The organism is Salipiger sp. H15 (assembly GCF_040409955.1).
Taxonomy (GTDB): Bacteria; Pseudomonadota; Alphaproteobacteria; order Rhodobacterales; family Rhodobacteraceae; genus Salipiger.
Window position 1 is genome coordinate 1 of record NZ_CP123387.1, and the last position, 57,671, is coordinate 57,671.

At 67.2% G+C, this 57,671-nt stretch carries 46 protein-coding genes and 2 pseudogenes (1 of these 48 running past the window's edge); 39 read left to right on the forward strand and 9 right to left on the reverse strand.

Going from position 1 to position 57,671, the window contains the following annotated elements; genetic code table 11:
* From dctP to PVT71_RS24650, 15 genes are all read left to right on the forward strand, one after another.
* On the forward strand, positions 1-420 hold the full coding sequence (dctP, locus tag PVT71_RS24580; RefSeq protein WP_353476133.1) for a TRAP transporter substrate-binding protein DctP: 420 nt from the start codon (positions 1-3) through the stop codon (positions 418-420).
* Positions 421-947: 527 nt separating this feature from the next.
* A complete protein-coding gene (locus tag PVT71_RS24585; RefSeq protein ID WP_353476134.1) occupies positions 948-2,078 on the forward strand; it encodes a TAXI family TRAP transporter solute-binding subunit in 1,131 nt (376 codons plus the stop codon).
* Between the two features lie 79 nt (positions 2,079-2,157).
* Positions 2,158-4,155, forward strand: a complete 1,998-nt coding sequence (locus PVT71_RS24590) for a TRAP transporter fused permease subunit (RefSeq protein ID WP_353476135.1) — start codon at positions 2,158-2,160, stop codon at positions 4,153-4,155.
* A 13-nt stretch (positions 4,156-4,168) separates the two neighbouring features.
* On the forward strand, positions 4,169-6,226 hold the full coding sequence (locus PVT71_RS24595) for a 3-hydroxyacyl-CoA dehydrogenase NAD-binding domain-containing protein (RefSeq protein WP_353476136.1): 2,058 nt from the start codon (positions 4,169-4,171) through the stop codon (positions 6,224-6,226).
* A 3-nt stretch (positions 6,227-6,229) separates the two neighbouring features.
* Positions 6,230-7,426 (forward strand): 3-oxoadipyl-CoA thiolase, encoded by a 1,197-nt coding sequence (pcaF, locus tag PVT71_RS24600; RefSeq protein ID WP_353476137.1) that lies wholly within the window; start codon positions 6,230-6,232, stop codon positions 7,424-7,426.
* Between the two features lie 19 nt (positions 7,427-7,445).
* On the forward strand, positions 7,446-8,207 hold the full coding sequence (locus tag PVT71_RS24605) for an enoyl-CoA hydratase-related protein (RefSeq protein ID WP_353476138.1): 762 nt from the start codon (positions 7,446-7,448) through the stop codon (positions 8,205-8,207).
* A complete protein-coding gene (locus PVT71_RS24610) occupies positions 8,207-8,986 on the forward strand; it encodes an alpha/beta fold hydrolase (RefSeq protein ID WP_353476139.1) in 780 nt (259 codons plus the stop codon). The genes PVT71_RS24605 and PVT71_RS24610 overlap by 1 nt, the downstream gene beginning before the upstream one ends.
* On the forward strand, positions 8,983-9,627 hold the full coding sequence (locus PVT71_RS24615; protein WP_353476140.1) for a glutathione S-transferase: 645 nt from the start codon (positions 8,983-8,985) through the stop codon (positions 9,625-9,627). Before PVT71_RS24610 ends, PVT71_RS24615 begins: the two co-directional genes overlap by 4 nt.
* A complete protein-coding gene (locus PVT71_RS24620; RefSeq protein ID WP_353476141.1) occupies positions 9,624-10,817 on the forward strand; it encodes a CaiB/BaiF CoA-transferase family protein in 1,194 nt (397 codons plus the stop codon). The genes PVT71_RS24615 and PVT71_RS24620 overlap by 4 nt, the downstream gene beginning before the upstream one ends.
* A 5-nt stretch (positions 10,818-10,822) precedes the next feature.
* Positions 10,823-11,413 (forward strand): carboxymuconolactone decarboxylase family protein, encoded by a 591-nt coding sequence (locus PVT71_RS24625; RefSeq protein ID WP_353476142.1) that lies wholly within the window; start codon positions 10,823-10,825, stop codon positions 11,411-11,413.
* Between the two features lie 98 nt (positions 11,414-11,511).
* A complete protein-coding gene (locus PVT71_RS24630; protein WP_353476143.1) occupies positions 11,512-12,255 on the forward strand; it encodes a GntR family transcriptional regulator in 744 nt (247 codons plus the stop codon).
* A 102-nt stretch (positions 12,256-12,357) separates the two neighbouring features.
* Positions 12,358-13,917: a tannase/feruloyl esterase family alpha/beta hydrolase gene (locus PVT71_RS24635; RefSeq protein WP_353476144.1), complete on the forward strand. Its 1,560-nt coding sequence runs from the start codon at positions 12,358-12,360 to the stop codon at positions 13,915-13,917.
* Positions 13,918-13,968: 51 nt separating this feature from the next.
* Positions 13,969-14,571 carry a flavin reductase family protein gene (locus PVT71_RS24640; protein ID WP_353476145.1) on the forward strand — a complete coding sequence of 201 codons (603 nt, stop codon included), beginning with the start codon at positions 13,969-13,971 and terminating at the stop codon, positions 14,569-14,571.
* 73 nt (positions 14,572-14,644) lie between these two features.
* Complete coding sequence (locus tag PVT71_RS24645) at positions 14,645-15,487, forward strand: alpha/beta hydrolase (RefSeq protein WP_353476146.1); 843 nt, start codon at positions 14,645-14,647, stop codon at positions 15,485-15,487.
* 142 nt (positions 15,488-15,629) lie between these two features.
* Complete coding sequence (locus PVT71_RS24650) at positions 15,630-17,159, forward strand: tannase/feruloyl esterase family alpha/beta hydrolase (RefSeq protein ID WP_353476147.1); 1,530 nt, start codon at positions 15,630-15,632, stop codon at positions 17,157-17,159.
* Positions 17,160-17,413: 254 nt separating this feature from the next.
* Here PVT71_RS24650 and PVT71_RS24655 read toward each other — a convergent pair whose 3' ends face one another.
* Together PVT71_RS24655 and PVT71_RS24660 are read right to left on the reverse strand one after the other, a co-directional pair.
* Positions 17,414-19,270, reverse strand: coding sequence for an ABC transporter ATP-binding protein (locus PVT71_RS24655; RefSeq protein ID WP_353476148.1), 1,857 nt, complete (start codon positions 19,268-19,270; stop codon positions 17,414-17,416).
* Positions 19,242-20,195, reverse strand: a complete 954-nt coding sequence (locus PVT71_RS24660; RefSeq protein WP_353476149.1) for a LysR substrate-binding domain-containing protein — start codon at positions 20,193-20,195, stop codon at positions 19,242-19,244. The genes PVT71_RS24655 and PVT71_RS24660 overlap by 29 nt, the downstream gene beginning before the upstream one ends.
* 348 nt (positions 20,196-20,543) lie before the next feature.
* Between PVT71_RS24660 and PVT71_RS24665 the strand changes: the two genes are divergently transcribed.
* Genes PVT71_RS24665 through PVT71_RS24695 form a run of 7 tightly spaced genes read left to right on the forward strand, consistent with a single transcriptional unit; the run spans position 20,544 to position 28,179 of the window.
* Positions 20,544-22,064: an ABC transporter substrate-binding protein gene (locus tag PVT71_RS24665; RefSeq protein WP_353476150.1), complete on the forward strand. Its 1,521-nt coding sequence runs from the start codon at positions 20,544-20,546 to the stop codon at positions 22,062-22,064.
* An 18-nt stretch (positions 22,065-22,082) separates the two neighbouring features.
* Positions 22,083-23,063: an ABC transporter permease gene (locus PVT71_RS24670; RefSeq protein ID WP_353476151.1), complete on the forward strand. Its 981-nt coding sequence runs from the start codon at positions 22,083-22,085 to the stop codon at positions 23,061-23,063.
* Entirely contained in the window at positions 23,060-23,914 is an 855-nt protein-coding gene (locus tag PVT71_RS24675; RefSeq protein WP_353476152.1) for an ABC transporter permease, read from the forward strand. The genes PVT71_RS24670 and PVT71_RS24675 overlap by 4 nt, the downstream gene beginning before the upstream one ends.
* A gap of 3 nt (positions 23,915-23,917) precedes the next feature.
* Entirely contained in the window at positions 23,918-24,628 is a 711-nt protein-coding gene (locus PVT71_RS24680; RefSeq protein ID WP_353476153.1) for an MBL fold metallo-hydrolase, read from the forward strand.
* Positions 24,625-25,944: an amidohydrolase gene (locus PVT71_RS24685; protein WP_353476154.1), complete on the forward strand. Its 1,320-nt coding sequence runs from the start codon at positions 24,625-24,627 to the stop codon at positions 25,942-25,944. Before PVT71_RS24680 ends, PVT71_RS24685 begins: the two co-directional genes overlap by 4 nt.
* Positions 25,941-26,780 carry an MTAP family purine nucleoside phosphorylase gene (locus tag PVT71_RS24690; RefSeq protein WP_353476155.1) on the forward strand — a complete coding sequence of 280 codons (840 nt, stop codon included), beginning with the start codon at positions 25,941-25,943 and terminating at the stop codon, positions 26,778-26,780. Before PVT71_RS24685 ends, PVT71_RS24690 begins: the two co-directional genes overlap by 4 nt.
* Positions 26,781-26,820: 40 nt before the next feature.
* Entirely contained in the window at positions 26,821-28,179 is a 1,359-nt protein-coding gene (locus tag PVT71_RS24695) for an LLM class flavin-dependent oxidoreductase (protein WP_353476156.1), read from the forward strand.
* Positions 28,180-28,232: 53 nt separating this feature from the next.
* Here the strand turns inward: PVT71_RS24695 and PVT71_RS24700 are convergent, their stop codons facing one another.
* Entirely contained in the window at positions 28,233-28,607 is a 375-nt protein-coding gene (locus tag PVT71_RS24700; protein ID WP_353476157.1) for a hypothetical protein, read from the reverse strand.
* Positions 28,608-28,987: 380 nt separating this feature from the next.
* Between PVT71_RS24700 and PVT71_RS24705 the strand changes: the two genes are divergently transcribed.
* Genes PVT71_RS24705 through PVT71_RS24720 form a run of 4 tightly spaced genes read left to right on the forward strand, consistent with a single transcriptional unit; the run spans position 28,988 to position 32,449 of the window.
* Positions 28,988-29,959: an ABC transporter permease gene (locus PVT71_RS24705; RefSeq protein WP_353476281.1), complete on the forward strand. Its 972-nt coding sequence runs from the start codon at positions 28,988-28,990 to the stop codon at positions 29,957-29,959.
* Positions 29,956-30,858: an ABC transporter permease gene (locus PVT71_RS24710; protein WP_353476158.1), complete on the forward strand. Its 903-nt coding sequence runs from the start codon at positions 29,956-29,958 to the stop codon at positions 30,856-30,858. The genes PVT71_RS24705 and PVT71_RS24710 overlap by 4 nt, the downstream gene beginning before the upstream one ends.
* Positions 30,859-30,863: 5 nt before the next feature.
* A complete protein-coding gene (locus PVT71_RS24715) occupies positions 30,864-31,706 on the forward strand; it encodes an ABC transporter ATP-binding protein (RefSeq protein WP_353476159.1) in 843 nt (280 codons plus the stop codon).
* A complete protein-coding gene (locus tag PVT71_RS24720) occupies positions 31,703-32,449 on the forward strand; it encodes an ABC transporter ATP-binding protein (RefSeq protein ID WP_353476160.1) in 747 nt (248 codons plus the stop codon). Before PVT71_RS24715 ends, PVT71_RS24720 begins: the two co-directional genes overlap by 4 nt.
* Before the next feature lie 143 nt (positions 32,450-32,592).
* Here the strand turns inward: PVT71_RS24720 and PVT71_RS24725 are convergent, their stop codons facing one another.
* Entirely contained in the window at positions 32,593-34,182 is a 1,590-nt protein-coding gene (locus PVT71_RS24725) for an ABC transporter substrate-binding protein (protein ID WP_353476161.1), read from the reverse strand.
* A 37-nt stretch (positions 34,183-34,219) separates the two neighbouring features.
* A complete protein-coding gene (locus PVT71_RS24730; protein WP_353476162.1) occupies positions 34,220-35,368 on the reverse strand; it encodes a mandelate racemase family protein in 1,149 nt (382 codons plus the stop codon).
* 212 nt (positions 35,369-35,580) lie between these two features.
* Between PVT71_RS24730 and PVT71_RS24735 the strand changes: the two genes are divergently transcribed.
* Complete coding sequence (locus PVT71_RS24735; RefSeq protein ID WP_353476163.1) at positions 35,581-36,342, forward strand: FadR/GntR family transcriptional regulator; 762 nt, start codon at positions 35,581-35,583, stop codon at positions 36,340-36,342.
* A gap of 209 nt (positions 36,343-36,551) precedes the next feature.
* Here PVT71_RS24735 and PVT71_RS24740 read toward each other — a convergent pair whose 3' ends face one another.
* Together PVT71_RS24740 and PVT71_RS24745 are read right to left on the reverse strand one after the other, a co-directional pair.
* Entirely contained in the window at positions 36,552-37,676 is a 1,125-nt protein-coding gene (locus PVT71_RS24740; RefSeq protein WP_353476164.1) for an iron-containing alcohol dehydrogenase, read from the reverse strand.
* A gap of 31 nt (positions 37,677-37,707) precedes the next feature.
* Positions 37,708-38,877 (reverse strand): exo-alpha-sialidase, encoded by a 1,170-nt coding sequence (locus PVT71_RS24745; protein ID WP_353476165.1) that lies wholly within the window; start codon positions 38,875-38,877, stop codon positions 37,708-37,710.
* 389 nt (positions 38,878-39,266) lie between these two features.
* Here PVT71_RS24745 and PVT71_RS24750 point away from each other — a divergent pair, with 389 nt between their 5' ends.
* From PVT71_RS24750 to PVT71_RS24805, 12 genes and pseudogenes are all read left to right on the forward strand, one after another.
* A complete protein-coding gene (locus PVT71_RS24750; protein WP_353476166.1) occupies positions 39,267-40,769 on the forward strand; it encodes an ABC transporter substrate-binding protein in 1,503 nt (500 codons plus the stop codon).
* A gap of 79 nt (positions 40,770-40,848) precedes the next feature.
* The gene (locus PVT71_RS24755; protein WP_353476167.1) at positions 40,849-41,763 is read left to right on the forward strand and encodes an ABC transporter permease; all 915 of its coding nucleotides are present in this window, start codon (positions 40,849-40,851) and stop codon (positions 41,761-41,763) included.
* A 36-nt stretch (positions 41,764-41,799) separates the two neighbouring features.
* Positions 41,800-42,714: an ABC transporter permease gene (locus PVT71_RS24760; RefSeq protein WP_353476282.1), complete on the forward strand. Its 915-nt coding sequence runs from the start codon at positions 41,800-41,802 to the stop codon at positions 42,712-42,714.
* A pseudogene (locus PVT71_RS24765) lies at positions 42,707-44,079 on the forward strand (ABC transporter ATP-binding protein); the annotation flags it as partial. The gene PVT71_RS24760 and the pseudogene PVT71_RS24765, both read left to right, overlap by 8 nt.
* Before the next feature lie 277 nt (positions 44,080-44,356).
* Positions 44,357-44,806, forward strand: a pseudogene (locus PVT71_RS24770) (DUF475 domain-containing protein); the annotation flags it as partial.
* A 902-nt stretch (positions 44,807-45,708) separates the two neighbouring features.
* Positions 45,709-48,315 carry a hypothetical protein gene (locus tag PVT71_RS24775; protein ID WP_353476168.1) on the forward strand — a complete coding sequence of 869 codons (2,607 nt, stop codon included), beginning with the start codon at positions 45,709-45,711 and terminating at the stop codon, positions 48,313-48,315.
* Positions 48,316-48,331: 16 nt separating this feature from the next.
* Positions 48,332-49,039 carry an ATP-binding cassette domain-containing protein gene (locus PVT71_RS24780; RefSeq protein WP_353476169.1) on the forward strand — a complete coding sequence of 236 codons (708 nt, stop codon included), beginning with the start codon at positions 48,332-48,334 and terminating at the stop codon, positions 49,037-49,039.
* The gene (locus PVT71_RS24785) at positions 49,036-50,256 is read left to right on the forward strand and encodes an FtsX-like permease family protein (protein WP_353476170.1); all 1,221 of its coding nucleotides are present in this window, start codon (positions 49,036-49,038) and stop codon (positions 50,254-50,256) included. Before PVT71_RS24780 ends, PVT71_RS24785 begins: the two co-directional genes overlap by 4 nt.
* The gene (locus tag PVT71_RS24790; protein WP_353476171.1) at positions 50,249-52,186 is read left to right on the forward strand and encodes an SUMF1/EgtB/PvdO family nonheme iron enzyme; all 1,938 of its coding nucleotides are present in this window, start codon (positions 50,249-50,251) and stop codon (positions 52,184-52,186) included. Before PVT71_RS24785 ends, PVT71_RS24790 begins: the two co-directional genes overlap by 8 nt.
* 25 nt (positions 52,187-52,211) lie before the next feature.
* Entirely contained in the window at positions 52,212-53,015 is an 804-nt protein-coding gene (locus PVT71_RS24795; protein WP_353476172.1) for a YMGG-like glycine zipper-containing protein, read from the forward strand.
* Positions 53,012-54,481, forward strand: a complete 1,470-nt coding sequence (locus tag PVT71_RS24800) for a serine protease (RefSeq protein ID WP_353476173.1) — start codon at positions 53,012-53,014, stop codon at positions 54,479-54,481. Before PVT71_RS24795 ends, PVT71_RS24800 begins: the two co-directional genes overlap by 4 nt.
* A gap of 21 nt (positions 54,482-54,502) precedes the next feature.
* Positions 54,503-56,194, forward strand: coding sequence for a hypothetical protein (locus PVT71_RS24805; protein WP_353476174.1), 1,692 nt, complete (start codon positions 54,503-54,505; stop codon positions 56,192-56,194).
* Between the two features lie 265 nt (positions 56,195-56,459).
* Here PVT71_RS24805 and PVT71_RS24810 read toward each other — a convergent pair whose 3' ends face one another.
* Both PVT71_RS24810 and PVT71_RS24815 read right to left on the reverse strand, forming a co-directional pair.
* On the reverse strand, positions 56,460-57,104 hold the full coding sequence (locus PVT71_RS24810; protein WP_353476175.1) for a response regulator transcription factor: 645 nt from the start codon (positions 57,102-57,104) through the stop codon (positions 56,460-56,462).
* Positions 57,101-57,671, reverse strand: partial view of a sensor histidine kinase gene (locus PVT71_RS24815; protein ID WP_353476176.1) — the end only. 869 nt of this gene lie beyond the right edge of the window; only the last 571 of its 1,440 coding nucleotides appear in the window; its start codon lies off the right edge, out of view; its stop codon occupies positions 57,101-57,103. Before PVT71_RS24815 ends, PVT71_RS24810 begins: the two co-directional genes overlap by 4 nt.

The window sequence follows — 57,671 nt, forward strand, 5'->3', positions numbered from 1 at the left end:
ATGGCCTATTCAGAGCCCTACGTCACGCTCCAGAACAATGTCGTGGATGGCGCGGAAGGCTCCCCCGATACGATGATCTCGGACCGTTTCGTCGAGGTGAGCGAGTTCTACAACTTGACCAAGCTGCAATACATGGCCGCTCCTGTCGTCATGTCGGGGAGCCAGTTTGATCGTTTGTCACCCGAAAATCAGACGCTGGTCATGGAGGTCGCTGACGAGGCCCGTGCTCATGCAATCCAGGTCTATCTCGATGGTTACGTCAAAGCGCTGGACGAGATCCGTGCGGCCGGGCTTGAGGTCGTCGAAACACCGAACGCGGAGCTCGTCGAAGCGACGCGCGATGTGGCCACGCAGTTGATCGCGGCGGCACCGGATGGCGAGGCGAACTTCAAACTCTTCGAGCAGGTGGCCGGCAAGTAATTCCTTGAACCGCATCTTACCTCACCTGACCTCTACCAAGCGAACTTGGTGAGCACCGCGCCAATTTGACTTTTCGCCTCCGAAGTCTTCTTCGGGGGCGTACGCAGTCGGGAGAGTACAACCCTACCAAGGGTGCAGCTTCAACAGCGCCCATAGCGCGACCAATGCACCCTTCTGACGGGGGACGCTTGGGCAAGGTCTGGGGGCGGCCGCGTTGACGAGGCGACGCGCCGCGGCGTGGCGGACCGTGGTCCATGCACTGACGTCCTCGGTTGAGCGCCACATCGTTTCGATTCGTGCTCCGCAGTCTTGTTCGCAGGCAAAGGACAGCTGAAACGCTGGATCCGCAAAGCCAGGCGCACATGAAGTCTTGGGTAACTTGTTTTCAAATAGGCAGAAAGTTCCGTCAAGTTTCCGCGCACAATAAAAAGCTAGTAATATAGCTTTTAATGTTTTAGCTCTCTCGCAGGAGGGATCGGCCGCCGCTTCGGGACCGGCTGATCGACAACTGGGAGAGGAGCCCCCTCATGCTTAGACTGCTCGTGAAAGCCCTGCCGACGCTCGCCGTCCTCGGCTTCGGCGCCACCGCCACGCTGGCGCAGGACGACGTGGAACTGCCGCGCTCGATGATCTGGAGCGCCTACGACGTCGGCTCCGGCGGCTACACCGAGGCGTCGGCCATAGCGAATGCCGTGCAGGGCAACTTCGACACGCGCATCCGCGTTCTGCCATCGGGCACGTCGATCGGCCGCCTGCTGCCGCTGCGAGAACAGCGCGCGCAGTTCGGCTTCCTGTCGAACGAGCTCTTCTTTGCCAGCGAAGGCACCGAGGAGTTCGCGACGCCCGACTGGGGTCCGCAGGACGTGCGCGTGATGCTCGGGCGGCCGGCCTCGGTGGGGATCATCGCCGCCGCCGACGTTAACGCGAAAAGCGTCGCCGACCTGCGCGGCAAGCGCGTCGGCTTCGTCAAGGGGAACCCGTCGCTCAACATCAAGACCGACGCCTATCTCGCCTTCGGAGGCCTGACCCGCGACGACGTCGAGCAGGTCTGGTTCGGCAGCTACGGCGCGCTCAAGGACGCGATCATCTCGAACCAGCTCGATGCAATGGGCATGGTGCCAACCTCGTCCTTCGCGCGCGAGATCGAGGCGAGTTCGCGGGGCCTGACCTGGCTCAACTTCCCGCCCGAGGACACCGAGGGCTGGAAGAAGGCCACCGACGTCATCAGCTTTGCCGAACCGCACAAGCAGACCACCGGGGCAGGGATCGACGAAGACCACCCGGTGTGGCTCTTGGGCTACCGATATCCGATGCTGGCGACCTACGCGGCGACCAGCGAGGAGGAAGTCTACAACCTCGTCAAGGCGATCGACCAGAGCTTCGACGGCTTCCGCGAAGCCACCGCCGAGGCGGCGAACTGGGCCACGGAAGGCGCCATCGTGCCGCCGGCCGACGCGCCGTTCCATGACGGGGCGATCCGCTACGCCAAGGAGATGGGCTACTGGACCGACGAGGCGCAGGCCTGGCAGGACGCCCGCCTGGCGCGGATCGAAGCGGTCAAATCGGCCTGGACCGAGGCGCGCGGCGCCTATGATGGCGATGATGCGGGCTGGCCCGAGTTCTGGGGCACCTGGCGCTCCGAACACCTGACGAACTGATCCCAGAGATCGCGTCCTGCGGGTCCGGCCTGATCGGACCCGCCCCATTCCCTACTTCAGAGCGTGAGCGAGGTCCGTGATGAGCGATCCGCAGTCCCTTCCCGTGTCCGACCAGCCGGACACCTCCCAGAGTTCAGGCGTCAAGATCGGCATGCTGCACGGGCCGACACGGGCGGTGGTGCTGGTGCTCGGCCTGATCGCGCTCCTGCTGAACGTAGACCGGCTCTTCAACACGCAGATGCTGATCGGCTACGTGCTGCTCGACACCGCGTATTTCTACCTGCTGACCGGCATCTTCCTTGCCATCGTCTTCCAGGTCTACCCGCTGCCGTACGACCGGTTCGGCAGTGCCGGGCGCATCGCGGACGTGGTTTTCTCGCTGCTCGCGCTCGGCGCGGCCTGCTATTTCGCCTGGAACGGCGAGCGCATCCTGATGGAGGGATGGGATCTCGTCGCGCCGACCAGTGCGCAGGTCATCTCCGGGGTGTTCTGCCTGCTGGTACTCGAGGCGCTGCGCCGGACCGGCGGACTGGTCCTGCTGTGCATCTGCGGCTTCTTCTTCCTCTTCCCGCTCTTTGCAGAGAGCATGCCGGGCTTCCTCTGGGGGCCGTCCACCGACATCCCCGGCCTGGTGATGATGCACGCGCTCGGCTCGGAGAGCATCATCGGCGTGCCGATGCGCGTGGTGGCGGGCCTGCTGATCGGCTTCCTGCTCTTCGGCTCGGCGCTGGTCGTGACCGGCGGCGGGGCCTTCTTCATGGCCTTCGCCGAGGCGCTGCTCGGCCGCACCCGTGGCGGCCCTTCCAAAGTGGCGATCCTCTCCTCGGGCTTCTTCGGCTCGCTCTCCGGGTCGGTGATCTCGAACATCGTCACCACCGGACAGATGACCATCCCGACCATGAAGAAGGTCGGTTACCCGGCGCGCTACGCCGCCGCGATCGAGGCCTGCGCCTCGACCGGCGGGGCGCTGATGCCGCCGGTCATGGGCGCCGTCGCCTTCATCATGGCCGAGAACCTCAACGTTCCCTATTCCACCGTGATGATCGCCGCCATCGTGCCGGCCGCGCTCTTCTACCTCGCGCTGATGCTGCAGACCGATTGCTACGCCGCGCGGCGCGGGCTTTCCGGGCAGCGCCCCGAGGACCTGCCGAAGCTCTGGCCGACGCTGAAGGAAGGCTGGCACTTCCTGCTGTCGCTGGTCGTGCTGATCTACCTGATCGTGGCGCGCGGGATCGAGGCGCAGGCACCCTTCTACGCCACGCTCGTCCTGCTGGCGACCAGCGCGCTCAACGGCTGGATCCGCGGCGAGAACCAGCTGACCCTCGGCCGGCTCGTCGATCTGCTGGATGACGCGATCCGCAACATCGCCAATATCGTCGGCATCCTTGCCGGGGTCGGGCTCATCGTCGGTGCGCTCAGCTACACCGGCGTCGGCGGCGCCTTCTCGCGCGAGCTGCTTCAATTCGCCGGCGACAACGTCTTCCTGCTGCTGCTCTTCGGGGCGCTCACCTCCTTCGTGCTCGGCATGGGGATGACCGTCAGCGCCTGCTACATCTTCCTGGCCATCGTGCTGGGGCCGGCCATGGCCGGCGCGGGGCTGAACCCGATCGCGGGGCATCTCTTCATCCTGTACTGGGGCATGCTGAGCTACATCACGCCTCCGGTCGCGCTGGCCGCCTTCGCCGCCGCGGTGATCGCCAAATCCGACGGAATGCGCACCGGCGTGCTGGCGATGCGGCTCGGGGCGGTGAACTTCGTGCTGCCGTTCATCTTCGCGCTGAACCCGACGCTTGTGCTGCAGGGGGAACCGCTCGACATCCTGCATGACGTCGGCAGCGCGGTGCTGGCGGTGTGGCTGATGGCCGCCGCAAGCGAGGGCTGGCTGCATTTCGTCGGCCGGCTGGGCATCCCGGCGCGGGTGCTGCTCGGGGCTGCCGCGATCACGCTGATCGTTCCCGGCTACCTGTCGGATGGCATCGGACTGGCGCTGCTCGCGGTCGCGGTGCTGGTGAACCGCCTGAGCGCGCCGGACACCCGCCGTGAGCCGGTCCGGTCCGTGGCCCCGTCCGCCGAGTGAAGAGGAAAGCCCGATGAACACCCACACAGCCCCCTCGCATGGCACCGTTCACCTCGAGGTCACCGACGGCATCGCCGTGCTGACCATCGACAATCCCCCGGTGAATGCCGGCTCCCACGCGATCCGCAAGGGCCTCATCGAGGCGCTGCGGAGCTGCGGCGAGGTGCGGGGCGCGGTGCTCGTCGGGGCCGGAAAGAGCTTTGTCGCCGGCTCCGACCTGCGCGAGTTCGGCGCGCCCCTCGCCTGGCCCGAGCTGCCGGACGTCATCGCCGCCTGCGAGGCGGCACCGTTCCCGGTCGTCGCCGCCATTCACGGCGTGGCGCTTGGCGGCGGGCTCGAGCTGGCGCTCGGCTGCGACTATCGCATCGCCACGCCGGACGCGAAGCTCGGCCTGCCCGAAGTGTCGCTGGGGATGGTGCCCGGCGCGGGCGGCACGCAGCGGCTGCCGCGCCTGACCGGGCGCATCGCCGCGCTCGAGATGATCTGCGGCGCCACCCGCATCACCGGGGTCAAGGCAGAGGCGCTCGGGCTGGTCGATGTGGTCGCCGAGGGCGATCTGCTGGCGGCGGCGAAACGGTTCCTCGCCGAGGATCGCCCCAAGCGCGTGGTGGCCGACCTTGCGGTGCCCGAAGAGGACGAGACCGCGCTGGAGACCGCTGCCGCGAAGGCGCTGCACAAGGGCAGGGGCCGGCCGAACGTGGCCGAGGCGATCCGCCTGGTGCGGGCTTCGGCCGATGCGGACGTCGTCGCCGTCCTGGCGGATGAGCGGGCCGTTTTCCAGAAGCTCCGCCTGTCGGAGGACGCCTTTGCCCTGCGCCACCTTTTCTTCGCCGAGCGAAGGGCGGGCAGCGTCGACGGGCTCGACGCCAAGCCTCGGCAAGTCTCGGCCGTCGGTGTCATCGGCGGCGGCACCATGGGGCAGGGCATCGCCCGCGCCTGCCTTGCTGCAGGGCTGCCGGTGACGCTCGTCGAGCGCGACGCCGAGGCGCTGGAAAGCAGCCTCGGTGCGCTGCGGGAGGCGTTGCAGGCCAGGCACGCGCGCGGACGGCTTTCGGAGGCCGCGCTGGCGGCGCAACTGAAGGCCCTTTCGGGAACGACGCGGATCTCCGATCTGACCAGCTGCGATCTGGTCATCGAGGCGGTGTTCGAGGAGCTCTCGGTCAAGGTGCCGCTGCTGGCCGAGCTCGACGCCACGCTGCCGCCCGAGACGGTGATCGGCACCAACACCTCCTATCTCGACATCAACGCCATGGTCGCGGACCTGCCGGGGCGGTCGCGCGTGCTGGGCCTGCACTTCTTCAGCCCCGCCGACGTGATGCGCCTGCTCGAGGTGGTGCGGGCCGAAACAACGGCGGATGACGTGCTGGCCACCGGCCTCGCGCTGGCGAAACGCCTTGGCAAGCAGCCCGTGGTGGCGCGCGTCGCCGAAGGGTTCATCGGCAACCGCATCTACGCCGCCTACCGCCGCCGCGCCGAGCTGCTGGTGCTCGATGGCGCCGCGCCGCAGGACGTGGACGCCGCCGTCGAAGCCTTCGGGTTCGCAATGGGGCCCTTCGCGGTGTCGGACATGAGCGGGCTCGACATCGCCTGGGCGATGCGCATGCGGCAGGCCGCGACGCGCGACCCGGCCGCGCGCTACGTCACCATCCCCGACCGGCTCTGCGAGGCGGGACGGCTGGGCCGCAAGACCGGCGGCGGCTGGTATGACTATCCCGAGAAACGCCCGGAGCCCTCGGCCGAGGTGACCGCACTCATCGACGCGGCGCGCAGCGAGGCCGGCATCACCCCGGGCGCCTTCGGTGCCGAAACCATCCAGCGCCAGCTGCTGATCGCCATGGTCAACGAGGCGGCCCTCCTGCTTGCCGAAGGCGTCGCGCAGCGCGCCTCCGACATCGATGTGACGCTTGTCAACGGCTACGGCTTCCCGCGCTGGAAGGGCGGGCCGCTGTGGTGGGCGGCGCAGCAGCCCGCGGACCGCATCGAGGCCGATCTCGACGCGCTTGAGACCGCGATCGGCCACGGCTTCGCCCGCGGCGCGGTGTCCGACACTCTCGAAGAGCTGAAGGGCTGAGCCATGCAGACCGTCTACATTTGCGACTACATCCGCACCCCCATTGGCCGCTACGGCGGCAGCCTCTCGGGCATCCGCGCCGACGATCTGGGCGCACTGCCGCTGCTGGCGTTGCAGGATCGCCATGACGGCCTCGACTGGGCCGACACCATCGACGTGATCTACGGCTGCGCCAATCAGGCCGGCGAGGACAACCGGTCGGTGGCGCGCATGTCGCTGCTGCTCGCCGGGCTGCCGGAGACCGTCTCGGGCACGACGATCAACCGGCTCTGCGGCTCGGGCATGGATGCAGTGCTGGCGGCCTATCGTCGGCTTGCCGTGGGCGAGGGGGACCTCGCCATCGCCGGCGGGGTCGAGTCGATGTCGCGCGCGCCTTTCGTCATGCCCAAGGCCACGAGCGCCTTCTCGCGCCAGTCCGGCGTCGAGGACACCACCATCGGCTGGCGGTTCATCAACCCGCAGATGCATGCCCGCTACGGCACCGACTCGATGCCCGAGACCGCCGAGAACGTCGCCGCCGACTTCGGCATCTCGCGCGCCGATCAGGACGCCTTTGCCCTGCGCAGCCAGCAGAAGGCGGCCGCCTCGCGCGACATCATGGCCGAGGAGATCATCCCGGTGGCCGTGCCGCAGCGCAAGGGGCCGCCGGTCATCTTCGATCAGGACGAGCACCCGCGCAGCACCACCGCCGAAAAGCTGGCGGCGCTGCCGGCCCCGTTCCGCGCGGGCGGCAGCGTCACCGCGGGCAATGCCTCGGGGGTCAACGACGGCGCGGCGGCGCTGATCCTTGCCACCGAGGCGGGAATGAAACGTCACGGGCTGACGCCTCTGGCGCGGATCACCGGCGGTGCCACCGCGGGCGTGGCGCCGCGCATCATGGGCATGGGACCGGCCCCGGCGACGGAGAAGCTCTGCGCCCAACTCGGTGTGACGGCGGACAGCTTCGACCGCATCGAGCTCAACGAGGCCTTCGCCGCGCAGGCGCTGGCCGTGCTGCGGCGGCTCGGGATCGCCGATGATGATCCGCGGGTGAACCCCTATGGCGGCGCGATCGCGCTTGGCCATCCGCTCGGCATGTCCGGCGCGCGGATCACCGGCACCGCCGCCCGGATGATCGCGCGCGGCGAGGGCAGCACCGCGCTCGCGACCATGTGCATCGGCGTGGGGCAGGGCATCGCCCTGTCGCTCGCCGCCGCCTGACTTCAGAAAGGACCGACCAATGGGTATCGACATCAGCTTCAACGGGAAAGTGGCCGAGATCACCATCGACGTGCCCCCCGTCAACGCCATCACCCTCGCCAATTACGCCGAGATCGGCGAAGCCTTCGACGCCGCCGACAGCTGGCAGGGGATCAACTGCGTGCTCTTCACCGGAGCGGGCGCGCGCGCCTTCTGCGCCGGGCTCGACCTGAAGGAGTTCCTTGCCGCGACCGTCGAGGAAGACCCGGCCCGCGGCCGCATCGTGCGGCGCTGCTTCAAGTCGATCCGGGACTGCGCGCTGCCGACCATCGCCGCGGTCAACGGCCCGGCCCTCGGGGCCGGCACGGTGCTGGCTTCGGTCTGCGACATCCGGCTTGCGTCGGAGACGGCGAAATTCGGCATGCCCGAGATCAACGTCGGCCGCTGTGGTGGCGCGTCGCACATGGGGCGGCACCTGCCGCAGGGCATGCTGCGCAAGATGTTCTTCACCGGCGAGCCGATAGACGCGGCCGAGGCCCATCGCTTCGGCTTCGTGCAGGAGGTTGTTGCCCCCGAGGCGCTGATGGAGGCCGCCCGTGCGCTCGCGGCGAAGATCGCCGAGAAGTCACCGCTCGGCCTGCGGCTCGGCAAGCAGGCGCTGAACCAGATAGAATTCCTGCCGGTCGACGAGGGCTACCAGATCGAACAGCAGTTCAGCACCATCCTGATGAAGACCGAGGATGCCCGCGAGGCGACCGCCGCCGTGGTCGAAAAGCGCAAGCCGGTCTGGAAGGGGCGCTGATGAGCCTGCACCCGATCAACGGCACGCGGCTCAACATCCGCATCGACCGCGCCGGGGACGGCGCGCCCTGGGTGGTGTTCTCGAACTCCCTGGTCACCGACCTGTCGGTGTGGGACGGTGTGGTGGCGCGGCTCTCGGGCTGGAACGTGCTGCGCTACGACCAGCGCGGTCACGGTGGCTCGGACGTGCCTTCGGAGCCGGTGGATTTCGAGCTGCTCTCGGAGGACCTCCTGGCGGTGATGGACCACGCGGGCGTCTCCCGCGCGGTCTGCGTCGGCCTGTCGATGGGCGTGCCGACAACGCTGGCCGCCTATGCCAAGGCGCCCGAGCGTTTCGCCGGCCTCGTCTTCATGGACGGCATGGCGAAATCCGCGCCAGCTGCGGTCGAGACCTGGGGCGCGCGGATCGATGAGGGCCGCAGGCTCGGCATGGACGGCTACGCCAAGGTCACCGCCGAGCGCTGGCTGACCACGCCCGCCCGCGCCGAGGCGCTGGCGGCGATGATCGCGGCGACGCCCTTCGACGGGTTCAAGGCCTGCGCCACGGCGCTTCAGGGTTACGACTATTCCGCAGTCCTACCGAGCATCGCGGTCCCCGCGCTGCTGGTGGCGGGGCTGTCGGACGGCGGGATCCCCGAGACCATGCGCGGCATCGCGCAAACCATCGGCGCGCGGTTCGAAGGGGTCGAGGACGCGGGGCACGTGCCCTGCTTCGAGCGGCCCGAGGCCACCGCGGTGCTGCTCAACGCATTCCTGGCCGAGGTGGAGGCCGCGGCGTGAAACTGCACTGGTCCCCCCGCTCGCCCTTCGTGCGCAAGGTGATGATTACCCTGCACGAGACCGGCCGGCTGGATGAGGTCGAGCTGATGCGCAACGTCGTCGCCAGCCACCTGCCGCCGAACCCGGCCGTACTGGCGGACAACCCGCTCGGCAAGATCCCGGCGCTGGTCACCGACCGGGGCGTGCTCTTCGACAGCCGGGTGATTTGTGCCTGGCTCGACGGCGATGGCGTGCTCGACGCCGGGGTCGACGCGCAGCGCTGGCAGGCGCTGGCCGACGGCGCGACCGACATCCTGCTGGCCTGGCGCACCGAGCTGCTGCGCCCGCAGGGCGCCTGGGACGCGATCACCGCGAGCTTCCGCGCCAAGATCGGTGCGGTCATGGCCACGCTCGAGGCCGAGGCAGAGGCGCTGGCCGCGCAACCTTTCGGCGTGGGTCAGGTGGCGGTGATCTGCTTCCTTGGCCAGCTCGACTTCCGCTGGGGCGACAGCGCCTGGCGGACCCATTTCCCGCGCCTTGCGGACCTTGCCGCGACCTGGGCCGAGCGCCCCTCGGTCGCCGCCACTGCCATCGTCTATGACGGCGCAGCGGGCGACGAGGTCACCGCCGGCATCCTGACTTTCGAAAAGGAAACAACATGAGCGGACCGCTTTCCCATGTTCGGGTGCTCGACCTGAGCCGCATCATGGCTGGCCCCTGGTCGGGCCAGATCCTCGCCGACCTCGGTGCAGAGGTCATCAAGGTGGAACGCGCCGGAGTCGGGGATGACACCCGCCGTTGGGGTCCGCCGTTCATGAAAGACAGCGAAGGCAAGCCGACTAGAGAGTCCGGCTACTACCTGTCGGTCAACCGCGGCAAGAAATCGGTCGAGGTCGACATCGCGTCGGCAGAGGGGCAGGAGCTGGTCCGCGACCTCGCCCGGACAAGCGACATCGTGCTCGAGAACTTCAAGGTCGGCACCCTGGCGCGCTACGGGCTCGACGAGGCGTCGCTGCGGGCGATCAACCCGCGGCTGATCTACTGCTCGATCACCGGCTTTGGCCAGGACGGGCCGATGGCCGAGGACGTCGCCTACGACTTCATGATCCAGGCGATGGGCGGGCTGCTGTCTGTCACCGGGGTGCCGGACGGCGCGCCGGGAGCCGGGCCGCAGAAGGTCGGGGTGCCGGTCATCGACATCATGACCGGCATGTACGCCACCGTCGCCGTGCTGGCCGCACTGGCGCGCCGCGCCGAGACCGGCAAGGGCGACTACATCGATCTTGCGATGTTGGACGTGGCCACCGCGATGCTGGCCAACCAGGCGATGAACCATCTGGTGTCGGGCGCGACGCCGACCCGCAAGGGCAACAAGCACCCGAACATCCAGCCGCAGGACATCTTCCCGGTCCGCGACGGGCACATCGTGATCGCCGTCGGCAATGACGAGCAGTTCGTGCGCTTCGCCGGGGCCCTCGGCCACCCGGAGTGGGCGCAGGATGCACGCTTTGCCACCAATGCCGCGCGGGTCGAGAACCTCGACGTGCTGCACCCGCTGATCTGCGACACGTTGCGCGACCGCGACCTCGCCGACTGGCGGGCGGATCTCGTCGCGGTGAAGGTGCCCTGCGCGCCGATCAACACCGTGCCGGGCGTGCTGGCCGAGCCGCAGGTGCAGCACCGCCGGATGCTGCGGCACCTGCCGCACCCGCTTGCCGGGACTGTCCCGCAGGTGGTCTCGCCGATGCGCTTTGCCGACGCGCCGCTGTCCTTCGATGCCGCACCGCCGCTGCTGGGCCAGCACACCGACGAAATCCGGGACCGCGTCGCCGCGGCCAAGGTGAAAGGATGACCAGCATGGGACGTATCAGCTTCCCCGCCCCGGAAACCATGTCGCCCGCGCAGAAGGCCGTTTTCGACGAGATCGTCTCGGGGCCGCGCGGCGTGCTTGTCGGGCCGCTGCGCGCGGCGCTGCACAATCCGGTTCTGGCGGACCGCTGGCAGCAGCTCGGCCGCGTGCTGCGGTTCGAGACGACGCTGCCGGCCCATCTCAACGAGTTGGCGATCCTGATCACCGCGCGTCGCTGGAACAGCCTGCTGGAATGGGCGATCCACGAGCGTGACGGGCTGAAGGCAGATCTGGACCCGGCCTGGATCGACGCCCTGCGCGTGGGCCGGGTGCCGGCCTTCGGCGACGATGCCGCGGCGGCCGAGATCTACGACTATGTCTGCCAGCTGCTGACGCAAGGCACTCCGACGCAACCCGTCTACGATCTGGTCTGCGCGCGCTGGGGCGAGGTCGGGGTGGTCGAGCTGACCGCCGTGGTCGGCTACTATTCGATGGTGGCGATGACCCTGAACGCACATGAGATTCCGGTCCCCGAGGGGGTCAGCGCCGATCTTCCCGTCACTCCCGGCGTCCTCTTCGACCTGCCGTTGCGCAACTGAGGGCGGCGGCCCGGGTTCCCCTCTTCCGGCAGCAAGTGTTATAAAGCTATAATATCGTCAGATATGCCCGGAAGGCGCAGGAAAACGAGGAACGTTCCATGCAGAAGCCCAGCTCGACCGACCTGCTCGAGAAGAGCAACGTCGCCCGCTACATCCAGCTTGCCTCGCTCTTTCGCGGGCGGATCGAGCGCGGAGACTGGGCGATCGGCGCGCGGATCCCGACGGTCGAACAACTGTCCAAGGAATTCGGCGTCGCCGGCATGACGATCCGGCAGGCGCTCGATCAGATCGAACAGGAGGGTCTGATCGAGCGGTTCCGGGCCAAGGGCACCTTCGTGCGTGCCCGGCCCGAGCGTGACCTCTGGTGCGAGGTGCAGACCGACTGGAACGGCCTGCTCATGTCGCGTGCCGACGCGCAGATCGAAGTGCTTTCGGACACGCCCGGCGCGACGCTCGCGCAGGCGGATTTCGACCATGGCACCGTCGCGCCGAGCTATCGGCACCTCCGCCGCCTGCACCGGCGGCAGAACGTGCCCTTTCTCGTCGCAGACGTCTTCGTCGACGAGAAGCTGCAGCCGCTGATCCCCGAAGAGAATTACTCCACCACCACCGCTATGCGGCTGGTGTCCGACTTGCCGGGCGTGCGCGTCGCCGATGCCCGGCAGATCCTGTCGGTGGCCTCCGCCGATGTCGAGACCGCGCAGCTGCTGCAGCTGTCGCTCAACGATCCGATCGTGCTGGTCCAGCGCCTGGCGATCGATGAAGGGGGTCGGCTGATCCTTGTCGCCAACGGGATCTACCGCGGCGACAAGGTGCGGATCGACATGAAGCTGCTCACCTGACTCTGTAGTGCGCGCATAACTGAGACCGCGGCGACTCTTTAAGTGACAAAGCTAGCTTAATGACATAATCTACCTCTCAAGGGAGACTTTGGGAGGAGAATCATGAGATTACTGGCTCATGGCGCGGTGCTTTGCTGCGCCTTCGCCACCGGTGCATTCGCCGACGAGGCGGCCTGCACCGAACTGGCGAAAACCGGTGGTGACAGATTGAAAATCACCGGGACCGCCTGGGTCCCGGCCGGACCCGATGCCGATGCCGGGCAGGATCTGCCAGCGCATTGCAAGGTCACCGGGGTGGTCGATGAGCGGCGCGGCGCAGGCGACGTTCTCTTCGGCGACCGCTTCGAGTTGCGTCTTCCTGAGGGCTGGAACGGGCGCTTTTACTTCCAGGGCGGCGGCGGGCTCGATGGCCGCGTGCGCCCGGCCTTTGGCGGCTCGCAGCCGACCGGCGAGCCGGCGGCCGTGGCCGAAGGCTACGCGGTGATCTCGACCGATGCCGGGCACGAGGACAAGGACAGCTCCTTCGGCCTCGATCCCGAGGCCCGCGAGGCCTGGGGCTATCAGGCGATCAAGGATGTGGCCGAGACCGGCAAGGCCCTCACCACCGGCTACTACGGCGATGCGCCGCACCACAGTTACCTCATCGGCTGCTCGAACGGCGGTCGTCAGGGCATGATGGCCAGCCAGCGGTTTCCCGAGCTCTTCGATGGCATCGTCGCGGGCGCGCCGGTGTTCCACCTGTCGCGCAGCCATGTCGATACCGCCTGGGGCCTGCAGAAGCTGACGGCCATCGCCCCGCAGGATGACGCGGGGAACCCGATCCTCTCCCGCGCCTTCTCGGATGCCGATCTCGAGCTTCTTGCGCAGGATATCGTCCGGCAGTGCGACGCGCTCGACGGGCTCGCGGATGGGCTGATACTTGACCCGACCGGCTGTGACTACGACCCCTCGGGGCTGGTCTGCGGCGAGGGGCAGGATGCCTGCCTGGGTGCAGAGAAGGTCGAGACGCTGAAGCTGCTGCACGAGGGCTCGCGCGACAGCACCGGCAAGCGCTTCTACGTCGCATGGAGCTACGACCCGGCGATCGCCGACGCGGGCTGGCGCAGCTGGCGCCTCGGCACCTCGGAAACCCCGGAGCCCAACGCGATCAAGGCAGGCCTGTCCAACAATGGCATCAAGTACGTCTTCCTGACGCCGCCGGACCCGGACTTCGACATCATCAATTTCGACTTCGACAGCGACCCGCAGCGCATGGAGGCGTCCGCCTCCTTTGCGGATGCGACCTCGACCGATCTTGCCGCCTTCCGCGATGCGGGCGGCAAGATCCTGCTCTATCACGGCACGGGGGATGCGGCGATTTCGGCCAATGACACCGCCCGCTACATGGCGGCGCTGCAGGCGGACATGGGCGAGGTCGGGGATTTCGCCCGCTACTTCCCGGTTCCGGGCATGGGCCATTGTCGCGGCGGGCCGGGACTGGAGTCCTTCGACGTGCTGCAGACCATCGTCGGCTGGGTCGAGGAGGGCAGGGCCCCCGACCGGTTGATCGCCACCGGCGCGACGATCGAGGGCGTGACCCGTCCGCTCTGCCCCTGGCCGACCGTGGCGACCTATGATGGCAGCGGTCCCACCGATGCGGCGGCCAGCTTCGTCTGCCGCTGAGTGCAGTGTCATCGCGCCGCGTCGCGCCGCAATGCCGCAAGGAGCAAGACGATGTATTACGATCCGCGCAAGGGCGACCACGGGCTGCCGCACAACCCCTGGACGGCGCTGGTGACACCGCGGCCGATCGGCTGGGTGTCGAGCCGCAGCGCCGCCGGAGTGCCAAACCTCGCGCCCTACAGTTTCTTCAACGCGGCGGCGACGCATCCGCCCTTCGTCATGCTCTCTTCGACCCCGCGCAAGGACAGCCTGTCGAACATCGAGAGCACAGGCGTCTTCGCGATCAACATCGTCGGCGCCGAGCTGGCAGAGGCGATGAACCGCAGCTCTGCGCCGGTGCCGTCCGATGTCGATGAGTTCGGGCTCGCCGGCCTGAAGGCGCGCGCCTGCCGCAGCATCGACGCGCCCTGCGTGGCGCAGAGCGCCGTCGTCATCGAGTGCATCCTGAACCGGGTGATCTCGCTCTCGCCGAAGAGCGGGCTGCCATGCGACACGCACATCGTCTTCGGCGAGGTCACCGGGATCGAGATCGCCGATCGCGTGATCCGCGACGGGCGGGTGCGCAGCGAGCTGATCCGCCCGGTCTCGCGGCTCGGCTATCTCGATTACGCGGTGACGGAGCAGATGTTCGAAATACCGCGTCCCGGGTCCTGAACGGACCCGCCCCCGGCTCACCCCACGCCGGGAATGGTCGCGGACAGTGTGGGGCCCTCGGAGGAGTACACACATGAAGACGAGATTTGCGGTGATGGGCCTTGCCCTCGCCCTGGCGATGCCGTGCCTTGCGCAGGCGCAGGTCGAGGAGAAGACGGCGATGAACGGCGACGCGCAGGTGGGCTACTCGGTCCGCGGCGAGGGGCCGCTGGTGGTGGTGATCGCCTCGACCGGCCGCAGCTCCGGCGAGCTTGCGCCGCTGGCCGACAGGCTGTCCGAACGCGGCTACCGCGTCGCCCTGCCGGAACCGCGCGGCATCGGCGCCAGCACCGGCAAGATGACCGAGGTGTCCTTCCACGACTTCGGCGACGACTTCGCCGCGGTGATCGAACAGGAGGGCGGCAAGGCCATCGTCGCGGGCCATGCCTACGGACAGTGGATCGCCAAGACGATCGCCTCGGACCACCCCGAGATGGTCTCGGGCCTGGCGCTGATCGCGGGCGGTGCGAAGTCCTGGCCCTCGGAGCTTTCCGAGGCGATCACCATGATCAACGATCCGGACTCGAGCCGGGACCAGAAGATGGAAGGGCTGCTGCTGGCCTTCTTCACCGACGAGCAGAGTGCCGAACCCTGGCTCGAGGGCTGGCACCAGGACGTGACGGTCAGCCAGCGCGCGGCGCGCAAGCTGACCAACCGCGAGGATTACTGGGCCGGCGGCACCGCGCCGATCCTTGACCTGCAGGCGGGCGCCGATCCGTTCCGGCCGGAAAGCTCGCGCATGGAGGTGCGTGACGAACTGGGCGATCGCGTGACGGTCACGGTGATCGACGGCGCCAGCCACGCGCTTCCGGCGGCGAAGCCCGTCGAGACCGCCGATGCCATCGCCGATTGGGCGGACGCACTCCTGCAGAAGTGACTTGGCGCCTAGGCGCCGCACAGCGGCGGCGGCGGCACCAGGGCCCGTCCCCGTTTCGGGACGGGCATCACAAGAAATCGCATGCAGCATGAGCTTCCCAGGAGGAGACGGGATGAGACATTCCAGGATGAGAATACTGCCAGTGGCATTGATCACGGCGGCCACGGCGCTGGCCTCGGCGGCGTCGGCCGAAATGAGCGAGGACACCTGCAGCGCGCTTGCAGAATTCGCCTACCCCGATCTGCGCATCGAGGTCGCGGAGTTCCTCAGCGGCGCGACGATCGACGAGACGGCCTTGCCGGACCACTGCCGCGTGGAGGGCTATCTAGAGGAGCGCGTCGGCAGTGACGGCAAGCGCTACGCCACCGGCTTCGAGCTGCGCATGCCGGTTGCGTGGAACGAGCGGTTCTACTTCCAGGGCGGAGGCGGCACCGACGGCTCGATCAGGCCCGCGGTCGGGGTGAACACGATCGGCCATCCTCAGGCACTCACACTCGGCTTCGCGGTGGTGTCCACCGATGCGGGGCACAACCTTGGCGATCGTGCGGACACCAGCTTCGGGCTCGAGCCGAAGGCGCGGGTCGATTGGGGATACAACGCCATCGACCTGACTGCCACCGTGTCCAAGGCCCTGCTGCAGGCGGCCTACGGGATCTGGCCCCGATATTCCTATTTCATGGGCAACTCCAACGGCGGACGGCAGGGACTCATCTTCGCGCTAAGGCATCCCAACCAGTTTGATGGCATCCTGGCGCAGAATCCGATCAGACAGCAGACCCGCGGACATGTGGCGGGGGCCTGGAGCGTGCGTGTGCTCGCAGAGCGGGCGCCGAAGGACGCCGCCGGGAAGCCGATCTTCACCCAGTTCCTCGACGATGCCGATTTCGCCTTGCTGACGCGCGAGATCACCGCCCAATGCGATGAGCTTGATGGCCTGAAGGACGGTGTGGTCGACAGCGCAAGGCTCTGCAGTCCCGACTTTTCCGCGCTGGAGTGCCGCGATGGCGCAACGGAAGAGTGCCTGTCACGGGACCAGATCGACGCCTTCACCCTGATCCACGAGGGCCCGGTCAACTCCGCGGGCGAAGAACTCTACGTACCCTTCGCCTATGATGCGGGCTCGGACTTCATGGGCTGGCACATCGGCGATGCGGACGCGTTCCCGAACAATGGCCGCAAGGCGCGGAACACCTCGATGCACAATGTCTTCCGCGACCCGCCGGATCCGGATTTCGACGTCTACGGCTTCGACTTCGACACGGATCCCGTCTCCATGAACGCCGCCGCGCAGTTCACCGACGCCGCTTCCGCCGATCTTGACGCGTTCAAGGGCGCGGGCGGAAGGCTGATCGTGGTGCATGGCATGGGCGACAGCGGGATCTCGGCCGTAGACACGACCCGCTGGTTCGAGACCGTCCAGAACCGCTATGGCGCAGAAACCGGGAGCTTTGCGCGCCTCTTCCTGCTGACCGGCGTCCGGCACGACCGGACGGGCTCCGGCCCGCACGTCTTCCCGGGCCTCGATATGCTCATGGCGTGGGTCGAAGACGGGAGTGCGCCGGACCATCGCTCGGTGAGTGGCGGCACGCCGTCGCGGGAGCGTCCTTTGTGCGCCTTTCCGGGTTACGTCACCTGGGAGCCAGCCACCGAAAGTTGGGGCTGCCAAGAGTAGCACGTTGTGCCGGACCACAGGTCCGGCACGCCCAACCTGTCGGCGAGTACCATGAACACGCCTGGAGATCAGATACGATGATCACAATCCGACCCTACAAGAGATGGTCTCGATATTGAGGGGCGCTTGGGCCGCACCTCACTTGGCATTTGATCGGACACGTGGTCGCGCGAAATTTGGCTCCGCCGCGGCGACCTGTTTGAGCCGGGACATCTTGAGATGCGCGCGGTTGCACGGAGCACGAGCCGCGCTTTTCAGTTTTCCCGGCGCATCACGAAATGACCCGCGCTCACCTCGTCATAAGTGCGAACGGGTGGAACGAAGTCGAGGGGCCTGACCGGCGTCTTGATCTCGCCTGACAGCCCGGAGCGCCGCGCATGGCGTCGTGAAGGATCTGCCACGGGAATAGCTTGGATCAGCTTCTGCGTGTACGGGTGGCGGGGGTCTGCAAGCACTTTGGCACGGGGACCGATTTCGACGATTTCGCCCAGGTACATCACCGCGATGCGGTGGCTGATGCGTTCGACCACGGCCATGTCGTGCGAGATGAAGAGGTAGGAGAGCCCCAGTTTCTGCTGCAGGGCCATCATCAGGTTCACCACCTGCGCCTGGACCGACACATCCAAAGCCGAGACGCTTTCGTCCGCGACGATCAGCTGTGGCTCGAGCACCAGTGCCCTTGCGATGGAAATCCGCTGCCGCTGGCCGCCCGAGAATTCGTGCGGAAAACGTACCGAGAGGGCAGGGTCGAGCCCCACGGCATCAAGAAGTTCGGTGACCTTGTCGCGGGCTTCGGCGCGGGAGCCGAGCCCATGCGCCAGGAATGGCTCGGCGATGGCGTCGCCGATGCGCATGCGCGGGTTCAGGCTGCCGAACGGATCCTGGAAGATCATCTGTGCCTTGCGCCGGAGTTGCTTGAGGCTCGCAGGGTCCTTGCGATCGATCTTGCGACCCTCGAACAAGATCTCACCCGAGGTCGGCACGGCGAGTTGCAGAATGGACTTGCCGATCGAGGACTTGCCGCAACCGCTCTCGCCCACAAGCGACAGTGTCTCGCCGGGCAGGATGCTGAACGAGACGTTCTCGACCGCGTGCACCCGTTCGCGGAGCCGGGCAAAGGCGCCTCGGCGCACGTCGAAACGGGTCGTGAGGTTGCGAAGTTCGAGCACCGGCGTGGTGTCGTGGCGCACTGTGTCGGGGATCGGGTCCGAAATCCGGATCGCCCCGCTTTTCATGTCGACGCGCGGGAACGGGCGCGGGGAGGGCTCATCCGTCATCGAGCCCAGAACCGGCACCGATGCCAGCAGCGCACGGGTGTAGGGCGTACTCGGGCGGGAAAAGATCTCGGGCGTCGGAGCCTGTTCAAGTAGGTCTCCGCGGTACATGACCAGCGTGCGGTCGGCCATTTCGGCGACCACCCCCATGTCGTGGGTGATGAAGAGCACGCCCATGTCGTTCTCGGCCTGCAGATCCTTCACGAGATCGAGAATTTGGCCTTGGATCGTGACGTCGAGCGCCGTCGTCGGTTCGTCGGCGATGAGCAGGCTCGGCCGGCTCGCGAGCGCCATGGCGATCACGACTCTCTGGCGCATCCCGCCCGAGAACTGGTGCGGGTATTCGTCGAGCCGTCTTTGCGCCGAGGGAATGCGCACCTGGTCCAAAAGGGCCAGCACCTCACGCCGAAGGGTGTTGCCCTGGATCGCGCCGTTATGCGCGCGCACCGCCTCTGCCACCTGGTCGCCGACGGTGAACATCGGGTTGAGGCTGGTCATCGGCTCTTGGTAGATCATCGCCATGCCACTTCCGCGCACCTGCCGCATCTCGCGGTTGGAGAGGGTGTCGATCCGCTGCCCGTCCAGACATATGGTCCCGGTGACCCGCGCGATGCGCGGCGGTAGCAGACGCATCAAGGCAAGCGAGGTCACGCTCTTGCCCGATCCGCTCTCGCCCACGATGGCCAGGGTCTCGCGCGGCGCGATGTCGAAGGAGACCCCGCGCACGACTTCATTCCAGGATCCATCCGTGCGGAAGGCGACCGAGAGATCGTCGACCCGAAGAACCGGGGTCGCGGCCGCGTGGGACTCAGTGGAAACGGCGGTCGAGGTCATCATGCGTTTCATCCGTGCTTCGAAGTTTCGCCTTGGTGAGGTCAATGAGAAAATCCGCAAGGGCGCGAACCTTCGCGGGGGTCGTCTTTTGCGCCGGAAAGACGATCGAGATCGGCTCGGCCTCGGTCTCGAAATCCGGCAGCACCGGCACGAGCGCGCCGGAGCGGATATCGTCGTCGAAGAGCCACCAGGTAGCCTGGCTGATTCCGATCCCTTCCAGCGCGGCGGTTCTAAGAATGTCCCCGCTGTCGGTGGTCAGATTGCCGCTGACCCGCACAACGCTCTCGTCCCCGCGCACGTCGCGGAAGGACCAGTGCGGTCCGAAAGCACCGATGATGCAGTTGTGCGCGCCAAGATCATCGGGGCTGCGCGGCGTTCCATGCTCGCGGAGATACGCCGGCGAGGCCACCGTCTTCTGCGGGCCTCGGACGAGAATGCGGTTCATCAGCCGTGAATCCGGCAGGCGCCCCGAATGGACGACGAGATCGTATCCGTTCTCGATGGGGTTCGAGGTCTTGCCCTTGAGCGCGAGATCGACCGAGACGTTGGGATAGCGGCGTTGGAACTCGGGCAGGGCAGGCAGGAAAGTGCGCCGCGCAAAGGCCGGGGGCATGGCGACATGAATCGTTCCACTGGCGCCTGCGGCGTTCTCCATGATCAGGTCCTCGGCAGCCTCGACCTCGGCGAGGATGAGTTTGCAGCGCTCGAAATAGGCTTCGCCGGCCTCGCTGAGATGCATCTGCCGCGTCGATCGGACCAGCAGCTGGACGCCGAGGTGATCCTCGAGGCGCTGCACGTATTTCGTCACCGCCGCGGAGGACACCAGCAGACGCCGGCTGGCAGCGGTGAAGCTGCCAAGTTCCGCGACCGTCACGAAACAGAGCATGTCCTGGAACTTGTTCACGATGGGTTTTCGCTCGCCGCTCATTTGTGGATCACCTTTACGAGCCCGTCGCCCGAAAAGTAGTCGACATGTGAATGGCAGCGCATTAGGGTGCCGCTGACGACCGCTCTCGAGGTTGGTTCAAACTTGCAGATACGGACACCTCGTATCTGTCAAAACTGTTCTCACAAAAATTGCTATTTAGGTTTTCAGGAACCTGCAACAGTCTCGGGCTGTCCCTGACCGTGGCATGTGTCGCGACGGGACACGAGGCGAAGAGCGTCATGCTGTCCAACGCAGGACCGGCCATCATTTGGCCGACGTTCTGCAGGAAGGGCTGATGGGCGCTGCGGCCTCCCAGTATAAAGAACCGCGACCAACAAGGACGGACCCATGATCAAGATTTTTCGCCGTGGCCTGCTGGCCGCGGCCCTGGCAACGACTGCCCTGAGCGCACTCCCCGCTTTTGCGCAGGACCACGGCACCAGCATCGTGATCGCCCAGCAGATCGATGCGTATTCGATGGATCCCGCAAAGCACTCCGCATTTCCTACGGCCAACATCCTCTTCCAGGTCTATGACACGCTCGTGACCATGGGGCCGGATGGCGAGCTGGTCGGATCGCTTGCGACCTCCTGGAGCAATCCCGACCCGCGAACTTGGCGCTTCACGCTGCGCGAGGGGGTCAGCTTCCAGAACGGCGAGCCCTTCAACGCCGAGGCCGTCAAGTTCACCTTCGACCGAGCGCTCGACCCCGAGTTCAAGGCACCCTATGCCTCCCGCATCTCGGCCATCACGAGCGTCGAGGTCGTCGATCCCTATACCGTCGACATCAAGACCGCCGAGCCCTATCCGACAATGCTGTTCTCGCTCTACGAGGCGTCCTTTCCCACGATGATCGTGCCGCCGAAATACGCGGCGGAAGAAGGCGGAGCGCTGATCGCCGCGCATCCGATCGGCACCGGACCCTACCGCTTTGTCGAATGGAAGAAGGACGAGCAGGTCGTGCTCGAGGCGAACCCCGACTACTGGGGCGAGGCACCCGAGATCCAGACCGCCGTGTTCCGCCCGATCAAGGAGACGCGCACCCGCATCGCCGAGCTGCGAAGCGGCGGCATCGACCTTGCAGCGGACATCCCGCCCGAGGATGTCGAGGCGCTCGACGCCGGGGACACCAAGATCGAAGTCGTGCCCTCTGACTTCCTTTATTTCTTCGTGCTCGACACCACGCGCGAGACGCCGCTGCAGAACAAGCTCGTGCGTCAGGCGATCAACCACGCCATCGACGTCGAAGCCATCCAGGAGGCTCTGCTTGGCGGTCTTGGCCAGCGCATCGCGCTGACCCTGCCCACCAACGCCTTCGGCTACGACGACAGCTGGGAGCCCTATGCCTACGATCCCGACAAGGCCCGCGCGCTTCTGGCAGAGGCCGGCTACCCGGACGGGTTCACCATCAAGATGATGTCTCGGCAGGGGCGCTTCCTCAAGGACGCCGAGATCGTGCAGGCCGCCGCGGGCTTCCTCGCCGAAGTTGGCATCACCGCCGAGATCGAGTTCGTCGAGCCGGGTGTCTGGGGCCAGATCTCCGAGAAGAAAGGCCGCGAGGGCATCATCTTCCCGGGCTGGAGCGGCCGCGATCCGAACCTCGTGTGGTATCCGCTGCTGAAATCGGGCCTCTACCAGAGCTACTACAGCAACCCCGAACTCGATGAACTGCTGGATGCGGGCGCCGCGACGCTCGACTCCGACGAGCGGCTCGAGATTTACGGGAAGGCCGCCGCGATCATCAAGGAAGAGGCGCCCCACGTGCCGATGATCCAGCCGCCGCTGATCTATGCCATGGACCGCGCGCTTGTCTGGACCCCGCGTGGGGACGGCATGATCGACCTGCGGGGCGCCAGCTTCGCGAACTGATCGCCTCCGTCCGGCCGCGTGGACCAGCGCCGCGCGGCCGGCCCCCCCTCACTGAAACTGCCCGCCGGATTTCCCACCGACATGCTCACCCACATTGCCATCCGGATCCTCTACGCCTGCGCCGTCGTTCTCGGCGTCTCGGTAGCGGTGTTCTTCCTGGTCAGGATCGGCGGAGATCCGACCACCCTCTTCCTTCCGCCCGAGGCGAGCCTCGAAGAGATCGCCCGCTTTCGCACCCTGATGGGCTTCGACCAACCGCTGCACGTGCAATATGCAGACTTCCTCATGCGCGCGGTGCAGGGTGATTTCGGCAACTCCATGCGCTATGACCAGCCCGCCATGCAGCTCGTCCTGGAGCGCGTGCCCGCGACGCTGGCGCTTTCGGGGGCCGCGCTTCTGCTGTCGATCGTCATCTCGATCCCGCTCGCCATCCTTGCCGCCACCAACCGCGGCTCGGTGATCGACCGCGCCAGCCTTCTGGTCTCGTTGATCGGGCAGAGCTTTCCGGCGTTCTGGCTGGCAATCATGCTGATCCTGCTGTTCTCGGAAAACCTGCGGTGGCTGCCGCCATCAGGACGGGGCGGGATCGAACATCTGGTGATGCCTGCCATCGTGCTGGCAACCTACTCGACGGCGATCATCACGCGGCTTCTTCGCTCGTCGATGATCGAGGCCCTGCAGTCGGATTACGTGCGCACCGCCAGAGGCAAGGGCGTCAGCGAGGCGCGGATCGTGTTCCGGCATGCGCTTCGCAACGCCGCGATCCCGACGCTGACTGTCATCGGCCTGCAGGTCGGCGCGCTGCTTGGCGGGGCGGTGATTACCGAGGAAGTCTTTGCCTATCCCGGCATCGGACGTCTTGCAATCCAGGCCATCGCGACCCGCGATTTCGCCGTGGTGCAGGCCTTCGTGCTGCTCATCGCGGTGACGATTGTCGTCATCAACCTGCTCGTGGACCTCTCCTACGGTCTGCTCGACCCGAGGCTGCGGACCAAATGATCCTCGCACTCCGACGTTTCCTCGAAAGCCGCCTCGCCGGGCTCGGCCTGCTGCTGCTGGTGGCGATCATCCTCTGCGCCCTCTTCGCGGCGGTTCTGGCCCCCTACGACCCCCAGGCGCAGAATATCCTCATGCGCCTCAAGCCCCCCATGTGGGAGGGTCGCGACGGGCTGCACCTTCTGGGCACCGACGCGCTTGGCCGCGACATCCTGAGCCGCCTTCTCTACGGCGCCCGGATCTCTCTGCTCGTCGGGGCCGCTTCGGTGGTCATCGCGGGGCTTCTGGGCGTGGCGATGGGACTGCTTGCGGGGTACGAGCCGCGCATTGCCGGGCGCGTCCTCATGGCCGTGACCGATGTGCAACTCGCCATCCCGTTCCTCGTGCTGGCGCTGGCGGTGGCCGCTGTCGTGGGCTCGAGCCTCTTCAACATCATCGTCATTCTCGGGCTGACCAACTGGGTCCAGTACACCCGCGTCGTCCGGGCCGAGGCGCTGGCACTGCGCGAGCGCGAATTCGTGCAGGCTGCGCAGACGCTGGGCCTTGGCGCGACGCGGATCCTGCTGCGCCACCTGCTGCCCAACGTCATGTCCACTGTCATCGTGATCTCCAGCCTGCTGGTTGCCAAGATGATCCTCTTTGAATCCTCGCTGAGCTTCCTCGGCCTCGGCGTGCCGAATTCGACCCCGACCTGGGGCACGATGATTGCCGATGGGCGCGACTACATCTCCCATGCCTGGTGGGTCGCCACCTTCCCCGGGATTGCCATCTTCGTGACCGTTATCGCCATCAACCTCGTGGGCGACCGGCTGCGCGACATGCTCGATCCGCGCCTGCGGCAGATGGAGGGCTGACCGATGGCCGGATACGAGATTCTGCTGAGCGGCTTTCCCGGGTCCATCTCGCGCGGTTACCTTGGCTGGAGCACGGTAAGCCTGCTGCATACGCCCGAGGGGCCGGTGCTGTTCGACACCGGCGCCCACAACGATCGCCCTGGGCTCATGGCCGCGCTCCGGGAGCGCGGGCTCGATCCCGAGGAAATCGCGGCGATCCTGCCGTCGCACCTGCATTTCGATCACATCGCGAATGCCGAGTGCTTCCCTAACGCGCGGCTCCTGTTGCACGAAGATCTTCTCGATGCATTCGAGCGCTACGGGCCGCAGGACCCTGCCATGCCGATCTTCCTTGTCCGGCAGATGCTGGGCGCGATGCCCGTTGCCATGCTGAGAGACGAGCCCGAGCTCTGGCCCGGCGTCCGAATTCTTCGCACGCCGGGCCATTGCGAGGGGCACATCTCGCTGCTGCTCGACCGCGGCGAGGCGCGCACCGTGCTGGCGCAGGATGCGGTCAAGCATCGGGGCGAGCTGGCAAGCGGCGTGTCCGACATGGCGCGCGATCCCGTTGCCGCGCGCGCGAGCATCCGACGCATCCGTGACCTTGCTGAGGTCGTTGTCCCCGGCCACGACGTCCCGCTGCGTGTTGCGAAAGACGAGCTCGAGCCGCTGGCGCCGCTGCGGTCCAGCGTCACCTGCACGATCAACGGCAGCAGCATGGAGCTCACCTTATGAAGCGCGTCCTGCTGGAGAACGCGGCAATCCTGACCGGTGCCGCAGGGCCCTTCTTCACCGACGGGGCATTGCTGATCGAAGGGTCGAAAATCGCCTGGGTCGGTGATGCGGCGAAGCTGCCCGAGAGCCTGCCCCGCCCGACCGAGCGGCAGGATCTCGGGGGCCGGGTGGTGATCCCCGGGCTGGTCAACACGCATGCGCATGGTGGCCTGTCTGCGCAACGCGGATGCTGCGACGACGGCGATCTCTTCGAATGGGCGGGCGCGCTTGCCCCGCACACGTCGCACCTCACGGTTTCCGACAACCGACAGTCTTGCCGGCTCGCGATCCTCGAAATGGTCCGCAACGGCATTACGACCGCCTGTGACTGCACGCGCTACGGGGCAGGGGTGTTTGCCGACGAGGCCGCGGCCATCGGGATGCGCTCGCTCAGCGGGGCACTCGCGAACTCGCCGGAATACCGGCGCACGGGCCGGCCCAACTGGCCGCTCGCCCGGATCGAGACCGAAGAGGCGATGACACGGCACGCGGGAGATGCGCGGGTGCGGTTCTACCTCGGAGCGCACTCGCCCTATTCCTGCACGCCGGAGCTCGTGACCGAGGTCAAGCGTGCCGCAGATGCGCTCGGGCTGCCTTTCGTCATCCATCTCGCGGAAAACCGGCGCGAGACCGAGATCACCATGGAACGCTACGGCGTGTCGCCCACGCAATGGCTGCACGATCTCGGCGCGCTCGACGCGGGCGCGATCCTTGCCCATTGCGTGTGGATTTCCGAGCGCGACCTTGATGTGCTCGCCGGATCCGGCGCCGGCGTCGCGCACAACCCGACCAGCAATGCCAAGCTCGCCTCCGGCGTGGCCCCGGTGCCAGCCTTTCTCGAGCGCGGTATCCCGGTCGGGCTGGGGACCGACAGCAGCCTCTCCAACAACGCCCTGGACCTCTTCCAGGAAATGAAGCTCTCGGTCCTGCTGCAGCGAGCGACGCGGCTCGACGGTTTCGCCATGAACGCCGAGCAGGCCTTTGCCATGGCCACCTCGGGCGGCGCGCGCGTCCTGGGGTGGGGTGCCGACATAGGCACCCTCGCGCCGGGCATGGAGGCTGACCTCGTGGTGCTCGACCTGCACCACCCGCTCGGACTCACGCAGGATCGTGTGGTCTCGGATCTCGTCTACCACGCGCGGCCTTCGCAGGTGCGCGCGGTCATCGTGGCAGGCGATCCGATTTACGAAAACGGCCGCTTTGCCAGGGTCGACAGCGAAGCGCTTCTTGCCGAGGCGCGTGCTCATTTCTCACTCTCCGAAAGGAACCAGCCATGACTGACGCCCCCATCGGCCTGATCACGAGCGCCGCGTCCGAAAACCTTCTGCATGATCGGCGATCCCACATCGTGCCAACCCCCTTCGGGGCCGCGGAGGTGCTGACCGGAACGATCGGTGGCCGCGAGGCCGCGGTGCTCTTGCGCTATGGGCCCAATCTCAAGATCCCCAGCCACAAGATCAACTTCCGCGCAAACATCTGGGCGCTGCGCGAGCTCGGGGTAGAAAGCATCATCTCGCAGAACGCGATCGGGTCGGTGAACGCGGCGATCCGGCCGGGGGATATCGTGGTCCCCGATGATTTCCTCGACAAGACCAAGGCCCGCCCCCAGTCGCTTTTCGACGAAGCGGATTGCTGGGTCCGGGTGGACTTCACCGAGCCCTTCTGCCCGCATCTTCGGGCCGAGCTCATCGCGGCCGCGACGGCGCTGTCGGATCGGGTGATCCAGCGCGGCGTCTTCGTTTGCACCGAGGGCCCGCGCTTCGAGACCCCCGCCGAGATCCGCCAGTACCAGCGCGAAGGAGGAGATATCGTCGGCACGCCGCTTGTGCCGGAGGTGATCTTTGCGCGGGAGGCCGAGCTCTGCTTCGCCTCGATCGCGCCGGTGATCAACTTCGGTGCCGGCATGGCTCCTGCCGTGGTGCATTTCGGACCCGGCAGCATGAACGAGCAGTACTACACCGGCGGCCTGCACGATCTGGTCGAGGAAACCATCCTTGCCGCCGTGCGCAGCCACGACCCCCGGCGCAATTGCTCCTGCGCAAGCGCGTTGAACGGCGGATTTCATGGCGATGCGCCCGAGTGGCTCAAGCGCAGGGCGCCGACGGATGCGTGATCACCGCAACAACCGAACTGTCAGCGAGGAGGAGACGGGTATGGAGGAAATCAGAGGGATGCACCTCGGCCTTTCGATGAGGCGACTGGGATATCACATTGCAGCCTGGAGACACCCCGACGTGCAGGCCGATGGGCAGGAAGACCTTGCTTTCTTCGTCGAAAGCGCACGGCTGGCGGAGGCTGCGAAGTTCGACTTCGTTTTCCTCGCCGACGGCCTAGCCGTCCGTGCCGACGACACGCCGCCGGGCTCGCTTGCGACCTCGCACGAGAACGTCGAGTTCGAGCCGACGACACTGCTTGCCGCGCTTGCGCCGCAGACCTCGCATATCGGCCTGATCGCGACCGCCTCCACGACCTACAACGAGCCATTCCATATCGCGCGCCGCTTTGCCTCGCTCGATCACATCAGCGGCGGTCGTGCGGGCTGGAACATCGTGACATCGTGGTCCGAGCAGGAGGCTTGGAACTTCAATCGAGCCGAGCACCTCGACCGCGAGACCCGCTACGAGCGAGCCGCCGAATTCGTGGACGTGGTCGCAGGTCTCTGGGAAAGCTGGGAAGCGGGCGCCTTCCTGCGCGACAAGGACAGCGGGCGGTTCTACGACGAGGACAAGCTTCACGTTCTCAACCACAGGGGGCAGCACTTCAGCGTCCGTGGCCCGCTCACCTGCTCCCGTACGCCACAGGGGCGTCCGGTTGTGGTCCATGCCGGCGCCTCTCCTGCGGGGATCGAGATCGCCGCGCGCCACGCGGATCTGGTCTACACCAACGACTACGACATCGAAGTCGCCCGCGATTTCCGGGCGCGCCTGCGGAAGCGCACCGCCGAGATGGGCCGGGACCCTGACAGCATCAAGGTGATGGTCGGTGTGCAGCCCGTGATCGGCGCCACCCGCGCCGCGGCCGAGGCGCAGCTCGCCGAGCTTCAGGCGCTTGTGCATCCGCTTGCGGCGATGGCGGGGCTCATCAACCTGATAGGCGATCTCGATGAGCTCGATCTCGACGCGCCGTTCCCGGAGAGCTTCGCGCTCTCCCCCCGGTCCACGTCCAACGCCCAGAAAGCACTGCAACTCGGCCGCTCGGAAGGTCTCACGCCGCGCGAGCTGTCCATGCGGCTCGCAGGCAGGGCCGGTCTGCGCCAGATTGTCGGGACCGCCGAGGATGTGGCCGACGATCTCGAGAGGTGGTTCCAAGGCGGTGCCTGCGACGGTTTCAACCTGTGTCCAACCCACTCCCATACAGCGATCCGCCAGTTCACCGAGCGGGTTGTGCCGATCCTTCAGGACCGAGGGCTGTTCCGGAAGGACTACACGGGCAAGACGCTGCGCGAGCATCTGGGCGCCGCGGCGCCAAGTGTCATCGAAAGACCGAGCGCCTACGCCACCGCGGTCAATTGAGAAAACGACAGGAGCCGTGCCGGTCACGGCTCCTGCCCCCGAGAAGGGCCGCATCAGCCCGGCGGCAAGTACACTGTGATGTCGCCGGATATCAGCGAAACGCGCTTGCCTTGCGGGAAATCCGCGAAGGAGCTCGGGGGCTTTCGCGCCAGGGCCCGGTGCGAGCTGGCCCATGGAATGCGCCGACCCGCCGGCGCGACCATCGCGCATTTGCGGTCGCGGTGGCAGGCGATCTGACCTGCCCAGGGTCCCAAACATGTCGACGGACCTCGCTTCATCATGATCTTGTCAAGGATGCTCGGCGAAGGCTTGGCGCCGATGGAACCGCTGACCTGGCCCACCGTCATGCAGCGCCGGAATGGACGCTCTTCGAACATCCGGGCGACCACGCCCATCTCGCTCCACCGCTTGCGGCGGTTGTAGAGCATCTTGTCAGGCCGGGCATTTTCGGAAGGAAGGGCCCCGCCGCCGCGTCTTCTGCGCTTCGGCCAGGCGGAAAAGGTTGTTCATACAAAACGTCTCGATGAGGAGGGGCATCACGGCAACTGCCTGAACTCAAAGGAGGCTTAGCCTCGGTCGCTGACATGCCCCGGAATGGCTGCGATGGATACCGGGTGGCGACGCTCTGTCCTGCATTGAAGACAAATTGCACGGACTCCCATCGTGTCCTTGACAAGCACCATCCTGTATAACAGGTTTGTCTCACATCATGGGCGCTTGTCGCCCTGTGCCGGATCAGGAGGAGGAGCTGGCATGACCTACGACACCCGCCGCCGATGGGCGGCGCTGGCCGGGCAGGGGGGGCTCGATCCTCGTCACGCTTTTCGGCCTGCTGATCCTGACCTTCGTGATCGGGCGCATCATGCCCACCGACCCGGTCCGCGCCATCGTCGGCGAGGACGCGACCCGCGAGGTCTACGAGACTGTCTACCGCCAGCTCGGGCTCGACCGGCCGATGTGGGAGCAGTTCTTCGTCTACCTGCGCGACGTGGCCAGCTTCAATTTCGGCACCTCGATCCGCACCGGCCAGCCGGTGCTTCAGGACATCGTTCACGTGTTGCCCGCGACCATCGAGCTGGCGACCTTTGCCATTCTCTTCGGCGCCGGGGTCGGCATCCCGCTCGGCGTGCTCGCGGCGGTCAAGAAGGACCGCTGGCAGGACCAGCTGATCCGGATTTTCAGCCTGATGGGCCACTCGATGCCGATCTTCTGGACCGGGATGATCGGGCTGCTGATCTTCTACGCCGCGCTCGGCTGGGTCGGCGGTTCGGGGCGGATGAGCCAGTTCTACATCGGCCTCGTGCCCGAGCGCAGCAACTTCCTGCTGATCGACAGCGCCATGGCCGGCGAGTGGGACGTGTTCCGGTCGGCGCTCAACCACATCGTGCTGCCCGCCTCGCTGCTCGGCTATTCCTCCTCGGCCTACATCACCCGGATGACCCGCAGCTTCATGCTCGACCAGCTCGGGCAGGAATACGTGACCACCGCGCGGGTCAAGGGGCTGAGCCGCCGCCAGACCATCTGGCGCCATGCCTTCGGCAACATCCGCGTGCAGCTCGTCACCATCGTGGCGCTGGCCTATGGCGCGCTGCTCGAGGGGGCGGTGCTGATCGAGACGGTCTTCGCCTGGCCCGGCTTCGGCCAGTACCTGACCTCCAACCTGCTGATCGGCGACATGAACGCGGTGATGACCTGCGTGCTGATCGTCGGCGTGATCTTCATCGCGCTGAACATCCTGTCCGACCTGCTCTACCGCATCTTCGACCCGAGGACCCGATGACCATGTCCGAGACCACTCCCGCGGCCGAGACGCGCCGCCGGATGCCGCAATCGCTGATCGCCGCCGGGAACATCCTGCGCTTCCTCGCGAAGACGCCGACCTCGGCCTTCGGCCTCATTGTGCTGGCGGTGCTGATCCTGACCGCGCTCTTTGCGCCGCTCATCGCCACGCATGATCCCTACCTGCAGGACCTCACGAACACGCTGGCGCCGCCCGACGCGGCGCATCTCTTCGGCACCGACGAGCTGGGGCGGGACATCTTCTCGCGCCTGGTTCACGGCTCGCGCATCACCCTGACGATCATCTTCCTCGTGACGATCGTCGTCGGCCCGCTGGGGCTGCTGGTGGGCACGGTGGCGGGCTATTTCGGCGGCAAGACCGACGTGGTGCTGATGCGGGTGACCGACATCTTCCTGTCCTTCCCGTCGCTGATCCTGTCGCTGGCCTTCGTCGCGGCGCTGGGGCCGAGCCTCAACAACGCGATCATCGCCATCTCCCTCACCGCCTGGCCGCCGATCGCGCGGCTGGCGCGGGCCGAGACGATGACCTTCCGCAACGCCGACTACATCTCGGCGGCGCGGCTGCAGGGGGCGAGCCCGGCGCGGATCATCTGGAAGAGCATCGTGCCCATGTGCCTGCCCTCGGTGCTGATCCGCCTGACGCTGAACATGGCCACGGTGATCCTGACGGCGGCGGGACTCGGCTTTCTCGGGCTCGGGGCGCAGCCGCCGATGCCGGAATGGGGCGCGATGATCGCCACGGGGCGGCGCTACATGATCGACAGCTGGTGGCTGGTGACCTTCCCGGGCCTCGCGATCCTGTCGGTGAGCCTCGCCTTCAACCTGCTGGGCGACGGGCTGCGCGACGCGCTCGACCCCAAACAGATGATGAAGCGGTGACGTCCATGACCAGCGATCCCATCCTCGACATTCGCAACCTCTCGCTGCGCTATCCCGGCGCGGTGGAGCCGGCGGTGCGCGGCGTCAGCTTCGCCCTCGGGCGCGAGCGGCTCGGCATCGTCGGCGAGAGCGGCTCGGGCAAGTCCACCGTCGGCCGCGCGATCCTGCAACTGCTGCCCGACGCCGAGATGTCCGCCGACACGATGCGCTTCCGCGAGGTCGACCTGCTGCGCGCCTCCGAGGCGCAGATGCTGAAGCTGCGCGGCGCGCGCATGTCGATGATCCTGCAGGACCCCAAGTACTCGCTCAATCCGATCCGCCGCTGCGGCGACCAGGTGGCCGAGGCCTACCGCACCCACGTGCGCTGCTCGAAACGCGCGGCGCGCGACAAGGCGGTGGAGATGCTGGCGGCGGTGCAGATCCGCGACCCCGAGCGGGTCTATGACCTCTATCCGCACGAGGTGTCGGGCGGCATGGGCCAGCGCATCATGATCGCGATGATGCTGCTCACCGGGCCCGAGCTGGTGATCGCCGACGAGCCGACCTCGGCGCTCGACGTCACGGTGCGGCTGCTGGTGCTGAAGATCCTCGACGACCTGGTGAAGGAACGCGGCATCGGGCTGATCATGATCAGCCACGATCTCAACCTCGTGCGCAATTTCTGCGACCGGGTGCTGATCATGTACGCGGGCCGGGTGGTCGAGACGCTGGACGCGCGCGACCTCGACCGTGCCAGCCATCCCTACACGCGCGGGCTGCTGGCCGCGCAGCCGCGCATCGGCGGCGCGCGCGCGCCGCTGCCGGTGCTGCAGCGCGACCCGTCCTGGACCATGGAGGCCCCCGCATGAAACCGCTCCGCATCGAGAAGATGTCGATCCGCTTCGGTACCGTGACGATCCTGCCCGAGGTGAGTTTCGAGGTGGCGCCCGGCGAGTGCTTCGGCCTCGTCGGCGAAAGCGGCTCGGGCAAGTCGACGGTGCTGCGCTGCGCGTCGATGCTGCTCGGCTCGTGGAGCGGCGAAGTCCTTGTCGGGGACCGCCCGGTCCGCGAGATGGGGCTGATGGAGCGCTGCCGCACGCTGCAGATGGTGTTCCAGGACCCCTACGGCTCGCTGCACCCGCGCCATTCGGTGCGCACCACGCTGGCGGAGCCGCTGAGAATCCACAAGCTGGACGAGCCCGAGCGGCGCATGGCGCAGGCGATGCGCGACGTCGGGCTGCCGGTCGAGTTCCTCGACCGCTACCCGCACCAGCTGTCGGGCGGGCAGCGCCAGCGCGTCGCGATCGCCCGCGCGCTGATCCTCGAGCCCGAGGTGCTGCTGCTCGACGAGCCGACCTCGGCGCTGGACGTGTCGGTGCAGGCCGAGATCCTGAACCTGCTGGCGCGGCTGCGCGAGGAGAAGGGCTTCACCTGCGTGATGGTCAGCCACGATCTGGCGGTGATCGACCACATGTGCGAGCGCTTCGCGGTGATGAAGGCGGGCGACATCGTCGAGGTGCTGCCGCGCGCGGCCATCTTGGACGGCACGGCCCGGCACCCCTACGCGCAGGAGCTGATCGCCGCGAGCCTCGCCTACGAGGGCGCGGCGTAAGTTCACTCGGTGTCAGGGTGATGACCCCTTCCCGCCGTGTGGCGGGGAGGGGTTTTTCCTTGGGCGGGAGAGGGATCGCGGCAAGGCAAAGCGAAAGGCGCACCCCGAGGGATGCGCCCTGTGCCTTTCCGGTGTCGCCGCGTTCAGCGGGTCTTCACCACGTCCTCGAAGCGCGACACCCAGGGGTCGATGATCACCCCCGAGACATCGTTCTGGAAGGCCGCGGTCACCACCCGCTCCGAGAACGGCTGGATCGAGGTCACCTTCTGGTCGATCAGCTCCTGGATCTTCTGGTACTCGGCGATCTGCGCGTCGGCGTCGCGCTCGACCAGCGCGGTCTCGATCAGCCCGTTCAGCTCGGCGTCCTGGTAGGAGGTGCGCCAGCTCTGGTAGTTGGTCAGCCCCGCCTCCTGGCTGTTGTCGGGGTTGTAGACCAGCGCGCGCAGGTTGCTGTCGGGGTGCGGCTGCTGGCCGCCGCCGCCGCGCCCGACCAGCAGCTCGAACTGCCGGTCGCGCATCGCGCCGTAGATCTGCCCGCCGTCGCCGGTGATGATCTCGGCCTTGATGCCCGCCTGCGCCAGCGTGCCCTGGATCGCCGTGGCGCTGTCGAGGAATTCCTGCGTCGAGATCACCCGCAGCGTGGTGTCGAACCCGTCGGGGAAGCCCGCCTCGGCGAGCAGCGCCTTGGCCTTCTCGACGTCCAGCGCGTAGCCCGGATCGGGCAGGGCGCCGAAGGCGGTGGAGTTGATCACCCGCTGCCGCTCGACCCCGAAATAGGGCATGATCGCGCCGTTGATCCCCTTGTAGTCGATGAGGTAGCGCAGCGCCTCGCGCACCTTGGGATTGGCGAATTTCTCGTCGGCGACCGAGGCGGCGAAGTAGTAGAACCCGGCGCTCGGCTCGGTCTCGACGGTGATCTTGCCATCCGCCTCGAGCGCGCGCAGGTCGGGTGCGGCAAGGCTGAAGCCGACGTCGATGTCACCCTGCTGCAGCCCCAGCCGCTGGCTCTGGCTCTCCGGCAGGTGGCGCATCAGCACCCGCTTCATCGCCGGGGCCTCGCCCCAGAATGCGTCGTTGCGGGTCAGGATCACGTATTCATTGGCGCGCCACTGGCCCAGCGTGAACGCCCCCGAGCCCGCCGAGTTGTTGGTCAGCCAGGCCTGCCCCTGATCGTCGCCCGCATGTTCCTCGACCAACTTGCTGTCGAGGATCGAGCCGATGCCCGCCTGCGAGATGTACATCAGGATCATCTTGGGATCGCCCGCCTCGGGCATCACCATGCGGAAGGTGTGATCGTCCACCACCTGGAACTGCTCGTCCACCCGTTCGGCGGTGAAGCCGCGCGAATTGAGCCCCGAGGATTGCGCCTGGCCCAGCGTCATCACCCGGTCGAAGCTGTATTTCACGTCCGCCGCCGTCACCGGGTTGCCCGAGGCGAAGGTGGCATCCGGGCGCAGGTGGAAGGTGATGCTGAGGTTGTCCTCGCCGACCTCCCAGCTTTCCGCGAGGCGCGGCATCAGCGCCTTGCTCTCGGGGTCGAGCTCGACCAGCGCGTCGTAGACGTTGTTGAGCACCTGCACCGCCTCGCCGCCGGTGATCGCGGCGGGGTCCATGGTCAGCACGTTGGTCATGGTGAAGGCGACGATCAGCTGGTCGTCCGGCGTCTCGGCGAGCAGAGGGCTCGCCCCCGCCAGCAGTGCCGAAAGCGCCACGCCCGTCAGGAAATGTCTCATAGGTTCTCCTCCCAAAGCTCTAGAGACCCGCGCCGGTTCAGCAGACGCGGTTGTTTTCGATGAGATTGAAATTGATGTCCTCGCCCAGACCGGGGCGGTCCGGGACATGGACGTAGCCGTCGCGGTCCATCGGGTCGGACAGCGTGTTGAGGTAGTCGAGCCCGTCGTCATACTCGAGGAACGGGTGCAGAAGGCCGCGCTCGTACCACTTGCAGTTCTTCGAGGCGGCGACGACATGCAGGTTCATCGCGGTATTGCCATGCACCTCGCATTCCATGCCGAAGGCCTCGGCGAGGTGCATGGTTTTCATCGCCGGGGTGATGCCGCCGACGTCGTTGACCCCGGTGCGCAGGATGTCGCAGGCGCCCGAGGCGATCCACTCGGCGCGGTGCCAGTGCTTGCCGGCGGCGCTTTCAGGGCCGACCACGGGGATGTCGAGATTCTCGGTGAGCCAGCGGTAGGAGGACATGGACTGCTCGTCCATCGGCTCCTCGATCCAGGCGAACCCGAGCTTCTCCAGCCCGCGGCCGAGCTCCAGCGCCTCGGTGCGCTTGTACCAGTGGAAGGCGTCGATCATCAGCGCGATGTCGGGGCCGACCGCCTCGCGCACGGCGGCGCAGGCCTTCAGATCCATCTTCACGTCCGGCGCCCAGCTTACGGGCGGCATCCAGGTGTGCAGCTTGATGCCCTTGTAGCCGCGCGCCACCAGCGTCTCGGCGAAGCGGCCGTAATCCTCGGGCGTGGCGAGCCCGCCCTCGATCTCGTCGCCGCACATGATCGAGCCATAGGCCAGCACCTTGTCGCGGTAGCCGCCGATCAGCTTGTAGACCGGCTGGTTCAGCGTGCGCCCCGCCAGGTCCCAGAGCGCGCAGTCGATCACCGCCAGCGTCCGGTCGGTCAGCTGCGCCGCCGAGCCACGCTGCCAGTGTGCCAGCTCCTGCCAGAGCCGCTCGCGGTCGCGGTGGTCCTGCCTGATCAGCACCTTCTTCACGAACTTGTCGATCACATGCGGGCGGGCCACCTCGGGCGGGCAGAAGGAATGGCCCTCGACCCCGTCCTCGCTGCGGATCGTCACGATGGCCTGCTGCACCTCGTGCTCGGGGCCGGGGTGGGCGTGGCCCGCGCTGTCGGAATGGCGGCGGGTCTTGTGCCGGAACACGCGCACGGACACGTCGGTGATGATCACGGGGGTCTCCTCCTCTCCGCGCGGTCCGGGAACCTTGCGGCTAACCTGTATAACAGGAAGGTATGACATATCCGCGCAACCGGTCAACGGGTTTTGCGCGACGCTGCGTCCGTCATCGCGCATGTCCCTGCGAAGTTGTCTGATTTTTCTGGCGCCTCGGCCCGAAATCCGGGTATCCTTCCTGTTGTACAGAAATGCGCAGGCGCGATGACATGACCGACGTGAACGCTCTTCTTTCATCGACAGGGCAGGCGCCCGACGCGAATCCGGCCCGCACCCGGGCCGACCTCATCGCCGCCGGGCTCCGCCGCGAAATCGAAACCGGGCGGTTCCGCCCCGGCGACCGGCTGCCCAGCGAATCCGAGCTCACGCGCACCCATTCCGTCAGCCGCACCGTGGTGCGCGAGGCGCTTGGCCTGCTGCGCTCGGAAGGGCTGGTCGAGGCGCGCAAGGGATCGGGGGTCTTCGCCCTCGACCCGGCGCAGGCGCGGCGCGCGCAGCCCTTCGCCGATCTCGACATGGAGCGGCTCTCGGGGGTGATCGAGCTTTTCGAGCTGCGCTCGGCCTTCGAGATCCGCGCCGCCGGGCTCGCCGCGACGCGCCGCTCGGCGCAGCAGATCGACGCCATCCTCAAGGCCAACGCGGCGGTGTCGACCGCCTTCGAAGAGGGCGGCAACACCCGCGAAGCCGATTTCGGCTTCCACTACGCGATCGCGCAGGCGACGCAGAACAAGCGCTTCCCGGAGTTCCTCGCGCTGATCCGGCCCGGTATCGTGTCGCGGGTCGAGCTCGAGGCCGGGAGCACCGGCACGCCGCGCGCCTACACGCCGAACCCCGACCTCGTGCAGGAGCACGCGCGCATCGTCGACGCGATCATCGACGGCGACGCCCCGCGCGCCGAGGCGGCGATGCAAGCGCATCTCGAGGGCAGCCTCGGGCGCTACAGGAGCTTGCTGCGCAGCGGCCCGGCCTGAAGCAGGGCAGGTCGAGGCGGTCTCCTTTGCATGCATGCGCCACATGGCATGGAAAGAAAGCCACGGCCGGGTCAGGGTGAAGCGCGCCAGAAGCTCGTCGGGCAGGGCGCTAAGGGCGCCGCCCCTTGCGATCTACGAGGCGATCCGTGACCGCGAGCGCCTGTTCGGCGGGCGAGTTCTCCCCGCCACTCTGACCGCCATGCACGGCCTCAGTAGGCCGCGCGGTAGATCTCGTGCACGTCGGCGACGCTCATCTCGCGCGGGTTGTTGTCCATCAGCCGCCGGATCGCATGGGCCTCGCCCGCCCAGCCCTCGAGCGCGGCCTCGGCGGCACCATGGGCCGCAAGGCGCATCTCCACCCCCAGATCGGCGCAGAACCGCTGCGCTGCGTCGCGTAGCCGGTCCTCGTTCGAGGCGCCGTTGAGCCCGAGCGCGCTGACGATCTCCGAGGTCTTCTCGGGGCGCATCGGCTGGTTGTAGGCCAGCACGTGCGGGAAGATGATCGCGTTCGCCAGCCCGTGCGGCAGCGACAGCCGCGTGCCGAGCGGGTAGGCCAGCGCGTGCCCGGCGGCGGTGTTGACGGGGCCGAGGCAGAGCCCGCCGTAGTAGCTCGCCAGCATCATCCCAGCCCGCGCCTCGGCGTCGGCGCCGTTCTCGACTGCGCGGCGCAGGTACTTCCCGACCAGCGAGAAGCCGAGCCGCGCGTAGCCGTCGATCAGGTCATGGGCGCGGATGTTGGTGAAGGCCTCGACGCAATGTGCCATCGCGTCGATCCCGGTGGCGGCGGTGACCGCCGGGGGCACGGAATAGGTGAGCTCGGGATCGAGGATGGCGATGTCGGCCAGCAGGTGCGGGCTTTCGACCGCGATCTTCGACTTGGTCGCGGGGTCGGTGATGAGCGCGCGGATCCCCGCCTCGGAGCCGGTGCCGGCGGTGGTCGCCACCTGCGCCAGCCGGCTGCGCCGCCCGGCCACCCTGTTGGGCCCGGCGACCTCGGCAAGCGTCTGCGTGCCGTCCCACAGCGCCGCCACCAGCTTGGCCACGTCGAGCACCGAGCCGCCGCCGAGCCCGACGACGAGGTCGGGCCGGTGCGCGCGGGCCGCGTCGAGCACCGCCTCGAAGGCGGGCACGTCCGGCTCGGGCGGCACGTCGGCGATGACCTTGACGTCGCCGGTCAGGCCGAGCCGGTCGACGTATTGCAGGGTCGGGCCGCTGGCGATGACCAGCGGGCGCGCCGCGCCGTCGGCCCAGGCGCCGAGCGTGCGGGCCGCGCCAGTGCCGATCTCGAGCCGCGCGGGCTGGTGCAGGGTGATGGGGCGATCCATGCCGGTCATGGCGGGTCTCCTTCGTGCAGGAACGGGGGGCTCAGGCGCCGAGCCCGGCAAGCGTGGCGGCGTCGAGCCGCACGTGGCGGATGGCCCGCCGGTAGAGCGTGTAGGCGATGTCGAGCCCGCCGTCGGGGCGCGGCAGCAGCACCGGGTAGGAGAGCTCCTTGTTGCGCCCGTCGAGCGAGTCGTTCGACAGGCAGGTGCCGGGGCTGTCCTCGACCACGTGGCGGACCGGGAAGCTGCGCCCGCCGTCGCGCGACAGGCAGAGCGCCAGCGGAGCGCGCTCGACGCCCCAGACGGGGCGGCAGCCCTCCTGCGCCTCGGGCCGGTCGTCGCCCTCGTCGAGCTCGTCGTAGAGCGAGGCGCGGCGGGCATCGGACTGCGCCGCCGAGACCGGGTTGCAGACCAGCGCGAGGCGCCCGTCCGCGAGCAGGGCGGCGCCGACCGAGCTGTTGTTGTTCGGCACGTCGGTGGGCGCGGGGGCGCTCCAGCTGCGCCCGCCGTCGCGGCTCTCCGAGCGGTGCACCCAGTCGGCCTGGCGGCGGCGGTAGAAGGCGGCGAGCGAGCCGTCCGGCAGCGCGACCGGGCTCATGTGCACGGCACCGGGGGAGTCCGGCACCTCGGTCACCTCCCAGCTGGCGCCGCCATCGCGGCTGACCGCCATGGCGGCGGTGTCGAAAGCGCCGGTCCAGCGGATGCCGGGGCGGGGGTTGCAGCGGAAGAGCGGCAGCATCCAGGCGCCGTCGTCGCGCAGCAGCGGCGCGGCGCGGATGAACGTGCCGGGCGGCAGGCCGGTGTCGCGGGAGGGGCCGGAGACCAGCCGGTCACCCTCGCGCCGGACCGGGCGCATGAAGACCCGCGACTCGTCCTGGTTGCCCGCGGGCTGCGCGGTGTTGAAGAGCCAGATCGCGCCGTCCGGCGCGACGAAGAGCACGGGGTTCTGCTCGGATCGGTCCGGATCGCCCGTCAGCCGCGCCGCGGGACCCCACTGCGCCGCACCCTCGTCGAGGATGCAGGCGTGAATCGATATGTCGGACTTGCCTTCGAGCGTGCCGCCGAACCAGGCGCAGGCCAGCGCCCCGTCCGGCAGGCGCGCAAGGAACGCGGCGTGGTTCTGTACCGTCGGGGCGGGGAGGATCGCCTCCTGCCCGCCGGGCCTCGACACGAGCGTCCCGGTCATCCGGTCCGCGATTTCCTCCGGCGTCATCTGCGCCCCTCCCTAAGCGTGATTCCACCCCGAGAGAACAATTTGGCAGACAAGTTGTCAAGTTGGACGCTGACCTATCAAATCCATGAACCCCACGGAAATGCGGGATTACTTCAGATAATCCAATAGAATAGCGCTCGATATGAAGGGATGGATTGGTAAGAACCAGAATCTCGTTTGACATGTGTTTGCAAGTTTACCAATATCGATCCACCGCAACTGGCCGAGGGAGGAGACCCATGCCAGGCTTCGGAACGACCCAAGCACAGCCCCGTTTCCGATGCGGACTCCGCGCGGATCACACCATGTCTTGGCGGCGCTTGTCCGCGCGTGCAGCCGCGCTTCCCCTGGCGGGATAGAGCTGCAGGATTTTCAGGGAGGAGGAACACATGAAACACATCACGGCCCTTGCCGGGCTCTTGCTGGCCAGCACCGCGCTGTCACCGGCCTTTGCGCAGGAAAACACCGATGTCACCGTCGTGCTGGGCGAGGAGGTCGATCTCGTCGAGCCCTGCATGTCGACCCGGTCGAACATCGGCCGCATCGTCCTGCAGAACATCTCCGAGACGCTTACCGAGCTTGACGTGCGCGGCGACAAGGGGCTGATGCCGCGGCTCGCCGAAAGCTGGGAGATGACCGGCGACAAGACCTGGCGCTTCCACCTGCGCGAGGGCGTCAAGTTCTCGGACGGGTCGGACTTCGACGCCGAGGACGTGAAGCACAGCTTCGAGCGTGCCGGCAGCGACAAGATCACCTGCGAGATCTCGCGCTACTACGAGGGCATCGACATCACCCCCGAGGTGGTCGACGCGCACACCATCGACTTCACCACCGAGCCGGCGCAGCCGATCCTGCCGCTGCTGATGTCGCTGCTGACCATCGTGCCCTCCGAGACGCCGATCGAGTTCACCCGCGATCCCATCGGCACCGGGCCCTACACGCTGGCCGAATGGAATCCGGGGCAGGACATCAAGCTGGCCCGCCGCGACGATTACTGGGGTGACGAGCCCGCGGTGACCGGCGCCACCTATCTCTTCCGCAGCGATCCCGCCGTGCGCGCCGCGATGGTGCAGACCGGCGAGGCCGACATCGCGCCGTCGATCTCGGCCACCGACGCCACCGATCCCGAGCTCGACTTCGCCTACCCGAACTCCGAGACCACCTACCTGCGGATCGACCAGAACGTGGCGCCGCTGGGTGACAAGCGGGTGCGCGAGGCGCTGAACCTCGCCATCGACCGCGAGGCCTTCATCGGCACGATCCTCGCCGAGGGCACCGAGATCGCCACCGCCATCACCCCGCCGACCACGCTGGGATGGAACCCGGACGTGAAGGCCTGGCCCTACGATCCGGACAAGGCGCGCGCCCTGCTGGACGAGGCCAAGGCCGACGGCGTGCCGGTCGACACCACGATCTCGCTGATCGGGCGGACAGGCAACTTCCCCGGCGCGACCGAGGTCTTCGAGGCGATTCAGGGCATGCTCACCGACGTCGGCTTCAACGTCGAGCTGCAGATGGTCGAGGTCGCCGAGCACGAACAGTACTACTCCAAGCCCTATGTCGAGGACCGGCCGATCCTCGTCGGCGCGCAGCACGACAACTCGCGCGGCGATCCGGTCTTCTCGATGTACTTCAAGTACCACTCGCAGGGCCGGCAGTCGGGGATCAACGACCCCAAGGTCGACCAGCTGATCGACGCGGCCACCGCGGCGACCGGCGAGGAGCGCAGCGCGCTCTGGTCCGAGCTCTTCGCCTACCTGCATGACGATGTCGTCGCCGACGTGCTGCTCTTCCACATGGTGGGCCACGCCCGCGTCGGATCGCGCATCGACTTCAAGCCGACGATCGCCACCAACAGCTCGCTGCAGCTGTCGGAGATCGGCTTCAAGTAAGAGGCCGCCCGGCGCGCGGAGGCTCCCCCGCGCGCCGGCACCCTGACCTCAAGACTGACCAAGACACCCGGAGGCCCCCATGCCGTCCATGCTCGGAAAGCGCGCCGTGTCGAGTTTCATCTCGCTGATGGTGCTGATCGTGCTCGTCTTCTTCCTGTCGCGCCTGACCGGCGACCCGGCCGCGCTCTACCTGCCGGTCGATGCCTCCGAGGAGATGCGGCAGAACTTCCGCGAGATCCACGGGCTGAACGATCCGGTGCTCGTGCAGTTCGGTCACTACGTCGCGGACCTCGTGCATTTCGATTTCGGCGACAGCATCCGCAAGGCCCGCCCGGCGCTCGAGGTGGTGCTGGAATCCTTCGTCTGGACGCTGCAGCTGGCGCTGATCACCATGACGCTGGTCACCGCGGCGGCCATCGTGCTCGGCTCGCTCGCCGCCTTCCATGTCGGCTCGTGGCTCGACCGCGCCGCCTCGCTGCTGTCACTGATCGGAGCCTCGGCACCGGACTTCTGGATCGCCATCGTCGGGATCGTGCTCTTCTCGGTGTCGCTGGGTTGGCTGCCGACCTCCGGCACCGGCTCGGTCTGGCACTGGATCCTGCCGATCGCCGTGCTGTTCATCCGGCCTTTCGGGCTGATCCTGCAGGTGGTGCGCGGCTCGATGATCACCGCCTTCGGCTCGGCCTACGTGAAGACCGCGCGGGCCAAGGGGGTGCGCAACCGGCCGATCATCTTCGTGCACACGCTGCGCAATGCCATGCTGCCGGTGATCACGGTGATCGGCGACCAGGCCGCGGCGCTGCTCAACGGCGCGGTGGTGGTCGAGACGATCTTCGGCTTCCCGGGGGTCGGCAAGCTGATGATCGACTCCATCCTGCAACGCGACTTCAACGTGATCCTCGCCGCCATCATGGTCACCGCGCTGGCCATCTTCGTCATGAACCTGCTGATCGACATCGCCTACGCGCTGCTCGATCCCCGCATCCGGACCTGAGGGATGCCGATGACCGACACAACCACCGAGACCGCCATGGCCCGCCCGCACACAGATCCCAAGGAGCCCGGAAAGGCCCGCCGCTTCCTCTCGATGCTCTGGGCCGACAAGTTCGCCTTTGCCGCCGCGCTCTTCCTGCTGCTGATGCTGCTCTTCGCGATCTTCGGCCCGGCGCTGCTGGAGGGTGTCGCCTCGAAGCAGAACCTGCGCGCCCGCAACGCCGCGCCCTTCACGCTCGACCGGGGATTTCTCTACCTGCTCGGCGGCGACGCGCTGGGGCGGCCGCTGCTGGCACGGATCATCGTCGCGGCGCAGAACACGCTGATCATCGCCGCCGGCGCGGTCGCCGCCTCGATGGTGATCGGCTCGACGCTGGGGCTGATCGCGGGCTACGCCGGCCGGACCACCGGCGAGGTCATCATGCGCCTTGCCGACGTGATCATGTCCTTCCCGTCGCTGCTGCTGGCGGTGATCGTGCTCTACATGCTCGCCCCGTCGATCGGGAACCTCGTGCTGGTGCTGGCGATCACCCGCATCCCGATCTACCTGCGCACCACCCGGGCCGAGGTGCTCGAGGTGCGCGAGCGGATGTTCGTGCAGGCCGCGCAGGTGATGGGCGCCTCGAACGTGCGGATCATCTTCCGCCACATCCTGCCGGTGATCCTGCCGACGCTGCTGACCATCGCGACGCTCGACTTCGCCTTCGTGATGCTGGCGGAATCCGCGCTGTCGTTCCTCGGCATCGGCATCCAGCCGCCCGAGATCACCTGGGGCCTGATGGTCAGCCAGGGGCGGCAGTACCTGACCAGCGCCTGGTGGCTGGCCTTCTGGCCGGGCCTCGCGATCATCCTGACCACCATGTCCCTCAACCTGCTCTCGAGCTGGATGCGCGTCGCGCTCAACCCGACGCAGCGCTGGCGGCTCGAGCTTGGAGGCAAGCGCAATGGCTGACCATCTTCTCGAGGTGCGCGACCTGTCGGTGCGCTTCCACACCGCGCGCGGCACGGTCAACGCGGTCAACGGCATCTCCTGGCATCTCGACCGGGGCGAGACGCTGGCCATCCTCGGCGAGTCCGGATCGGGCAAGTCGGTGTCTGCCTCGGCGATCATGAACCTGATCGACTGCCCGCCGGGCGAGATCACCTCGGGGCAGATCCTCTTCGAGGGGCGCGACCTGCTGACCCTTGGCGACGAGGCCCGGCGCGAGATCAACGGCCGCCGCATCGCGATGATCTTCCAGGACCCGCTCAGCCATCTCAACCCGGTCTACCCGGTGGGCTGGCAGATCGCCGAGGCCGGGATGACCCATGGCGAGCCGCGCGACGCCGCCTATGCCCGCACGCTTTCGCTGATGCGCCGCGTCGGCATCCCCGAGCCCGAGGCGGCGATGAAGAAATACCCGCACCAGTTCTCGGGCGGGCAACGGCAACGGCTGATGATCGCCATGGCGCTGGTGCTCAAGCCCGACATCCTGATCGCCGACGAGCCGACGACGGCGCTCGACGTCACGGTGCAGGCCGAGGTGCTCTCGCTGCTCGAGGAGCTGCAGGAAGAGACCGGCATGGGCCTGCTGCTGATCACCCATGACCTCGGCGTGGTGGCCGAGGCCGCCGACCGGGCGGTGGTGATGGAGGGCGGGCGCATCGTCGAGACCGGCACGCCGCGCCAGCTCTACCATGACGCCCGCCACCCCTACACGCGCAAGCTGTTGGCGGCGGCGCCGGGTCGTGGCCAGATGCGCATTCCCGACGAGCGTCCCGCGCCGATCCTGAAGGTGCGCGGCCTGACCAAGACCGGCGCGGCCTTCTTCCGCGCCGGTGCGCGAGCGCGCGGTCGACGTCAGCTTCGGCCTGCGCGCCGGCGAGACGCTGGCGGTGGTCGGCGAGAGCGGTTCGGGCAAGTCGACCATCGCGCGGCTGATGCTGCGGCTCGAGGAGGCGAGCGGCGGCGAGGTGCTGTGGAAGGGCGAGGACCTGCTGACGAAGTCGCGATCCAGAGGCGCTGAAGAAGGAACGCAAGGACCTTCAGATCGTCTTCCAGGACCCGCTCGCCAGCCTCGACCCGCGGATGACCATCGCCGAGATCATCTCCGAGGCCTGGGTCATCCACCGCGACATCCTGCCCAAGGCGCGCTGGCGGGCGCGGGTGACCGAGCTGCTCGAACAGGTCGGGTTGAAGCCCGAGCACGCGGGCCGCTACCCGCACCAGTTCTCGGGCGGGCAGCGCCAGCGCATCGCCATCGCCCGCGCGCTGGCGCTCGAGCCCGAGCTGATCATCTGCGACGAGGCGGTCTCGGCGCTCGACGTGTCGATCCAGCCAGCATCGCCAGCGCATCGCCTTCATCGCCCGACCTTCCGCGCGATCCGCTGGTCATGCAGAAGGGCGAGATCGTCGAGCTGATCATCTGCGACGAGGCGGTCTCGGCGCTCGACGAGATGGGCAAGGGGCTGGGCGCGGGGATGACCGGATGCGCTGTCTGATCCAGTGCGCAGGTCACGGAGAACGCCGGGCCGCGCGCCTGGCGCTGGCGGGCTGAGATGGGCAAGATCCAGGCGCATTCGGGCAGGGGCTCGGGGTGCAGGACCAGGCGACCTTCTACCGCTCGGCGATCCTCGGGCTGGTGGTGTTCATGGCGGTCGACACGCTCAGCCACGTGCTCGACGCCGAGAGCGAGGTGAAGAGCGCCGCCCGCGCGGGCGGGCTCGGCGCCTTTCTCTATCTTGAGGTGCTCGACGCCTCGTTCAGCTTCGATGGGGTGATCGGGGCCTTCGCGCTGACCCAGAACCTTTTCCTCATCGCGATCGGGCTCGGCATCGGCGCAATGTACGTGCGCTCGATGACCATCATGCTGGTCGACCGCAGGACGCTCAGCGAGTTCCGCTTCCTCGAGCACGGGGCCTTCTACTCGATCCTCGCCCTGTCGCTGGTCATGTTCGCGCAGAGCGTGGTGCACGTGCCCGAGGTGGTGACCGGCCTGCTGGGCGCGACGATCATCGGCCTGTCGCTGGTCTCGTCCATACAGTTCAAGCGCCGGAGCGCGTGACCCCAGCTTTCGCGGAGGCAGCAGCTTACGTCTGAGACCTTTGGCGCAAAGCCGGTTGTCGGTCTGCAATGGCGGTGCTCCGGTCACGCCGCCCAATGGGAATGTACGGGAGCATGTCTTTTCGAAACGAGGTGGAAATTCAGAAAGACTGGCGAGCATGAGAAACCCGAAGTTCGCGCCTGTTCGTCCGCCGGCCGCCATGACCGCTTGTGGGCGCTGATTTGTCAGCGGGTCAAGGTGACGCGCTCCTTACTATCGTAGCGCCGTGCTTCATGTTGGGACCCGTCTGAAATGATAGTCCGGTCGGGTGCGGGTCTTGACGAAGGTCAATGAGAGCCTGCAAGCGGTTATAAGTACATAATTCTCATTACAAGCGAAAGAACAAATATCGAACATTTGCCTTGCCGCGCCCCACTTTGGGCATCTATTCACACGACAAGTCTCGGGCAGAAGCTAGCGCAATCTGCCTGGGGTTGAAATCTCCCCTTGCCGAGATTCGCTCCTATCCCTGACAGTGGGAAAGCGGCTCACTTGCATCGAGCGCAGCGCAATACTCGCCGCGCTAGAGCCACTCCAACATGTCCCCGCTGCATAGTCACACGTCCCACGCTGCATTAGCAAAAGTGGGAAGAAGAGGTATAGGTCGTCACTTTCCCCTTTGCCAACTAACGTCCATACGCCGGGGAATATCCATGTTGCCAAGCTCGCGGTTTATTCGAACCCGCTGGCGAGCTCTTTAACTGTCGCTCTCCGCTCGAGTTGCATATTTGTGACAGATTTAACTGCCGTTCGATCCATATTTCGCTTCTGGGGTGTCACTCGCCAGTCTCGTGCTAGCAATCGGCGAAATATTGCCGGTCAATTGCCAGACCAGCAGGTTATTGCAAGCTCACGAGATCCGAATGACTACTGCTTTTCGTATCGTAATTGGTGGATTGTTCGCTTCCGCCCTTCTGTCGCTTCCCGCCAATGCCCAATCAGAATGTGTTGGGGAATATGCCGCGCAAAAGCGCGATCTCGTCAGCGGATTTGCAACCGCCGGAAAGACGGCAAGACGCCTGACAGCGCGTCTCGACGCGCAGGAGATGCGCATCGGAAAGCTGAGTGGGAAGACAGGCGTCGAGCTGATTCCACCAGCCCCAGAGCTTCCCGATATCGCGCCACTGCAAAGCGACGAGGTCGCTGGCTGCACCGAACCCATGGATGCCGAGGCCTCCCGTCTGGAGGGACTGACCAGAGATCTCGAAACCTTCGGCGCAGCGCTCCAGTCCCGCGAGGCCGTGATCGCGCAGATCGAGGTGGGCGAGTTGCCCGCGCGCCCCGTCGAGACCTCGCCCGCGACCACATCGCAGGCTCCCGAGGGCGTGCAGGCGGAAGAGCCCGAGACGGCCGTCGCACAGCCTATGCCCGCAGACGAGACGCCGGCCGACGCCCCCGCGATCGAGACAGTCGAGACCGTGGAGGCGGGCGAAGCGGAAAGCTCAGATAAAACAACGGCCAAGGAGCCAAGCGCACCAGCACAGCCGCTGCTGACACCCACGTTCACTCCGCTGGCGCTGGAGGATGCGCCGGACCTTTTTCAGAGGGTGATCGCGCTTCCCGGAATGATGCTCAGGCCCGAGCCCGGCGAGGGCGAAGACGTGCAGGCTCTTCCGGTGTTCTCGGTTCTCTACGTGTTTGAACGCCGTGACATCGCCGGCGTCTCCTGGCTGCAGGTTGGCGGATCGCTGACCGACGGTCCGCAGGGCTGGGTCTCTTCCGAGCGCGTCCTCGACTGGTCGACGATGCTGGTCATGCAATTTGCGCCTCGCGGCAAGCGAAATCCGGTCCTGTTCTTCGACAACGACGGCTCCCTTGTCGACATGATATCCGGTCCTTTCTACCAGACGGAGTCAACCGCCCTTTACCAGAGCCTGATCGACGAGCGCGCCAAGATTGCCGATGACCCCGCGCACGAGGCGCAATGGCCGACGCAGCTGATTGCGGTCGAACCCGAAACCGCAGTGCGCTTCGATGACCGCCCCTACCTGCTTCCCATCCTCGATTGGCGCAGCGAAATGTTTGACGGCACCGTCGACACCACACTGGTAAAGGTTGCCGCGGTTCCCTCCGCGCTATCCTCTCGGATCGGGACCCGCGACGAAGCGAGCATGACAGCATCAGCGACGGCCGCCGCCCTCGAGGACGATGAATTCAGGGTCGGCGTGGTTTTCGCGATCGACACCACGATTTCTATGCGACCATTTATCGAACGCACCTATCAGGCAATTCGGGGTTTCTACGACGCTTTCAGCCGATATGAGACGTCGCAATACGTCTCGTTCGGACTGGTGGGATTCCGCGATACGCTTGAATCCAATGGGGACGCGCTTGAATACGTAACCCGCGTATTCCAGCCGCTCGATCCTGAGGTCCCGGTCGCGAGCGTGCTGAGCAACATGGAGCAGATGCGCGAAGCACGCGCGTCGAGCCTCGGGTTCGCAGAGGATTCCATCGCCGGTCTCGTCGATGCCATCGACCAGAACGACTGGTCGCCCTACGACGCGCGGCTCGTGATCCTAGTCACCGACGCCTCGGCACGGACCGACGCGCGCTCGAAATACCCGGACATGTCGCTCGAGCGTCTGCGCGAGAAGGCGCGGTCGCAGAACATCACCCTTGTTCCCATCCACCTCCAGACTCCGGCGAACAGCAAGGGAGACGCGGAGGTCGCGCGTGCGCAGTATCGCGTCCTGTCGCAGACCGGCGACCTGTCGGACGAGAAGTATATTCCGCTCGACGCCACCACCGACGAGGCCTTCGCGCGCGAACTGACGGCCATGGCCGAGAAGATCGCGGCACAGATCATGGTGGCCAACGCCGGCATGGTGGTGCGCGAGCCCGACGAGATGGAGCCTGTGCCCGAGCCGCTGCCCGCCACTGCGGCGCCGCGCGCGCCCTCCGAGGGACGCCTGGCGGAAATCGTCGGCAATGACATCTTCCGCGCGCAGCTGGAAAGCCTGGGGCGGGTGGAAGGCAGCGCCGCGCCTGCATTCCTGGCGGGCTGGGCCTCGGACCGCGACCTGTCCAATCCCGAAGTCGAGACGCTCGAGGTTTCGGTCTATCTCACCCGCAACCAGCTCTCGACGCTGGACAAGCGCCTGAGCGAAATCATCGGCGCCTTCCGCGAAGGCGGCTCGGACCCGCAGACCTTCTTCGCCAACCTCCAGTTCCTTGCCGCCCAGACCACGACCGACCCCGACAGCCTGCGCCAGGGCGACCGCGCCGCAATCGAGGCGATCCTGCCGGGGTTCCTGAAAAAGCTGCCCTACCGCAGCCAGGTGCTTCGCCTTGACCAGTCGTATTGGGCGTCGATGTCCGTCGCGCAGCAGCAGGAGTTTATCGAAGCGCTCGAGTCCCGCCGCCGCATCTACTCCGACCTCTTCGGGCAGACCGAGATCTGGGCTGACTTCGGAGCGGGCGATCCGGGGCTGGAAGCGACGCCGGTCCGCCTCGTGAACCTGCCCTGAGTTACGACGACCGGACATGACCCACTATCTTGAACTTGACGGCCTGGCGCTCGCCAGGCCGCCCCGGGCCGGCAGCCCGGGTTACCGGCTCGACGTGTCGGAACTCCGCATCGCACCGGGCGACCGCATCGGCATCGTGGGGGTCAGCGGCTCTGGAAAGAGCACGCTGCTGGATCTCATCGCGCTCATTCGCCGCCCCGACGAGGTTCAACGCTTCGCGCTGATGGGTACCGAGGTCAGCCCGTGCCTGACCGATGGCAGATTGGAGGCACTGGCTCCGCTCCGGGCCCGATCGGTGAGTTATATCCTGCAGGACGGCGGTTTGCTTCCCTATCTGACGGTCGTTAGCAACGCGCGGCTGGCCCGGCGGCTGGCCGGCTCCCGCGAGCCGATCGAACCCTATGCCGCGGCCCTGGGCATCGCCGCCCTGCTCGGCAAGCTTCCGATGGCCCTCTCCGGGGGACAGAGGCAGCGCGCGGCCGTGCTTCGCGGGCTTGTCAGCGGCGCGCCGATCCTGCTCGCGGACGAGCCGACCGCGGCCCTGGACGACGCGAACGCCCAGGCAACCATGGCGCTTCTTGCAGGTCTTCCAGAAGACCGCGCGGTGATCGTGAGCAGCCACCAGGAAGCGCTCCTGCGAGCAAACGGGTTCCGGCTGATGCGATTGTCCGTGCACGATCACGGCGACGGAACAATCTCTACTTGCCTTGCGGACGCGGCATGACCCCCGTGGTGCTCTTGCCGATCCTCGCACTGCGCGACCTGATCCACGGCTGGCGCTCGGCCCTGTGCCTGATGTCCGCGGTGGCCGTCGCGATCCTGCCGGTGCTGCTCCTGGGTGGGCTGGGACAGGGCGTGGTCAACACGCTGATCGACCGCCTTCGCTCGGACCCGAGAATACTCGAAATCCGGCTGCACAGAGACCTGCAGCTCGACAGCACTTGGTTCAGCGCAACCGCAGAGGACCCGCGGGTCGGTTTCCTCCTACCGCGCGCGCGGTATCTCGCGTCATCGGTGCGGATGCGCGGGGCGGATTCGAAGGCGATGCTTGAGCCGAGGCTCGTGCCCAGCGGCCCGGGCGATCCGCTGCTTGGGACTCTTCCCGCGCCAAGCGGTCTGGCCGAAACCGTGCTGACCGAGCGCCTCGCGCTGTCTGCCGGCATTACGGTTGGCGACATGGTCACCCTGACCATCCTGCGCCAGGTCGGCGAGCGCCGCGAAAGCGCCACCGCCGACGTCCGGGTGATCGGAGTCCTGCCGCGCGACCAGCTCCAGAGCGACGACATTCTCGTGGATCGCGCGCTGGAAACCGCGGTCGAACGCTGGCGCGAGGGCTTCGCGGTCCCTGAACTGCTCTGGGAAGGCGCGCGAGAGAGCCGCGCCGAAGACGCGGCACATCGCAGCTTTGCCAGCTTCAGGCTCTATGCCCGCGATATCCGCGACGTTCCGGGGCTGCGGGATGATCTCATGCGGCAAGGTCTGGATGTCGCGACCCGCGCCGAGGAAATCGAGACCGCGCTGGCGGTCGAGGCCGGGCTGGGCTGGGTGTTCTCAGTGGTGACGGTGCTTTCGGTCCTCGGCTTCGTGCTGACGCTCGGGCTGCACCTGGCGGCGGCCGTCCTGGAGAAGGCCCGGGAATTCGCGCTGCTTCGACTCCTTGGCCTTCGGGCCCGTGCCGTGGCCCTGCTTCCGTCGTTGCAGGGCGGCGTGATCGCGGGAACAGGCGCGACGGTCGCCTGCCTAGGTGCCTGGGCCGTCCAGCCCATTGTCAATGACCGTCTCGCCGGGCTCGGGGGACTCGAGGGTCCGATGATGGTCCTGACCGTGCCGAACCTGCTGGCCGCGGTCGCGCTGACCGCGCTGGCGGGAGCGCTCTCGGGCTCCGTCGCGGGCTGGCAGGTCGCAAGGATGCAGGTTGCGGAGGGATTGCGCCGTGACTGATCGCCTCATGCCGCTTGTCGCCCTTGTCCTGGCGCTCGCGATCGCCCCGTTGCCCGCGCGCGCCGCGGCCTCCCCGGTATCGGACGACTGCCAGATCGACGATCCCGCGGCCTGGAGCATGGCCCGCACCGCGCTGATCGCGGCAGGAGAGAAGGACCTGAGCCGCATCCCCTGCCCCGAACCCGCCGCGCCCGGAACGCTTCCGGTCGAGCTGAGCCTGCCGATGCCCTGCGGTCGGGCGATGCTGTTCCGCAGGGTCGACGTGCCGGCGCGCAGCGGCCTCGACCAGGTCAACGGGCGTTTCGGGCAGGTCATCGACATCGATGCCGAAACCCCGCAGTCGGTCCTGTCGAACAGCCCTTGGAACGCCCCCGTCTCTGGCTCGTTTCCGCTGGATGAAGGCGGCAATCCGCTCGGGTCGGACGAGCTGACCGAGATGGTGGCCCGCGGTTACTACCTCGCGAAATACGAACTGACGGTGCCGCAATGGCTCGCCTTCGACATGGGTCTGCTTTCGGCGCAACCGGCCGAGGCCCTGGCGTCGGACGCCGCGGCTTGCGCGGGATACAATGCCGCGCTTTCGGAAATGAACCTTCGGCAGATCGAGGCGAAGGGTGGCCTGTCCTGGTTCGATGCCACCGACTTCGGCCGCGCCTACAACAGCTGGCTGCTTGCACTGGACCGCGCGCGGCTGAGCGCTTCGGAGCAACCCTTCCTGCCCTGGAACCAGGGCGCCACGGGATATCTGCGGCTGCCGACCGAAGCCGAGTGGGAATTTGCCGCCCGCGGCGGCTCCGCCTTCGCGACCTCGCAGGCGCGCGGTCTGCGGCTCTACCCCGTCGCGGGAGCAGACGGCCAGCCCCCACGGGACCCGGCGCTGGACGAGGTCTGCGCCTCACCACCCCGCTCCGACACCCCGAAACTGGGCGCCGTAGGCACCAGACTTCCGAACCTCCTTGGGCTTTACGACATGCTGTGCAACGCCGAGGAGATCGTCTTCGATCTCTTCCGTCCGACCCGGCCCGATGGGCTTGGCGGGCAAGTCGGGGGCGTGATCACCAAGGGCGGCTCTTCCCTTGTGGTCCGCGAATCCAACACCATCGGCCGGCGCAGCGAGGGAGCCGCCCTGTTCACCCTGCAGGGCGAGGGGCGCAATCCCGCCATGGGCGCGCGCATGGCGATCGCGGCACCGGTCTTTGTCGGACGCCGGGATCAGGGCGCCGCGCCGGTCGAGGGCATGGCGAACAGCGCGCAGGAAGCCGAGCTCATGGCGGCCCGGCAGGCGATGCTCGAGGGCGGCGTCTTTGCCACCGGCGATACCACGAGCCTGACCGAAGAACTTGGCCGCCTCCGCAAGGAACTCAGCAACGGCGCCCTCTCGCGGGACGAATTGCAGCGCCAGACCGACGCGTTGCAGGTTGAGCTGGACCGGATGAACGTTGCGCTTTCCGAAAAGGAGCGCGAGGCGGTGCGCTTCTCCATCCGTTCGGGGATCGTCACCGGCAATCTCATTGACCGGATCGGACGCAACATCGGCATCGCCCTGTACCAGCGCGCGCGCCTCAGCCGCGAGGCCGCCGAGGCAAAGCTCCCGGCGGCGGACCGCGAGAGCCAGGACACGCGCATCCTGACGCTCCTGGCCGCGAACGAACAGCGCATTGCTGATGCCTACGATCTTTACCTGCAGGTGCAGAGCGACCTGGCATCGCGACCTGCCGCGCTGGTCGACGCAGCGCTCGCGGATGTCCGCGCCGCCTTTGCCGCCGACGACGCGCGGACACTGAGCGGCAGCCTCGACCTTCTGAACGCCCATCTTGCCGACCTTCGGCGACAGCGCGGCCAGATCACGCAGGGCCTGCGCGACGCCTGGCTGTTGGCGCTCGATGCGACCCGCGCCGAGCGGCTGGCCACCTACCCCGATTACCCGTGACGGTTTTGACAAGGAGAATGAGACAATGACTGCCCCCAAGTTTGCGCGCCGCTTGCTGCGACTTCCCGCCGTTCTGGCGATCTCGGCCATGGCGCTGCAAGGCTGCTCGCAGAACATCGCGATCGACCCCAAGTCCCGCGATACCGCGGACTCCTGCGGCGCCTATTATGACACGATCACCGCGGCCCGTTCGACCGAGATCAACAAGCAGATCAACAACGCCATGGCCGGCGCGGTGGTCGGTGCGCTTCTCGGCGCGGCGCTGGCCGGCAACGGCAACCGCGGCCAAGGCGCGCTGATGGGGGCTGCGGCGGGCGGCCTTGCCGGCTACGCAGGCACCTATCTTGACCAGAAACGAGCGCGCTCGGCAGACCAGAGGGCGCTTCTTACGTCGATCGACGGGGATGCCCAGGCCGAGAACAAGCTGGTCACGGAAACCGGCAAGGCTGTGATCGGCCTGCGCCAGTGCCGCGAACACCAGCTTGCGGACCTGACCAAGCGGGTGCGCGCCGGCAAGATCGACAAGACCACGGCTCGTGCAGAGCTGGCCAGCCTCAAGCGGCGCATCGCCAATGACAACAAGGTGGTCTCGGCCTCGTTCAACGGGATCAACCAGCGTGTAGATGTCTACGTCGATGCCAGCGCCGCCGCGTCTCAAGTCGACCGCGCAAGCTATCTCGCGGGCAAGAATGCCGGAGCGGCAGCCCGGGCCGCGACGCCGAGCGTGACGGGTGTTGCAAGCAACCTGACCGCGCAAAAGGCCGCGGACCAACGTATCCGTGCGAGCCTCGAGGCCGACGTGCAGGCCGTCGAGAAGCTGCTCGGATGACAAGGGGTGCGCGCGGCTTCCGGCGCGCAGCGGTGCGGGGCTTCGGCCCCGCACTCGCGGCGCTGTGCGTTCTCATTGCGGCGCTGCCTGCCCGCGCCGACCTGCCGATCGAAATCATCCGGGCATTCGGCCTCTCTCCGCCGGTGACGTCGGGGCGTGACATTGCAGATGTGCAGCGCGACCTGCTGTGGATCGGCCACTATCAGGGGCAGGTCGACGGCCTGAGCGGGCCCGAGACGACCACCGGCGTCCGCGCGTTTCAGACCAGTATCGGGCACCCCGAGACGGGCAGCCTCGACTCCGAGGAGCGCGCGATCCTGACCGAGCGCGCGAGGGCGACCCGCGAAGGGATCGACCTGCAGATCGAGGAGTCCGACTGGACCGGCATCCGGATGCCCGTTCCCCGGGGCTATGTCGGCCCCGGCAAGGTCGATGGCAACGACCTGCTCGATATCGACTTCGCGGGCACGGCGGCCGTGCCCTTCGGCATCCGCCAGATGCGCATGGAGAACTCGGCCGGCACGATCAGGGCCCGCGATCTGGCCCGAAGTGTCATCAAGGGCGAGGAGGACTCCGAGGTGCTCAGCGCCGGCGAGGCGCAAGGCGTCGGCTATTTCCTGACCCGGGTGGATGACCTGAAGCTCTTCGCCATCATCGAAACCCGCCAGGGCGAAACCAGGTCGATCATCATTTCGGCCTCGGCGTCTCAATCGGGACCGATGATGCCGGTTATTGCCGAGGTCCTCGAACGCACCGAGCTGTTTGCGCGGGCGGGGGTCCCCTTCGGCGACGTGCAATGGCGGGTGATGAGCGGGGACTACCCGGGAATGGAGGGCCGCCCCGATTGGTTCCGCAGCATGACGGCCTCGGGATCGGGGTCGCTTGTCTCGACCGAGGGGCACGTGCTGACGAACCACCACGTGGTGGCCGGGTGCGACCGCATCACCGTGCAGGGCCAGCCGGCGTCGCTTGTCGGAGCAGATGTGCGGCTCGATCTGGCCCTCGTGCAGGTTCCGCGCTTTACCGGGCGCGAGCCCATCGCCTTCCGCGAAGACGCCGTCGTGCTGGGGGAGCGGGTCATCGTGCTGGGCTATCCGGTGTTCAGCGTCACGCAATCGCTGAACGTCACCGAGGGGCTCGCCTCCAGCACCGTGGGATTCGAGGGCAGCCGGCTTGGCCTTCAGATCTCGGCCCCCGTGCAGCCGGGCAACTCCGGCGGCCCGGTGCTTGACGGGCGCGGCCGGCAGATCGCGGTCGTGGTCAGCAAGGCCGGAGCCGGACTGCGAACACTGGTCGGTGTCGAGAACATGGCCTGGGTGATCCGCGGCGATGTCGCCACTGAATTCCTGCGCCGGTACGAAATCAGATACCGGAGCGCCACCGGTCGCGTGGAAGGGCGTGGCCTCACCACCGCCGAAATCGCGACGCGCCAGCGTGCCCAGGCGCTGCGTGTCGAATGTCATTGATCCCGAGAGACCCCCAACCTGATGCCTGAATCGCTTCAACGCCCCGCCCTCGCCCGCACCCGGATTGCCACCGGTGCGCTCCTCTTTGTCCTGCTTGTCGTCTCTGCTGCCTGGTTCTCGGCGATCGCGCTTCGCTTCGGGATCGACGCGATCGACGTGCTTCGGGAATTCGGGATCGAAGACGGCCTGGAGATACTTCGGGGTGACCTGCAGGACATGGTGCTTGCGGGAACCGAGACCGGCATCGGCGAGGCCTTTGCAGGAAATGACGTCTTCCGCTTCGCGATGCTCACCCTGGCCGGTTTCGATGCCACGATCCTTTTCCTTTCGGTCTTTGTCGCCAGTTGGCTGGCGCTGGCCTGGGCATCCTTCCGGCTGATCGGTCGCGGCCTGCTGGAGCTGACACCGGAACTCGATCCGGTGGACGTACCCAGGGCCTTTTCCGAACCCACCGCCGTCGCCAGGCAGCTGCGCAACCGCGAAATGAAGGTCAACAATCTGACGAAGACCGAACGGCTGATGCTCGGACGCTACGGCCCCTACCTTCCCGAGGAGCTGCTTTCGCTCGCAAGGTCCCTGTCGCGCCCCGCCAGCCAGATCCTCGGACAGGTCGGACGCATGCTGTTCTTCGGGGCGCTGACGATTTCGGTGATCCAGGGAATGCTGGTCTTTGCGGGGGCGCAACTGGCGATCCCCTTGCCGCCCGTCGACACGCTGCTGCGCGCACTGTCCTTCCAGGCCGTGGGCCCGCTTGCCTTCTGGACCGCCGTGGCCGCCGTCTTTGCCGCCCTCGTCACGGCGCTCGATTTCAAGTTCCTGCGCGCCATCCTTCCGAGCCGCCAGCCCGAGGCGCAGCTGACGACCGAACCCCTGCGCGACCTGTCGTGGAACGGCACCCCGCCACAGCTGATCACCGCAATCGAAACGGACTTCCAGGCAGAGGCGGCGGCGCACGTGCTGCGCATGACCGTCCTGAAGGGGAACGATGTCTCCCGCACCAACTTCACCGACCAGAGCGACTTCCAGATCGAGTTGCTGATCGAGGCACCCTGCCGGCCCAATCCCGCCTATTTCGCGCGGAGCATGCAGCGGCGCGCCATGATCGGCTATGCCCTGCATTTCGCCGCCGCCGCTCTCCTGCTGCTGGTGCTGTGCCCAAGCCCGCTGCGCGATCTGTTCGCCGGGCGGCCGGTGGAGGCTGTGGCATTCCTTTCCGCCACGGTGCACATGGTGCTGGTGATCGCACTGTCGCGCCGGATCGCCCGCACCGGCTCGCGCTATCTGGAAGAGGCTGAAAGGTTCCTTGATGAAACCTGGTTCGACGCACCCCTGGCCCTGGTCACGCTGAGCGGCACCGTCAACACGCAGCGCGTCATGACCGGAAAGTCCCTCACGGATTCGACGGGCACCGAAACAAGCCAGCAGGAGATGCGTTTCAACGCCGCGATCTACACCGCCACGGCCGCATCCTTCGCCCCGGACATCGATGGGTCGAGGAAACTGTGGTCCTTTGCACCCGATGCGGCAAGCGAGGCGCTCGGCACCTTTATCGCCACGACCCTGCTGCGCGAGGGGGACGTCTCTGTCCTGAAGACCGCCCGGCGCACCCTGCGCGACACCGAGGATGCCCAGGACATGGTGACCGACCGCCGCAGGCTGCGTGAGCAGTCGGCGCTGCCGGTGCCTCTTCAGCAGATCGACGAGCCGATCTGATCCACCTAGGAGCCCTACCAGGCCGCTGAAAAAGCTCTGAGGAGCGCGCCTCTCGCCTCGCTCGCCAGACCCCGGTGCGCCGCCTTTTCACCAGATCGACGAGACAGCCTGAAAATTGACGCGCTTTCGCATCGAAAAGGCGGCATTCGGAGTTTTGCAGCACCCTTTTAAGGTTCGACCTCGAACACTCCTGGAAAGAAATGCGGCACATGCGCTTCGAGCCCGGAAGGATTGTGCAACTGCGGCAAACTCGGGCCGCTCCGCGTCAGGAGAGACCCAGATCCCGGGCTTTCAGGGCCGCCTCGACGCGGTTTCTCACCTGCAGCTTCTGCAGGATGTTGGTCATGTAGTGCTTGATCGTCTTCTCCTGCAGGTCGAGCGCCCGGGCGATCTCCTTGTTGCTCTGGCCGAGCGCGACGTGGCGCAGGATCTCGGCCTCGCGCTCCGACAGGTCCTCCACCTCCTGCGGCAGGGACGTCTTGCGCCGGTCCTGCAGGGCGGCGAGCACGCGCCCCGCCAGCGCCGGAGGCACGTAGGAGGCGCCGTCCGCCACCCCCAGCAGGATGCCGGTCAGCTCGTCCGCCACCACCCCCTTCAGCACGTAGCCCCGCGCGCCCGCCTTCAGCGCGGCGAGCAGGTCGTCGTCGGCCTCCGAGGCGGTCAGCATGACGATGGCGACCGCCGGGAAGCGGCTCGCGATGGCGCTCGCCGCGGCCAGACCCGAGCCCGGCATGGAGATGTCGAGCAGCACGACGTCGGGCATGTGGGCCTCGACCGCGGCGATGGCCTCGTCGGCGGTGCCCGCCTGCGCGACAACGGCGAAGCCGCCGTGTTCCTGCAGCGTCAGGACGACACCGCCGCGGAAGAGCGGATGATCGTCCGCCACGACGATATGGACCTTGCCCGTCATGCCTGCGCCTCCGCGGGCAGGGTCATGGTCAGCTGCGTGCCGCCCTGCGGGCCGCTCTCGACGGCGAAGCTGCCGCCGATGCTCTCGACCCTTTCGTGCAGGCCCGAGAGCCCGAGCCCGGAGATCCCGCGCAGGGCGGGATCGAAGCCGGGGCCGTCGTCCCGGACGCGGATCACCATCTGGCCCGCCGCGCTTTCGGCGGTGACCTCGACCCGCGCGCCGGGGGCATGGCGGAAGGCATTCATCAGCCCTTCCTGCACGAAGCGGTAGATGCAGATCAGGAAGGGGTGCGGCGTCGGCGCCGCCAGCGGGCCCTTGCGCTCGAACAGCCGCTCGACCTGCGCGCCGGAGCGCCGCTCGTGTGCCCGGACGGCCAGATCCAGCGTCTCGGCCACCGAACGGCCATCGAGTTCCGGCAGCGTGAGCCCGCTGCAGAGGTCGCGCACGTCGCGCAGCGCCTCGTCGAGGCAGTCGCGCAGCTGGCGGGCCTCCGGGTCGTCCGAGGTGACCCCGGCCCGCCGCATCAGCGCGTCGAGCCTCAGCGAGGCCAGCGCGAGCGCCTGCGCC

Bases quoted from the DNA above. Each gene is read 5' to 3' on its own strand.
- dctP (WP_353476133.1), top strand. From the start codon at position 1: ATGGCCTATTCAGAGCCCTACGTCACGCTCCAGAACAATGTCGTGGAT.
- PVT71_RS24585 (WP_353476134.1), top strand. From the start codon at position 948: ATGCTTAGACTGCTCGTGAAAGCCCTGCCGACGCTCGCCGTCCTCGGC.
- PVT71_RS24590 (WP_353476135.1), top strand. From the start codon at position 2,158: ATGAGCGATCCGCAGTCCCTTCCCGTGTCCGACCAGCCGGACACCTCC.
- PVT71_RS24595 (WP_353476136.1), top strand. From the start codon at position 4,169: ATGAACACCCACACAGCCCCCTCGCATGGCACCGTTCACCTCGAGGTC.
- pcaF (WP_353476137.1), top strand. From the start codon at position 6,230: ATGCAGACCGTCTACATTTGCGACTACATCCGCACCCCCATTGGCCGC.
- PVT71_RS24605 (WP_353476138.1), top strand. From the start codon at position 7,446: ATGGGTATCGACATCAGCTTCAACGGGAAAGTGGCCGAGATCACCATC.
- PVT71_RS24610 (WP_353476139.1), top strand. From the start codon at position 8,207: ATGAGCCTGCACCCGATCAACGGCACGCGGCTCAACATCCGCATCGAC.
- PVT71_RS24620 (WP_353476141.1), top strand. From the start codon at position 9,624: ATGAGCGGACCGCTTTCCCATGTTCGGGTGCTCGACCTGAGCCGCATC.
- PVT71_RS24625 (WP_353476142.1), top strand. From the start codon at position 10,823: ATGGGACGTATCAGCTTCCCCGCCCCGGAAACCATGTCGCCCGCGCAG.
- PVT71_RS24630 (WP_353476143.1), top strand. From the start codon at position 11,512: ATGCAGAAGCCCAGCTCGACCGACCTGCTCGAGAAGAGCAACGTCGCC.
- PVT71_RS24635 (WP_353476144.1), top strand. From the start codon at position 12,358: ATGAGATTACTGGCTCATGGCGCGGTGCTTTGCTGCGCCTTCGCCACC.
- PVT71_RS24640 (WP_353476145.1), top strand. From the start codon at position 13,969: ATGTATTACGATCCGCGCAAGGGCGACCACGGGCTGCCGCACAACCCC.
- PVT71_RS24645 (WP_353476146.1), top strand. From the start codon at position 14,645: ATGAAGACGAGATTTGCGGTGATGGGCCTTGCCCTCGCCCTGGCGATG.
- PVT71_RS24655 (WP_353476148.1), bottom strand. From the start codon at position 19,270: ATGATGACCTCGACCGCCGTTTCCACTGAGTCCCACGCGGCCGCGACC.
- PVT71_RS24660 (WP_353476149.1), bottom strand. From the start codon at position 20,195: ATGAGCGGCGAGCGAAAACCCATCGTGAACAAGTTCCAGGACATGCTC.
- PVT71_RS24665 (WP_353476150.1), top strand. From the start codon at position 20,544: ATGATCAAGATTTTTCGCCGTGGCCTGCTGGCCGCGGCCCTGGCAACG.
- PVT71_RS24675 (WP_353476152.1), top strand. From the start codon at position 23,060: ATGATCCTCGCACTCCGACGTTTCCTCGAAAGCCGCCTCGCCGGGCTC.
- PVT71_RS24680 (WP_353476153.1), top strand. From the start codon at position 23,918: ATGGCCGGATACGAGATTCTGCTGAGCGGCTTTCCCGGGTCCATCTCG.
- PVT71_RS24685 (WP_353476154.1), top strand. From the start codon at position 24,625: ATGAAGCGCGTCCTGCTGGAGAACGCGGCAATCCTGACCGGTGCCGCA.
- PVT71_RS24690 (WP_353476155.1), top strand. From the start codon at position 25,941: ATGACTGACGCCCCCATCGGCCTGATCACGAGCGCCGCGTCCGAAAAC.
- PVT71_RS24695 (WP_353476156.1), top strand. From the start codon at position 26,821: ATGGAGGAAATCAGAGGGATGCACCTCGGCCTTTCGATGAGGCGACTG.
- PVT71_RS24700 (WP_353476157.1), bottom strand. From the start codon at position 28,607: ATGCTCTACAACCGCCGCAAGCGGTGGAGCGAGATGGGCGTGGTCGCC.
- PVT71_RS24710 (WP_353476158.1), top strand. From the start codon at position 29,956: ATGACCATGTCCGAGACCACTCCCGCGGCCGAGACGCGCCGCCGGATG.
- PVT71_RS24715 (WP_353476159.1), top strand. From the start codon at position 30,864: ATGACCAGCGATCCCATCCTCGACATTCGCAACCTCTCGCTGCGCTAT.
- PVT71_RS24720 (WP_353476160.1), top strand. From the start codon at position 31,703: ATGAAACCGCTCCGCATCGAGAAGATGTCGATCCGCTTCGGTACCGTG.
- PVT71_RS24725 (WP_353476161.1), bottom strand. From the start codon at position 34,182: ATGAGACATTTCCTGACGGGCGTGGCGCTTTCGGCACTGCTGGCGGGG.
- PVT71_RS24735 (WP_353476163.1), top strand. From the start codon at position 35,581: ATGACCGACGTGAACGCTCTTCTTTCATCGACAGGGCAGGCGCCCGAC.
- PVT71_RS24740 (WP_353476164.1), bottom strand. From the start codon at position 37,676: ATGACCGGCATGGATCGCCCCATCACCCTGCACCAGCCCGCGCGGCTC.
- PVT71_RS24745 (WP_353476165.1), bottom strand. From the start codon at position 38,877: ATGACGCCGGAGGAAATCGCGGACCGGATGACCGGGACGCTCGTGTCG.
- PVT71_RS24750 (WP_353476166.1), top strand. From the start codon at position 39,267: ATGAAACACATCACGGCCCTTGCCGGGCTCTTGCTGGCCAGCACCGCG.
- PVT71_RS24755 (WP_353476167.1), top strand. From the start codon at position 40,849: ATGCCGTCCATGCTCGGAAAGCGCGCCGTGTCGAGTTTCATCTCGCTG.
- PVT71_RS24760 (WP_353476282.1), top strand. From the start codon at position 41,800: ATGGCCCGCCCGCACACAGATCCCAAGGAGCCCGGAAAGGCCCGCCGC.
- PVT71_RS24775 (WP_353476168.1), top strand. From the start codon at position 45,709: ATGACTACTGCTTTTCGTATCGTAATTGGTGGATTGTTCGCTTCCGCC.
- PVT71_RS24780 (WP_353476169.1), top strand. From the start codon at position 48,332: ATGACCCACTATCTTGAACTTGACGGCCTGGCGCTCGCCAGGCCGCCC.
- PVT71_RS24785 (WP_353476170.1), top strand. From the start codon at position 49,036: ATGACCCCCGTGGTGCTCTTGCCGATCCTCGCACTGCGCGACCTGATC.
- PVT71_RS24795 (WP_353476172.1), top strand. From the start codon at position 52,212: ATGACTGCCCCCAAGTTTGCGCGCCGCTTGCTGCGACTTCCCGCCGTT.
- PVT71_RS24800 (WP_353476173.1), top strand. From the start codon at position 53,012: ATGACAAGGGGTGCGCGCGGCTTCCGGCGCGCAGCGGTGCGGGGCTTC.
- PVT71_RS24805 (WP_353476174.1), top strand. From the start codon at position 54,503: ATGCCTGAATCGCTTCAACGCCCCGCCCTCGCCCGCACCCGGATTGCC.
- PVT71_RS24810 (WP_353476175.1), bottom strand. From the start codon at position 57,104: ATGACGGGCAAGGTCCATATCGTCGTGGCGGACGATCATCCGCTCTTC.